General features: G+C 72.1%; 52 protein-coding genes and 1 tRNA gene (2 of these 53 only partly in view). 23 read left to right on the top strand and 30 right to left on the bottom strand.

The features are described from left to right. Positions 1-907, bottom strand: the 5' portion of a protein-coding gene (locus ACZ7FF_RS25620; protein WP_470814608.1) for a sensor histidine kinase. The gene continues 407 nt to the left of window position 1, outside the view; 907 of the gene's 1,314 nt are visible here — the first part of the coding sequence; its start codon is at positions 905-907; its stop codon lies beyond the left edge, outside the window. A gap of 166 nt (positions 908-1,073) precedes the next feature. Between ACZ7FF_RS25620 and ACZ7FF_RS25615 the strand changes: the two genes are divergently transcribed. From ACZ7FF_RS25615 to ACZ7FF_RS25585, 7 genes are all read left to right on the top strand, one after another. Then, positions 1,074-1,253, top strand: a complete 180-nt coding sequence (locus ACZ7FF_RS25615; protein WP_470814734.1) for a hypothetical protein — start codon at positions 1,074-1,076, stop codon at positions 1,251-1,253. A 14-nt stretch (positions 1,254-1,267) separates the two neighbouring features. After that, positions 1,268-1,343, top strand: a tRNA-Gln gene (locus ACZ7FF_RS25610). 120 nt (positions 1,344-1,463) lie between these two features. After that, entirely contained in the window at positions 1,464-2,912 is a 1,449-nt protein-coding gene (gene glmU, locus ACZ7FF_RS25605) for a bifunctional UDP-N-acetylglucosamine diphosphorylase/glucosamine-1-phosphate N-acetyltransferase GlmU (RefSeq protein ID WP_470814607.1), read from the top strand. Positions 2,913-3,066: 154 nt separating this feature from the next. Then, positions 3,067-4,047, top strand: coding sequence for a ribose-phosphate diphosphokinase (locus ACZ7FF_RS25600; protein ID WP_470814606.1), 981 nt, complete (start codon positions 3,067-3,069; stop codon positions 4,045-4,047). Between the two features lie 199 nt (positions 4,048-4,246). Further along, positions 4,247-4,843: a 50S ribosomal protein L25/general stress protein Ctc gene (locus tag ACZ7FF_RS25595; RefSeq protein WP_470814605.1), complete on the top strand. Its 597-nt coding sequence runs from the start codon at positions 4,247-4,249 to the stop codon at positions 4,841-4,843. A 75-nt stretch (positions 4,844-4,918) separates the two neighbouring features. After that, positions 4,919-5,521 (top strand): aminoacyl-tRNA hydrolase, encoded by a 603-nt coding sequence (gene pth, locus ACZ7FF_RS25590; protein WP_470814604.1) that lies wholly within the window; start codon positions 4,919-4,921, stop codon positions 5,519-5,521. An 80-nt stretch (positions 5,522-5,601) separates the two neighbouring features. Beyond that, positions 5,602-6,108, top strand: a complete 507-nt coding sequence (locus ACZ7FF_RS25585; protein WP_470814603.1) for a hypothetical protein — start codon at positions 5,602-5,604, stop codon at positions 6,106-6,108. Positions 6,109-6,231: 123 nt separating this feature from the next. On the opposite strand, the gene ppc is transcribed toward ACZ7FF_RS25585, so the two are convergent. Further along, positions 6,232-8,964 carry a phosphoenolpyruvate carboxylase gene (ppc, locus tag ACZ7FF_RS25580; RefSeq protein ID WP_470814602.1) on the bottom strand — a complete coding sequence of 911 codons (2,733 nt, stop codon included), beginning with the start codon at positions 8,962-8,964 and terminating at the stop codon, positions 6,232-6,234. Between the two features lie 301 nt (positions 8,965-9,265). Between ppc and ACZ7FF_RS25575 the strand changes: the two genes are divergently transcribed. After that, positions 9,266-10,273, top strand: a complete 1,008-nt coding sequence (locus ACZ7FF_RS25575) for an acyl-CoA desaturase (protein ID WP_470814601.1) — start codon at positions 9,266-9,268, stop codon at positions 10,271-10,273. Beyond that, positions 10,270-10,947, top strand: a complete 678-nt coding sequence (locus tag ACZ7FF_RS25570) for a TetR family transcriptional regulator (protein WP_470814600.1) — start codon at positions 10,270-10,272, stop codon at positions 10,945-10,947. Before ACZ7FF_RS25575 ends, ACZ7FF_RS25570 begins: the two co-directional genes overlap by 4 nt. Positions 10,948-11,084: 137 nt before the next feature. Here ACZ7FF_RS25570 and ACZ7FF_RS25565 read toward each other — a convergent pair whose 3' ends face one another. Then, a complete protein-coding gene (locus ACZ7FF_RS25565) occupies positions 11,085-11,477 on the bottom strand; it encodes a VOC family protein (RefSeq protein ID WP_470814599.1) in 393 nt (130 codons plus the stop codon). 2 nt (positions 11,478-11,479) lie between these two features. Beyond that, entirely contained in the window at positions 11,480-12,298 is an 819-nt protein-coding gene (locus ACZ7FF_RS25560; protein ID WP_470814598.1) for a trans-aconitate 2-methyltransferase, read from the bottom strand. A gap of 89 nt (positions 12,299-12,387) precedes the next feature. Between ACZ7FF_RS25560 and tamR the strand changes: the two genes are divergently transcribed. Then, positions 12,388-12,885: a MarR family transcriptional regulator TamR gene (gene tamR, locus ACZ7FF_RS25555; protein WP_470814597.1), complete on the top strand. Its 498-nt coding sequence runs from the start codon at positions 12,388-12,390 to the stop codon at positions 12,883-12,885. Here tamR and ACZ7FF_RS25550 read toward each other — a convergent pair. Next, complete coding sequence (locus ACZ7FF_RS25550) at positions 12,844-13,611, bottom strand: response regulator transcription factor (protein ID WP_470814596.1); 768 nt, start codon at positions 13,609-13,611, stop codon at positions 12,844-12,846. The two genes, tamR and ACZ7FF_RS25550, sit on opposite strands and share 42 nt — an antisense overlap. A gap of 252 nt (positions 13,612-13,863) precedes the next feature. On the opposite strand from ACZ7FF_RS25550, the gene ACZ7FF_RS25545 reads away from it, so the two are divergent. Further along, positions 13,864-14,319 (top strand): GNAT family N-acetyltransferase, encoded by a 456-nt coding sequence (locus tag ACZ7FF_RS25545; RefSeq protein WP_470814595.1) that lies wholly within the window; start codon positions 13,864-13,866, stop codon positions 14,317-14,319. A 129-nt stretch (positions 14,320-14,448) separates the two neighbouring features. On the opposite strand, the gene galK is transcribed toward ACZ7FF_RS25545, so the two are convergent. Genes galK through galT form a run of 3 tightly spaced genes read right to left on the bottom strand, consistent with a single transcriptional unit; the run spans position 14,449 to position 17,647 of the window. After that, positions 14,449-15,603, bottom strand: a complete 1,155-nt coding sequence (gene galK / locus ACZ7FF_RS25540; RefSeq protein ID WP_470814594.1) for a galactokinase — start codon at positions 15,601-15,603, stop codon at positions 14,449-14,451. Then, the gene (gene galE / locus ACZ7FF_RS25535; RefSeq protein ID WP_470814593.1) at positions 15,603-16,565 is read right to left on the bottom strand and encodes a UDP-glucose 4-epimerase GalE; all 963 of its coding nucleotides are present in this window, start codon (positions 16,563-16,565) and stop codon (positions 15,603-15,605) included. The genes galK and galE overlap by 1 nt, the downstream gene beginning before the upstream one ends. Continuing rightward, positions 16,562-17,647, bottom strand: a complete 1,086-nt coding sequence (gene galT, locus ACZ7FF_RS25530) for a galactose-1-phosphate uridylyltransferase (RefSeq protein ID WP_470814725.1) — start codon at positions 17,645-17,647, stop codon at positions 16,562-16,564. The genes galE and galT overlap by 4 nt, the downstream gene beginning before the upstream one ends. Positions 17,648-17,834: 187 nt before the next feature. Here galT and ACZ7FF_RS25525 point away from each other — a divergent pair, with 187 nt between their 5' ends. Both ACZ7FF_RS25525 and ACZ7FF_RS25520 read left to right on the top strand, forming a co-directional pair. Next, the gene (locus ACZ7FF_RS25525) at positions 17,835-19,526 is read left to right on the top strand and encodes a sodium:solute symporter family protein (RefSeq protein ID WP_470814592.1); all 1,692 of its coding nucleotides are present in this window, start codon (positions 17,835-17,837) and stop codon (positions 19,524-19,526) included. A gap of 21 nt (positions 19,527-19,547) precedes the next feature. Further along, on the top strand, positions 19,548-19,883 hold the full coding sequence (locus tag ACZ7FF_RS25520) for a hypothetical protein (protein ID WP_470814591.1): 336 nt from the start codon (positions 19,548-19,550) through the stop codon (positions 19,881-19,883). A 99-nt stretch (positions 19,884-19,982) separates the two neighbouring features. On the opposite strand, the gene ACZ7FF_RS25515 is transcribed toward ACZ7FF_RS25520, so the two are convergent. The 10 genes from ACZ7FF_RS25515 to rsmI form a co-directional block, all read right to left on the bottom strand. Beyond that, on the bottom strand, positions 19,983-20,666 hold the full coding sequence (locus ACZ7FF_RS25515; protein WP_470814590.1) for a helix-turn-helix transcriptional regulator: 684 nt from the start codon (positions 20,664-20,666) through the stop codon (positions 19,983-19,985). Positions 20,667-20,892: 226 nt separating this feature from the next. After that, on the bottom strand, positions 20,893-22,734 hold the full coding sequence (locus ACZ7FF_RS25510) for an outer membrane protein assembly factor BamB family protein (RefSeq protein WP_470814589.1): 1,842 nt from the start codon (positions 22,732-22,734) through the stop codon (positions 20,893-20,895). A gap of 63 nt (positions 22,735-22,797) precedes the next feature. Then, positions 22,798-24,591, bottom strand: a complete 1,794-nt coding sequence (locus ACZ7FF_RS25505; protein ID WP_470814588.1) for an outer membrane protein assembly factor BamB family protein — start codon at positions 24,589-24,591, stop codon at positions 22,798-22,800. 237 nt (positions 24,592-24,828) lie between these two features. Next, positions 24,829-26,637, bottom strand: coding sequence for an ABC-F family ATP-binding cassette domain-containing protein (locus ACZ7FF_RS25500; RefSeq protein ID WP_470814587.1), 1,809 nt, complete (start codon positions 26,635-26,637; stop codon positions 24,829-24,831). A 177-nt stretch (positions 26,638-26,814) separates the two neighbouring features. Continuing rightward, the gene (locus ACZ7FF_RS25495) at positions 26,815-27,744 is read right to left on the bottom strand and encodes a 4-(cytidine 5'-diphospho)-2-C-methyl-D-erythritol kinase (RefSeq protein WP_470814586.1); all 930 of its coding nucleotides are present in this window, start codon (positions 27,742-27,744) and stop codon (positions 26,815-26,817) included. Between the two features lie 50 nt (positions 27,745-27,794). Then, positions 27,795-28,664, bottom strand: a complete 870-nt coding sequence (gene rsmA, locus ACZ7FF_RS25490) for a 16S rRNA (adenine(1518)-N(6)/adenine(1519)-N(6))-dimethyltransferase RsmA (RefSeq protein ID WP_470814585.1) — start codon at positions 28,662-28,664, stop codon at positions 27,795-27,797. Positions 28,665-28,742: 78 nt separating this feature from the next. Then, a complete protein-coding gene (locus ACZ7FF_RS25485) occupies positions 28,743-30,203 on the bottom strand; it encodes a ubiquitin-like domain-containing protein (RefSeq protein ID WP_470814584.1) in 1,461 nt (486 codons plus the stop codon). Between the two features lie 152 nt (positions 30,204-30,355). Further along, positions 30,356-31,258 (bottom strand): TatD family hydrolase, encoded by a 903-nt coding sequence (locus ACZ7FF_RS25480; RefSeq protein WP_470814583.1) that lies wholly within the window; start codon positions 31,256-31,258, stop codon positions 30,356-30,358. A 71-nt stretch (positions 31,259-31,329) separates the two neighbouring features. Beyond that, complete coding sequence (locus ACZ7FF_RS25475; protein WP_470814582.1) at positions 31,330-31,761, bottom strand: hypothetical protein; 432 nt, start codon at positions 31,759-31,761, stop codon at positions 31,330-31,332. A gap of 327 nt (positions 31,762-32,088) precedes the next feature. Next, entirely contained in the window at positions 32,089-32,937 is an 849-nt protein-coding gene (gene rsmI / locus ACZ7FF_RS25470) for a 16S rRNA (cytidine(1402)-2'-O)-methyltransferase (protein WP_470814581.1), read from the bottom strand. Positions 32,938-33,042: 105 nt separating this feature from the next. On the opposite strand from rsmI, the gene ACZ7FF_RS25465 reads away from it, so the two are divergent. Together ACZ7FF_RS25465 and ACZ7FF_RS25460 are read left to right on the top strand one after the other, a co-directional pair. Then, the gene (locus tag ACZ7FF_RS25465; protein WP_470814580.1) at positions 33,043-34,791 is read left to right on the top strand and encodes a dolichyl-phosphate-mannose--protein mannosyltransferase; all 1,749 of its coding nucleotides are present in this window, start codon (positions 33,043-33,045) and stop codon (positions 34,789-34,791) included. A gap of 151 nt (positions 34,792-34,942) precedes the next feature. After that, positions 34,943-36,610 (top strand): penicillin-binding transpeptidase domain-containing protein, encoded by a 1,668-nt coding sequence (locus tag ACZ7FF_RS25460; RefSeq protein WP_470814579.1) that lies wholly within the window; start codon positions 34,943-34,945, stop codon positions 36,608-36,610. Positions 36,611-36,629: 19 nt separating this feature from the next. On the opposite strand, the gene ACZ7FF_RS25455 is transcribed toward ACZ7FF_RS25460, so the two are convergent. Beyond that, entirely contained in the window at positions 36,630-36,968 is a 339-nt protein-coding gene (locus ACZ7FF_RS25455; protein ID WP_470814578.1) for an SsgA family sporulation/cell division regulator, read from the bottom strand. Positions 36,969-37,138: 170 nt separating this feature from the next. Between ACZ7FF_RS25455 and ACZ7FF_RS25450 the strand changes: the two genes are divergently transcribed. From ACZ7FF_RS25450 to ACZ7FF_RS25425, 6 genes are all read left to right on the top strand, one after another. Then, positions 37,139-38,182: an energy-coupling factor ABC transporter permease gene (locus tag ACZ7FF_RS25450; protein WP_470814577.1), complete on the top strand. Its 1,044-nt coding sequence runs from the start codon at positions 37,139-37,141 to the stop codon at positions 38,180-38,182. Position 38,183: 1 nt separating this feature from the next. Next, the gene (gene cbiQ, locus ACZ7FF_RS25445) at positions 38,184-38,945 is read left to right on the top strand and encodes a cobalt ECF transporter T component CbiQ (RefSeq protein ID WP_470814576.1); all 762 of its coding nucleotides are present in this window, start codon (positions 38,184-38,186) and stop codon (positions 38,943-38,945) included. After that, positions 38,933-39,694 carry an energy-coupling factor ABC transporter ATP-binding protein gene (locus tag ACZ7FF_RS25440; protein ID WP_470814575.1) on the top strand — a complete coding sequence of 254 codons (762 nt, stop codon included), beginning with the start codon at positions 38,933-38,935 and terminating at the stop codon, positions 39,692-39,694. Before cbiQ ends, ACZ7FF_RS25440 begins: the two co-directional genes overlap by 13 nt. A 10-nt stretch (positions 39,695-39,704) precedes the next feature. Then, positions 39,705-40,181, top strand: a complete 477-nt coding sequence (locus ACZ7FF_RS25435) for a MarR family winged helix-turn-helix transcriptional regulator (RefSeq protein WP_470814574.1) — start codon at positions 39,705-39,707, stop codon at positions 40,179-40,181. Between the two features lie 106 nt (positions 40,182-40,287). Continuing rightward, positions 40,288-40,734, top strand: a complete 447-nt coding sequence (locus tag ACZ7FF_RS25430; protein WP_470814573.1) for an organic hydroperoxide resistance protein — start codon at positions 40,288-40,290, stop codon at positions 40,732-40,734. Positions 40,735-40,807: 73 nt separating this feature from the next. After that, complete coding sequence (locus ACZ7FF_RS25425; RefSeq protein ID WP_470814572.1) at positions 40,808-41,995, top strand: serine hydrolase domain-containing protein; 1,188 nt, start codon at positions 40,808-40,810, stop codon at positions 41,993-41,995. A 28-nt stretch (positions 41,996-42,023) separates the two neighbouring features. Here the strand turns inward: ACZ7FF_RS25425 and ACZ7FF_RS25420 are convergent, their stop codons facing one another. The 6 genes from ACZ7FF_RS25420 to ACZ7FF_RS25395 all read right to left on the bottom strand — a co-directional run bounded on the left by ACZ7FF_RS25420 (position 42,024) and on the right by ACZ7FF_RS25395 (position 47,822). Beyond that, a complete protein-coding gene (locus ACZ7FF_RS25420) occupies positions 42,024-42,299 on the bottom strand; it encodes a DUF1876 domain-containing protein (protein WP_470814571.1) in 276 nt (91 codons plus the stop codon). A gap of 91 nt (positions 42,300-42,390) precedes the next feature. Then, complete coding sequence (locus ACZ7FF_RS25415) at positions 42,391-43,308, bottom strand: NAD(P)-dependent oxidoreductase (protein ID WP_470814570.1); 918 nt, start codon at positions 43,306-43,308, stop codon at positions 42,391-42,393. Positions 43,309-43,337: 29 nt separating this feature from the next. Then, positions 43,338-44,186, bottom strand: coding sequence for an EamA family transporter (locus ACZ7FF_RS25410; protein ID WP_470814569.1), 849 nt, complete (start codon positions 44,184-44,186; stop codon positions 43,338-43,340). Next, positions 44,183-44,695, bottom strand: coding sequence for a YbaK/EbsC family protein (locus tag ACZ7FF_RS25405; protein WP_470814568.1), 513 nt, complete (start codon positions 44,693-44,695; stop codon positions 44,183-44,185). The genes ACZ7FF_RS25410 and ACZ7FF_RS25405 overlap by 4 nt, the downstream gene beginning before the upstream one ends. A 150-nt stretch (positions 44,696-44,845) precedes the next feature. Beyond that, the gene (locus ACZ7FF_RS25400; RefSeq protein ID WP_470814567.1) at positions 44,846-47,065 is read right to left on the bottom strand and encodes an MMPL family transporter; all 2,220 of its coding nucleotides are present in this window, start codon (positions 47,063-47,065) and stop codon (positions 44,846-44,848) included. 112 nt (positions 47,066-47,177) lie between these two features. Then, entirely contained in the window at positions 47,178-47,822 is a 645-nt protein-coding gene (locus ACZ7FF_RS25395) for a TetR/AcrR family transcriptional regulator (RefSeq protein WP_470814566.1), read from the bottom strand. A gap of 156 nt (positions 47,823-47,978) precedes the next feature. Here ACZ7FF_RS25395 and ACZ7FF_RS25390 point away from each other — a divergent pair, with 156 nt between their 5' ends. Continuing rightward, on the top strand, positions 47,979-51,311 hold the full coding sequence (locus ACZ7FF_RS25390; RefSeq protein WP_470814565.1) for a S41 family peptidase: 3,333 nt from the start codon (positions 47,979-47,981) through the stop codon (positions 51,309-51,311). 163 nt (positions 51,312-51,474) lie between these two features. Here ACZ7FF_RS25390 and ACZ7FF_RS25385 read toward each other — a convergent pair whose 3' ends face one another. The 4 genes from ACZ7FF_RS25385 to ACZ7FF_RS25370 form a co-directional block, all read right to left on the bottom strand. Further along, positions 51,475-51,723 carry a hypothetical protein gene (locus ACZ7FF_RS25385; protein WP_470814564.1) on the bottom strand — a complete coding sequence of 83 codons (249 nt, stop codon included), beginning with the start codon at positions 51,721-51,723 and terminating at the stop codon, positions 51,475-51,477. Between the two features lie 91 nt (positions 51,724-51,814). Continuing rightward, complete coding sequence (locus ACZ7FF_RS25380; RefSeq protein ID WP_470814563.1) at positions 51,815-52,699, bottom strand: SDR family oxidoreductase; 885 nt, start codon at positions 52,697-52,699, stop codon at positions 51,815-51,817. Then, on the bottom strand, positions 52,696-53,694 hold the full coding sequence (locus ACZ7FF_RS25375) for an alpha/beta fold hydrolase (protein ID WP_470814562.1): 999 nt from the start codon (positions 53,692-53,694) through the stop codon (positions 52,696-52,698). The genes ACZ7FF_RS25380 and ACZ7FF_RS25375 overlap by 4 nt, the downstream gene beginning before the upstream one ends. Continuing rightward, on the bottom strand, positions 53,691-55,286 hold the full coding sequence (locus ACZ7FF_RS25370; RefSeq protein WP_470814561.1) for a flavin-containing monooxygenase: 1,596 nt from the start codon (positions 55,284-55,286) through the stop codon (positions 53,691-53,693). The genes ACZ7FF_RS25375 and ACZ7FF_RS25370 overlap by 4 nt, the downstream gene beginning before the upstream one ends. Before the next feature lie 190 nt (positions 55,287-55,476). On the opposite strand from ACZ7FF_RS25370, the gene ACZ7FF_RS25365 reads away from it, so the two are divergent. Beyond that, positions 55,477-56,094: a MerR family transcriptional regulator gene (locus tag ACZ7FF_RS25365; protein ID WP_470814723.1), complete on the top strand. Its 618-nt coding sequence runs from the start codon at positions 55,477-55,479 to the stop codon at positions 56,092-56,094. A gap of 23 nt (positions 56,095-56,117) precedes the next feature. Here ACZ7FF_RS25365 and ACZ7FF_RS25360 read toward each other — a convergent pair whose 3' ends face one another. After that, positions 56,118-56,142: the final stretch of an exodeoxyribonuclease III gene (locus tag ACZ7FF_RS25360; protein ID WP_470814560.1), read on the bottom strand. The gene runs 779 nt beyond the window's last position; the window shows 25 of its 804 coding nt (coding positions 780-804); the start codon falls outside the window, past its right edge; it ends in the stop codon at positions 56,118-56,120.

The following is a 56,142-nucleotide window of genomic DNA, read 5'->3' as shown; positions in this document are numbered from 1 at the left end:
CCTCCACCTCGGCGATCCGCGAAGCCGCGGCCGCGGCCGCCTGCCCCACCGCCGCCAGCGGCACCGCGGCGGCACGCCGGCCCGCCTCCTCCCCCGCCCGCAGCACCCCCAGCATCTCCCGCAACTCCGTCAGCGCCTGCCGGCCCATGTCCCCCACCAGAGCCGCGTTCCGCACCGCCTTCTCCGGGTCCTTCCGCGCCACGGCCTGCAGCGCGGCCGCATGCACCACCATCAGACTCACCCGGTGCGCGACCACGTCGTGCATCTCCCGCGCGATCCGCGTCCGCTCCTCGTTGCGCGCCCACTCGGCCCGCTCCTCCGCCCGCTCCGCGAGCAGCTGGAGCTCCCGCTCCAGACTGTCCGCCCGCTCCCGCAGGCTCTCCATCAGCCGCCGCCGCGCCCCCACGTACAACCCCAGCAGCACCGGCGGAGCCGTCAGCCCCAGCGCCGTCGCCACCGCCGCGAACGGCACGAACCAGTCCCCGAGCGTCAGATCGCCCCGCGCCATGTCCTGCCGGACCCGCACGAACGTCACCACCGCCGTGCCCAGCAGGGACATCCCGGCCAGCGAGCCGATCACCCGCCGCGGCAGCTCACACGCGGCCAGCGTGTACAGGCCGACGATCCCCATCAGGAAGCCCATCTGGGCCGGTGTGATCGCGATCGCCACCAGCACCACGGCGATCGGCCACTTCCGCCGCACCAGCAGCACCGAACCGGCGATCAGTCCGAACACGATCCCCGCCGACAGCGGGATCCCCGCGTCCCGGGCGAAGCCGATCCCCTCGGCGCCGCACTCCACGGCGGACACCAGCGCGAGACTCCCGTCGAGCGCCGCACTGCGCCACCGCGCCCACCACCAGGGGCCGGTCAGCGCCCTGGCATGCTCTTCCCCCGTAGTGGTCATGCGTCCAGCCTACGGGCGACGGGTGGGGCTTTTCCGGTGACTTTCGCCTACCTCCACACACCACATCCCGTAACCGAACGACCTCGAAACCCACCGGAATCGCTCGAACTGCTGAACCCTTCACGTTCGACCGCGGAACCACGCATTCCGGCCGGGCGGTATGCGTATGACACATGCACCCGGCACATACGCCGACTTCGAGGGGTTGCGGAAGCGGGCCGTCGCCCTGCGCCGGGCGGGCCACAGCCTCCGGCAGATCGGTGTGGCCCGAAGCGCCCGCCTCTACAACGCCGTCGAAGGCTGGTGGAACGGGATCGTGGCCCAGGCGCAGGCACGTCTCGGGTAAGGTCTGAGACGCTGTCCCCCGTGGTGTAACTGGCAGCACACTGGTTTTTGGTACCAGCAGGACAAGGTTCGAATCCTTGCGGGGGAGCCACAGCTGACAAGACTTCGGTTCGGGCCCTGACTGCATGGTCAGGGCCCGCACTCATACCCCCCAAACCTCCCCCCGGTATCCTGCGGCTGTCCCACCCATTCAGAGCCGAAGGGCAACCCCGTGAGTGCCATCCGCCCGGCAGCAGTCGTCGTTCTCGCAGCGGGTGAGGGCACCCGTATGAAGTCGGCCACGCCGAAGGTGCTGCATCAGATCTGCGGCCGTTCCCTGGTGGGCCATGTGCTGGCCGCCTCCCGCGAGTTGAAGCCCGAGAGCCTGGTCGTCGTCGTCGGCCACGCCCGTGAGCAGGTCACCGCGCACCTGACCGAGATCGACCCGTCCGTGCGCACGGCGGTGCAGGCGGAGCAGAACGGCACCGGGCACGCCGTGCGGATGGGCCTGGAGGAGCTGGGCGGCGCCGTCGAGGGGACCGTCGTGGTCGTGTGCGGGGACACGCCCCTGCTCACCGCCGACACCCTGCAGCAGCTCGCCGAGACGCACCACGCCGACGGCAACGCCGTGACCGTGCTGACCGCGGAGGTCCCGGACGCGACCGGATACGGCCGGATCGTGCGGGACGAGGAGACGGGGGCCGTGACGGCGATCGTCGAGCACAAGGACGCGACCGAGGCCCAGCGGGCGGTCCGGGAGATCAACAGCGGGGTGTTCGCGTTCGACGGGCGGCTGCTGGCGGACGCGCTGACGAAGGTGCGGAAGAACAACAGCCAGGGCGAGGAGTACCTCACCGACGTGCTGGGGATCCTGCGCGAGGCGGGGCACCGGGTGGGGGCCTCGGTGGCCGCCGATCACCGGGAGATCGCGGGGATCAACAACCGGGTGCAGCTGGCGGAGGCGCGCCGGATCCTGAACGACCGGCTGCTGACCCGGGCCATGCTGGACGGGGTCACGATCGTCGACCCGGCGACGACCTGGGTGGACGTGACGGTGACGTTCGGGCGGGACGCCGTCGTGCATCCGGGCACGCAGCTCACCGGTTCGACGCAGATCGGCGAGGGGGCCGAGGTCGGGCCGAACAGCCGGCTGAACGACACGAGGGTGGGCGCCGGAGCGCGGGTGGACAACACGGTGTCGGAGGGTGCGCGCATCGGCGCGGAGGCGTCCGTGGGGCCGTACGCGTATCTGCGGCCGGGGACGCGGCTCGGGGTGAGGGCGAAGATCGGTACGTACGTCGAGACGAAGAACTCCTCGATCGGCGAGGGGACGAAGGTTCCGCACCTGTCGTACGTGGGTGACGCGACGATCGGTGACTTCACGAACATCGGTGCGGCGAGTGTGTTCGTGAACTACGACGGTGAGAGCAAGCACCACACGACCGTCGGGTCGCACTGCAAGACGGGGTCGGACAACATGTTTGTGGCTCCTGTCACGGTCGGGGACGGTGCGTACACCGCCGCCGGGTCCGTGATCACGAAGGACGTGCCGCCCGGTTCGCTGGCCGTGGCCCGTGGTCAGCAGCGGAATATCGAGGGTTGGGTGGCTCGGAAGCGGCCGGGGAGCTCGGCGGCGAAGGCGGCCGAGGCGGCGTCCCGGCGGGGCGAGAGCGAGGACTGACCGGAAACGCGTGCGCCGAACACGGCGTACCGTGATAAGTGCACATCCGCACACGTGCACCCGCATCCCTACCAGCCGATTCGGCCTCTCGTGTCCTGACGGGAGGTCGTACGAGCGGTCGGCTGGCTGAGACAACCTCTGAGGAGACTGTGCTGTGACCGGGATCAAGACGACCGGCGAGAAGAAGATGATGTTCTTCTCCGGCCGCGCCCACCCCGAGCTTGCCGAGGAGGTCGCCCAGCAGCTGGGTGTCGGGGTCGTCCCCACGAAGTCCTTCGACTTCGCGAACGGCGAGATCTACGTCCGTTACCAGGAGTCGGCGCGTGGTGCGGACTGCTTCGTGATCCAGAGCCACACGGCTCCGATCAACCAGTGGATCATGGAGCAGCTGATCATGATCGACGCGCTGAAGCGTGCGTCGGCCCGCTCCATCACGGTGATCGTGCCGTTCTACGGTTACGCGCGGCAGGACAAGAAGCACCGGGGTCGTGAACCGATTTCGGCGCGTCTGATCGCGGATCTGATGAAGACGGCGGGTGCCGACCGGATTCTGACCGTGGATCTGCACACGGACCAGATCCAGGGCTTCTTCGACGGTCCGGTGGACCACCTGTTCGCGCTGCCGCTGCTGGCGGACTACGTGGGCGAGAAGGTGGACCGGAACAAGCTGACGGTGGTGTCCCCGGACGCGGGCCGGGTGCGGGTGGCGGACCGGTGGTGCGACCGGCTGGGTGCGCCGCTGGCGATCGTGCACAAGCGGCGTGACAAGGACGTGGCGAACCAGGTGACCGTCCACGAGGTCGTGGGTGAGGTCAAGGGCCGCGTGTGTGTGCTGGTGGACGACATGATCGACACCGGTGGCACGATCTGCGCGGCGGCGGACGCGCTGTTCGCGCACGGTGCGGAGGACGTCATCGTGACGGCGACGCACGGTGTGCTGTCGGGTCCGGCCGCGGACCGGCTGAAGAACTCGCGGGTGAGTGAGTTCGTGTTCACGAACACGCTGCCGACGCCGGCGGAGCTGGGCCGGGACCTGGACAAGATCACGGTGCTGTCGATCGCTCCGACGATCGCGAGTGCGGTGCGTGAGGTGTTCGAGGACGGTTCGGTGACCAGCCTCTTCGACGAGCAGTGAGGTTTCTGCAGCCCCGCCCCGCGAGGTAGCCGAAGATCCTTTTGAGTACGGCCTCCCCATCCGAGTAGACTGCTCCAGTTGCTCGGCGAGGGAGGCCGTACCCGTGTGTACGGCGATCCGTTATCGACGCGCTCTTCGTAGCAGGCCGTTCGTGGCCGGGTGACCACGTCCGTTCGCTTTCCTACGAGGAGTGATCCGCATGTCCGAGGTCAAGCTCACCGTCGAGACCCGCAGCGAGTTCGGCAAGGGTGCCGCCCGTCGCATCCGCCGTGACAACAAGGTTCCCGGTGTCCTGTACGGCCACGGCTCCGACCCGCTGCACCTGACCCTGCCGGGCCACGAGCTGCTGCTGGCGCTGCGTACGCCGAACGTCCTGATCTCCCTGGACATCGACGGCAAGACCAACGAGCTGGCGATCCCGAAGTCCGTGCAGCGCGACCCGATCAAGGGCTTCCTCGAGCACGTCGACCTGCTGCTGGTCAAGCGTGGCGAGAAGGTCACCGTCGAGGTTCCGGTGCACGCCGAGGGCGAGCTGGCCCCGGGTGGCAACCTGCTCGAGCACGTGCTGAACGCGCTGCCGGTCGAGGCCGAGGCCACGCACATCCCCGAGGCCGTCACGGTCTCCGTGGAGGGCCTGGAGGCCGGCGCCTCCGTCCACGCCAAGGACATCAAGCTTCCCGGTGGCGTGACCCTGGCCGTCGAGGAGGACGCCGTCGTCCTGCAGGTCCTGGCCGCGCAGGTCGAGGAGGCCGAGGGCGAGGAGGCCGCCGAGGGCGAAGAGGTCGCCGAGGCCTGATCCTCGCCGTCGTCATCATCGGTTCAGCCGCTGTCTCCCTCGCGGGAGGCGGCGGCTGGCGCGTATCAAGGAGACATGGACGTGACCACCCCTGCCAGCGGCCCCTGGCTGATCGTCGGGCTCGGTAATCCCGGGCCGGAGTACGCCATGAACCGGCACAACGTCGGCTTCATGGTGGCGGACCTGCTCGCGGAGCGGATCGGGGGGAAGTTCAAGCGGGCGGGCAAGGCGCAGGCGCAGGTGCTGGAGGGGCGGATCGGTCCGGTGGGGCCGGCGAACCGGCGGGTGGTCCTGGCCAAGCCGATGTCGTACATGAACCTGTCGGGCGGTCCGGTGAACGCGCTGCGGGACTTCTACAAGGTTCCGGTGGGGAACATCGTCGCGGTCCATGACGAGCTGGACATCGACTACGGCACGCTGCGGCTGAAGCTGGGCGGCGGTGACAACGGGCACAACGGCCTGAAGTCGATGACGAAGGCGATGGGTGCGGACTACCACCGGGTGCGGTTCGGGATCGGACGGCCGCCGGGGCGGATGCAGGTCGCGGACTTCGTGCTGAAGGACTTCGCGTCGGCGGAGCGCAAGGAGCTGGACTACTTCGTGGACCGTGCGGCGGACGCGGTGGAGTGTCTGGTGACCGAGGGGCTGGAGCGGGCGCAGAGCGCGTACAACGCGTAGGCGCGCCCGGGCGTCGTACAACTCCTGACTTGTCCGGCCTTGAGGTCCGGGCGAGTTGACCGGTCGTGGGGGTATGGCCAATGATCCCGGCCATGCCAGCCACCGCCAGCAGTACTCGCCAGGCGTCCGTGTCCGCGTTGCGGTTCGGGCGGGTCTCGGCGACGGGTGCGATCGCCGTGCTGATCCTTTTCGCCGGGGTGTGGGGTTCCTGGAAGACCGCGCAGCACGTGATGCTGACCAAGGGGCGTGAGCAGGGCACGGTCAGGGTGACGGCGTGCGCCGGGGATGTGTGCAGCGGGCCGTTCACGCCGTCGTCGGCGGGGGCGCGGGCCCGCGCGCGGGTGGAGATCGAGAAGTCGGTCGCGGTGCGGCGGGGGCAGACGTACGACGTCGTGCTGAAGCCGGACACCGGGGAGGCGCTGCGGTCCGGGCCGGCGGGGATCCTGTACGCCTGGGTGCCGCTGGGCGGGGCGCTGCTGCTGGCCTCGGTGGTGGTCGCGGGCGGGATGCGGCTGACGCGGGCGGCGTGGGTGCTGGGGCTGTCGGGCGTGGGGTTGCTGAGCCTGGCGTTCGCGCTCGTCCAGTGAGCCGCCGTCCGGTGAGCGCCGGCGCCGTGAGCGCTGGCGCCGTGAGCCGATGCGGACATGGGGGTGCCCCCGGGATCGTACGGCCCCGGGGGCACCTTTGTGCCGGCTGTCGGCCCGGAAGGGTCAGCCGGTGTTGCGCAGGCCGGCTGCCACGCCGTTGACGGTGAGGAGCAGGGCGCGGGAGAGCAGCGGGTCGGGGTCGTCTCCGGCGGCGGCCGCCTCGCGCTGGCGCTTGAGCAGGGTGACCTGGAGGTAGGAGATCGGGTCCAGGTAGGCGTCGCGGATGGTGAAGGTCTGCCTCAGGTCGGGCTGGGCGTCGAGGAGTTCGCTCTCGCCGGTGATGCGCAGGACCTCGCGGACGGTCAGTTCGTGCTCGGCCCTGATGGTGTCGAACACGTGCTTGAGTTCGTCGGGGACGAGGGTGTCGACGTAGTGCTGGGCGATCCGCAGGTCGGTCTTGGCGAGGGTCATCTCGACGTTGGAGATGAAGTTGCGGAAGAAGTGCCACTGTTCGTGCATCTCGCCGAGCACGGTGTCCAGACCGGTCTCCCGCAGCGCCTTGAGGCCGGAGCCGACGCCGAACCAGCCGGGCACGATCTGCCGGGACTGGGTCCAGCCGAACACCCACGGGATGGCGCGCAGACCGTCGAGCGAGACGCCCGAGCCGGGGCGGCGGGAGGGCCGCGAGCCCAGGTGCAGCTCGGCGAGCTGGTCGACGGGCGTGGAAGCGAGGAAGTACGTCGGCAGGTCGGGGTCCTCGACCAGGCGGCGGTAGGCGGCGTGGGCGGCGTCGGAGACCACGTCCATCGCCGCGTCCCAGCGGGCGAGGGCCTCGTCGGACTGGCGGGGGGCGGTGTGCAGGGCGGAGGCCTGGAGGGTGGCCGCGACGGTCAGTTCCAGGTTCTCCCGGGCGAGCGACGGGATGAGGTACTTGTCGGAGATGACCTCGCCCTGTTCGGTCACCTTGATCTCGCCCTCGAGGGTGCCCCAGGGCTGGGCGAGGATGGCGTCGTGGGAGGGGCCGCCGCCGCGGCCGACGGTGCCGCCGCGGCCGTGGAAGAGGCGCAGGCGGACGCCGTAGCGGTGGGCGACGTCGCGCAGGCGACGCTGGGCGCGGTGGATCTCCCACTGGCTGGTGGTGATGCCGCCGAACTTGGAGGAGTCGGAGTAGCCGAGCATGACCTCCTGGACGTCGCCGCGCAGCGCGACCAGGCGCCGGTAGGACGGGTCGGAGAGCATGTCCTCGAGGATGGTGTCGGCGGCGCGCAGCTCGTCGGTGGTCTCCAGGAGGGGGACGATGCCGATCCTCGCCCAGCCGGCGTGCAGGTCGAGGAGGCCGGCCTCGCGGGCGAGGACGGCGGCGGCGAAGACGTCGTCGGCGCCCTGGCACATGGAGATGATGTAGGACTCGATGACCTCGGGGCCGAAGACCTCCAGGGCGCGCTTGACGGTCTCGAAGACGCCGAGGGTCTTGGCGCCGGCCGCGTCGACGGGGGCCGGGATGGGGGCGAGCGGCCTGCGGGAGCGCAGTTCCTTGGCGAGGAGCTTGGTGCGGTACTCGCGGGGCATGTCGGCGTAGCGCCAGGACTCCTCGCCGAGGCGGTCGAAGAGCTGTCCGAGGGCGTGGTGGTGGGCGTCGGCGTGTTCGCGGACGTCCATGGTGGCGAGCTGGAGGCCGAAGGCGGCCAGGGTGCGGATGGTGCGGGAGAGGCGTCCGTCGGCGAAGAGACCGCCGCGGTGCTCGCGCAGCGAGGTCTGGATGAGCCTGAGGTCGTCCAGGAGTTCGCCCGTGCCGAGGTAGTCGCGGCCGGGCTCGTGCGAGGTGCCCTTGGCGAGGCGCTGCTTGGTGTTCTCCAGCTTCTGCCGGATGCAGGTGGCCTTGAGGCGGTAGGGCTCCTCGGCGTTGAGGCGCTTGTAGCGGGGGCTGATCTCGGGCAGCCGGTCGAGGTCGGCCCCGAGGGACTCCAGTAGTGCCTCGGTGGCGCCGGCGTAGCGGATGGAGTTGGAGAGCAGTCCGCGCAGCTCGTCGATCATCTCCAGGGCGTCGTTGATGCCGTGTTCGTGCTGGAGGATGAGGATGTCCCAGGTGACCTGGGGGGTGACGTTGGGGTTGCCGTCGCGGTCGCCGCCGATCCAGGTGCCGAAGGTGAGGGGGCGGGTGTCGTCGGGCAGCTTGACGCCGACGCGCTCGAGTTCGGCGGTCAGGTCCTCCAGGACGTCGCCGACGGCCTCGGCGTGGAGTTCGTCGAGGTAGTAGATGGCGTTGCGGGCCTCGTCGGCCGGTTCGGGCCGTACGACGCGCAGTTCGTCGGTCTGCCACACGAGGTCGATGTTCTCGGCGAGGCGGACGTCGTGGCGGCGGCGGTCGGAGTCGAGGACGGGGGTGTCCAGGAGCGCGGCGATGCGCCGGAGCTTGTTGAGGACGGACCGGCGTGCGGCCTCGGTGGGGTGCGCGGTGAAGACCGGGCGGACGTTGAGGTTCTGGACGCTGTCCCTGAGGTGCTCGGGGTCGGCGTCCTTGAGGCGGTCGGCCGTGCGGGCGAGGAGGCCGCCCTCGGCTGCGCGCCGGGCGCGCAGCTCGCGGCCCCGGTGCACCTGCTCGGTGACGTTGGCCAGGTGGAAGTAGGTGGAGAAGGCGCGTACCAGCTTGGCGGCGGTCTCCAGTTCGGTGCCGCGCAGCAGTTCGGCGGCGGCGTCGCCGTCCTCGCGGGTGAGGCGGCGGACCTTTTCGACCAGGTCGAGGAGCTCGGGGCCCTCCTGCCGGACGAGGGTCTCGCCCAGGAGGTCACCCAGGCGGCGGATGTCGGCGCGCAGCTCGCTGCTGGTCGTGGTGGTCTGGTCGTCGGCACTGCTCACAGGTGCGGCTCCTTGCAGTGTTGAAGCTCGTCTGGGAGGGAACCCGTCCGTCCGCCACGCGGCGGGGGCCGCATACGGGCCGGAGCGTCCGGGAAGGAAACTTCAGCGGACCGCGCTGTCCGACCGACTCCAAGGATAGGTGTCCATGCGGACGCGCAGGCTCTGGGGCTCTTGCCGCCGCGCGACACGCTGCCATACTTACGACGCCGTAGGTTACGGAACCGTAGGGAACTACCGTCGAGTCCCGTCGGTCCCGGCGGCCCGGCACCTGCCTCGACCCTCGACCCCACAGGGGACGCGCATGACCTCAAGTTCCGATGTGATCGCAGAATCCGTCAAGGCCACCGACACTTCCGCATCCTCCGCGACGCTGGGCGGTGAGCGGAAGGGTTCGGTCGAGCAGATCACGCTGCTGCTCTTCATCGTCGTGCCGTTCCTGGCTCTGGTGGCGGCGGTGCCGCTGGCCTGGGGCTGGGGGGTCAGCTGGCTCGACATGGGCCTGCTGGTGTTCTTCTACTTCCTCGGCTGCCACGGCATCACGATCGGCTTCCACCGGTACTTCACCCATGGTTCGTTCAAGGCGAAGCGGCCCCTGCGGATCGCGCTGGCGGTCATGGGCTCGCTGGCGGTCGAGGGGCCCCTGGTGCGCTGGGTGGCCGATCATCGTAAGCACCACAAGTTCTCCGACGCGGAGGGCGATCCGCACTCGCCGTGGCGGTTCGGCGAGACGGTTCCGGCGCTGATGAAGGGCCTGTGGTGGGCGCACATCGGCTGGATGTTCGACGAGGAGCAGACCCCGCAGGACAAGTACGCGCCGGATCTGATCAAGGACCCGGCGATCCGTGCGGTCTCCCGGCAGTTCGTGCTGTGGACGGCGGTGTCGCTGGCGCTGCCGCCGCTGATCGGTGGTCTGGTGACGATGTCCTGGTGGGGCGCGGTGACCGCGTTCTTCTGGGGTTCACTCGTCCGGGTGGCGCTGCTGCACCATGTGACCTGGTCGATCAACTCGATCTGTCACGCGGTGGGCAAGCGGCCGTTCAAGTCGCGGGACCGTTCGGGCAACGTGTGGTGGCTGGCGGTCCTGTCCTGCGGTGAGTCCTGGCACAACCTGCACCACGCCGACCCGACGTCGGCGCGGCACGGGGTGATGCGCGGCCAGATCGACTCCTCGGCGCGGTTCATCCGCATCTTCGAGCTCCTCGGCTGGGCGTACGACGTGCGCTGGCCGTCACGCTCGCGTATCGATTCGCGCCGGAACACCGGGGAAGGCGGCTCCGGGAGCCGGAAGGAGGCCGCCGAGGCGGCATGATTGACGCCGTGGCGACCGATTCCAGCAGCAATCCCGGAAATGACAAGCAGCGGCGGACTCGCCGGACCCGTATGACCGGTGCGGAGCGCCGCCAGCAGCTGCTGGAGATCGGTCGGACTCTCTTCGCGGCGAAGGGTTTCGAGGGCACGTCGGTGGAGGAGATCGCGGCGAAGGCCGGGGTCTCCAAGCCGGTGGTGTACGAGCACTTCGGCGGCAAGGAAGGCCTGTACGCGGTGGTGGTCGACCGTGAGATGCGGCGGCTGCTGGACATGGTGACCGGCTCGCTGACGGCCGGCCATCCCCGTGAACTGTGCGAGCAGGCCGCGTTCGCGCTGCTGGACTACATCGAGGAGTACACGGACGGTTTCCGCATCCTGGTCCGTGACTCCCCCATCCCGCAGTCCACGGGTTCCTTCGCCTCGCTGATCTCCGACATCGCGACCCAGGTGGAGGACATCCTGGGCCGTGAGTTCAAGTCCCGGGGCTTCGACCCGAAGCTGGCTCCGCTGTACGCCCAGGCGCTGGTCGGCATGGTCGCCCTGACCGGCCAGTGGTGGCTGGACGTCCGCCGTCCGAAGAAGGCCGAGGTGGCGGCCCATCTGGTGAATCTGGCCTGGCACGGCCTGGACGGCCTGGAGCAGAAGCCCCGCCTGATAGGACACCGCAAGGCCTAGCCCCCGGCGGCGGGAGCGGGAGCCGACGCCGAGCCGGTGAAGGTGGCCCGGGAGCCCTTGGGGGGCCTGGGTGCCGGTGGACCGGGGCGGCTGGAGCAGGCTGGGCCGGGCGCTCTGCCCGCTGATCGCGCCGGCCGTCACGCTGGTGTTCGTCCGGTGGACGCTGATCGGCTGTCGGGGCTGAGGAACTCCAGGCGGTTGCCGACCGGGTCCCGAGAGGAGAAGCGCAGCCGGCCGGGGAGGTTGTCGTCCCAGGTCACGGGCGCGCCGAGGGCGGTGAGCCGGGCCGCGTACGCCTCGATGTCCTGCACGACGAGCCCCGGGTGGGCCTTCTTCGCGGGGTGGAAGTCCTGCTCGACGCCCAGGTGGAGCCGGACGGAGCCCGCCTCGAACCAGCAGCCGCCGCGGGCCGCGAGCACGGGTGGCTTCGGGATCTCCGTCATGCCGAGGACGCCGGCGTAGTACGACCGCAGCGCGTCCTCGGCTCCGGGCGGGGCCGCGAGCTGCACGTGGTCGACGGCGACCAGCACGCTCAGGCCTCCTTGACGGCCACGGCGAACAGCCGGCGGAAGGGCATCACGGTGCCGTAGCCGGCCGTCGGGTAGGCCTCCCGCAGCAGGTCCCGGTACTCGGTGAGGAAGGCGTCGCGCGCCTCGGGGTCGTCGGCGAGCGCGGTCAGGGCGGGCCGCAGACCGGTCCCCTTCACCCAGTCCAGGACCGGGTCCTCGCCGTCGAGGACGTGGAAGTACGTGGTCTGCCAGACGTCGGCGGCGCAGCCGAGGCGGGCGAGGCGGTCCAGGTAGGCGCCCGGGGTGTGCACGGAGTCGGTGCGGCGCAGGAGGTCGGCGAGGCGGGACTTCCAGCGGGGGGTGGCTGCCAGTTCGCGCATGAGGGCGTGCAGCGGGGCGTCGATGTTGTCCGGGATCTGGAAGGCGAGGGTGCCGCCCGGTGCGAGGGCGGCGATCCAGTCGGCGAAGCGGTCGATGTGGCCGGGCACCCACTGGAGGGTGGCGTTGCTGACGATCAGGTCGTGCGGCTCCCCGGGGGTCCAGGTGCGGGCGTCGGCGTGGGCGAAGTCCAGTCGGCCGCCGCCCTTCGTCGGGCCCTCGTGGTCGACGTGGGCCTTGTCGAGCATCTCGGGCGAGTTGTCGTAGCCGGTGATGTGCGCGGTGGGCCAGCGTGCGGCGAGCAGGACGGTGACGTTGCCCGGTCCGCAGCCGAGGTCGGCGATGCGGGGGCGGGCGTCGCCCGCGGGCAGGTCGGGAATCCGTGCGAGCAGGTCGGTGAAGGGGCGGGCGCGGTGGCCTGCGTGGCGGAGGTACTGGGCGGGGTCCCATGCGGTGTTCGTCATGTCCTCCACTTTCCCCAACCAAGTCTCTTGATGTCAAGAGACTCGACATCAAGAGACTTCACGTCGACACAACCACTACACTGATCTCCATGGAGGACGAGGTCGATCGGCTGGTCGCAGCGTGGCGCCGGGAGCGTCCGGACCTCGATGTGGAGCCGCTGGAAGTGCTCAGCCGGGTGAGCCGGCTCGCCCGGCACCTGGACCGCGCGCGCCGGCTCGCGTTCGCCGAGCACCAGCTGGAGCCGTGGGAGTTCGACGTGCTGACCGCGCTCCGGCGCGCGGGCACGCCGTACCAGCTCTCCCCCGGGCAGCTGCTGACGCAGACCCTCGTCACCTCGGGCACGATGACCAACCGGATCGACCGGCTCGCCAAGAAGGGCCTGGTGGAGCGGCTGCCCGACCCGAGCGACCGGCGGGGTGTGCTGGTCCGGCTGACCGAGACCGGCCGGGACCGCGCCGACCAGGCGCTCGCGGGCCTGCTGGAGCAGGAGCGGGCGATCCTCGGCGAGCTGTCCCGCGCGCAGCGCGCGGAACTCGCCGGGCTGCTACGCCAGTTGACCGCCCCGTTCGACAACATCCCCGGTTAGGTCGACCGGGCCCACCCCGGCCCGCCGGGCGAGCGCGACGGCGGCCAGGGTGGAGTGGACGCCGAGCTTGCCCAGGACGTTCTGCATATGGGTGCGGACGGTGTGCGGGGAGAGGTACAGCCGTTCGGCGACGGCCTTGCGGCCGAGGCCCGCGACCATGCACCTGAGCACCTCGCGCTCCCTCGGCGTGAGGGACTCGACCAGCCGCTCGCTCTCGGTGCGGTGCTTGCGGGCGGCCGTCAGCTCCTTGAGGACGCCGGTGAGCAGGGCGGGCGGCAGATGCGTCTCGTCGCGCAGCACGCCTCGTACGACGGTCAGCAGGCGGGACAGGGAGCAGTCCTTGGCGACCCAGCCGGAGGCGCCGGCGCCCAGCGCCAGGGCGGCGCGGCGCGGGTCGTCCTTCTCGGCGAGGACGACGGTCCGTACGGCGGGCTGCGCGGACCGGACGCCCGCGACCAGCGAGATCCCGTCGACCAGGCCGTCCTCGTCGCCGTCCTGCACGGGCACGGCCGGGCGCACGCCGGGCAGGCCGCCGCCCAGGTCGGCGTCGACGAGGAGGACGTCGTAGCGGCGGCCCTCGGCGGCCGCCCGCTCCAGGCAGCGCAGCGCGGCGGGGCCGCTGCCGGCCGCGAAGACGTCGACGTCGGGCTCGGCGGCCAGTGCGGCGGCGAGCGACTCGGCGAAGATGCGGTGGTCGTCCACGACCAGGACTCGGATACGAACCACGAAACCCCCTTCCCCAGGCTCCGCGTGGAGCAGGGGATCTGCGCGGGTGATCTGCGCGGGGACGACACCCGCGGAAAGGTCACCCCTCCGCACGGCCGCCGCCGTCGCGGAAACTGCTACCCCCACCGCGAGCGCCGAACCCGCCTGTCTCGCCCCCTGATCGGCACCGGCCCCCACCGGTGCTGTTCCTCAGAGTACGGATGGGAGCCGACAGCGGAAGCCGATTTGCAGAACTGGCCGTCTGGCGCGTTTATGGTGTGCCGCATGTTTCGTATTGAGGCGGAAGTCGACAAAGGGCGACGTGATCTGCTCCACTCGCGGCTTCGGGCCACCAACACAGCGGCCTCCCCTGTGCTCGCGGCCCTGCGCGGCACGCCCGGCGAACGCGAGGTCCCGCTGCACGTCTGGGCCATGGACGCCTCGGGCGGCCTGGCGGGCGGCCTGGTCGGCCACACCTGGACCACCTGGCTGCACGTCACCTACCTGTGGGTCGACGCCCGTCACCGCGGCACGGGCCTCGGCTCCCGGCTCCTCGGCGAGGCCGAGCGCATCGCCGCCACCGACCGCGCCTGCACCGCCGCCCGGCTGGAGACCTGGGACTTCCAGGCCCCGGACTTCTACCGCAAGCAGGGCTACGAGGTGGTGTCGGTGATCCCCGACTATCCGCCGGGCATCACCGAGTACACACTCACCAAGCGCCTGCCCTGACGGGGGTCACCCCGCCACGAGAAGCGGCGGGCCGACGGCACGGCCGGTTCGGACGCCGGAGGCAGCGGCAGGCCCAAAGACCGCCGGCCCCACACAGGCGTGCGGGGCCGGGGAGACTGCCGGAGGGGCTCAGACCACCCGGCGGGCGCCCGGGGAGGGCACCGCCTCGAAGACCCGCGGGGGCGTGTGGCCGGCCGCGGCGAAGGCCTCCTGGACCGCCTTGGTGAGGGTGTCGACGTCCGTCGCCTCCGCCAGGACGACGGCCGAGCCGCCGAAGCCGCCGCCGGTCATCCGGGCGCCGAGGGCGCCGGCCGCCAGGGCGGTGTCGACGACCAGGTCCAGTTCGGCGCAGGAGATGCGGAAGTCGTCGCGCAGGGAGGCGTGCCCCTCGGTCAGCACCGGGCCGATGGCGCGGATCTCACCGTCGCGCAGCAGCTCCACCACCCGCTCCACCCGCTGGTCCTCGGTGACGACGTGCCGCACCAGGCGGCGGAGCTCCTCCTCGTCGCCGAGCCGGGCGAGGGCCGCGTCGAGTTCGCCGTACGGGACGTCGCGCAGGGCGTCGACGCCCAGCAGGGCCGCGCCCTTCTCGCAGCCGGCCCGCCGCTTGCCGTACTCGCCGCCGCTGTGGGCGTGCTTGACCTGCGTGTCCACCACCAGCAGGCGCAGGCCCTCCGCCGCGAGGTCGAAGGGGATCTGCCGCTGGGAGAGGTCGCGGGTGTCGAGGAAGAGGGCGTGGCCCTGCTCGCAGCACGCGGACGCCGTCTGGTCCATGATGCCGGTCGGCGCGCCGACGTAGACGTTCTCGGCGCGCTGGCACAGCCGGGCCAGCTTCCAGCGCTGCAGGCCGAGGCCGTACAGGTCGTTCAGCGCGAGCGAGATCACGACCTCCAGGGCCGCGGAGGAGGACAGGCCCGCACCGGTCGGGACGGTCGAGGACAGATGGACGTCCGCGCCGGTGATCTCGTGGCCCGCCTCGCGCAGCGCCCAGACCACGCCCGCCGGGTACGCCGTCCACTCCCGGTCGCTCTGGGGGGCGAGCGCGTCCAGGGACAGCTCCACGACCCCGCCCCCGGCGTCCGCCGAGTGCAGGCGCAGGAGCCCGTCGTCCCGCCGGGAGACGGCCGCGACCGTCTGGTGCGGCAGCGCGAACGGCATGACGAAGCCGTCGTTGTAGTCGGTGTGCTCGCCGATCAGGTTGACCCTGCCCGGCGCCGCCCACACTCCCTGCGGCCGCGCTCCGTACAGCTCGGTGAAGCGCTCCGCGACCTGCTGTGCCCCCACTACCGCTCCTTCGTGACGTGCCGTGCGAACTCCCACGCGTCCGCGACGATCCCCGCGAGGTCCGCGCGGGTCGGGTTCCAGCCCAGCTTCTCGCGGGCGGTGTCCGCCGAGGCGACCAGGACCGCGGGGTCGCCGCCCCGGCGTGGGGCGACCACCTCGGGGATCGGGTGGCCGGTGACCTCGCGGACGGTCTCGATGACCTGGCGCACCGAGAAGCCGTTGCCGTTGCCGAGGTTGCAGATCAGGTGCTCGGCGGGGCGGGCGGCCCCGACGGCCAGCAGATGGGCCTCGGCGAGGTCGGCCACGTGGATGTAGTCGCGCACGCAGGTGCCGTCGGGGGTCGGGTAGTCGTCGCCGTAGACGGAGATCGCGTCGCGGCGGCCCTGGGCGACCTGGAGGACCAGCGGGATCAGGTGCGACTCGGGGTCGTGGCGCTCGCCGTACGTGCCGTAGGCGCCCGCCACGTTGAAGTAGCGCAGGGAGACCGCCGCGAGGCCGTGGGCGTTCGCCTCGCTGGTGATCATGTGGTCGACGGCCAGCTTGGAGGCGCCGTAGGGGTTGGTCGGCCTCGTCGGGGCGGTCTCGGCGATCGGGACCTGCTCCGGCTCGCCGTAGGTCGCCGCCGTGGAGGAGAAGACGAGCCTGCGCACGCCCGCGTCGCGCATGGCGCCGAGCAGGGCCATGCTGCCGGCGACGTTGTTGTCCCAGTACTTCTCGGGCTTCACCACCGACTCGCCGACCTGCGAGGACGCGGCGAAGTGCAGGACGCCGTCGTAGGAGGGGTCGAGCCACTTGGCCGCGTCGCGGATGTCGCCCTCGACGAAGGCCGCGCCGGCCGGGACCCCCGCGCGGAAGCCGGTGGAGAGGTTGTCGAGGACGGTGACCTCGTGGCCGGCTTCCAGCAGGTGCTGGGAGACGACACTGCCGACGTAACCCGCGCCACCCGTCACCAGGTACTTCATGAACTCGCTACCTCTCGCAGTCGCTCGGCCGCGCGCTCCGGCGGCACGTCGTTGATGAACACGTTCATGCCGGACTCGGAACCGGCGAGAAACTTCAGCTTGCCGGAAGTGCGGCGGATGGTGAAAAGCTCGAGGTGGAGCGCGAAGTCGTCCCGCGTCACGCCGTCGAGCTCCGCCGGTGCGCCGAACGGGGCCTGGTGCCAGCCCGCGACGTAGGGCGTCGGGGGGTCACCCATGGCGCCCTCCCCTCCGCCCTGCCCCCCGAAGATCCTGTCGAAGCGCCTCAAGAGTTCCAGATAGACCTGGGGGAATTCTGTGCGTGCCGCCTCGTCGAGCGCGAGCAGATCCGGCACGCGGCGCCGGGGGTACAGGTGGACCTCGTACGGCCAGTGCGCCGCGTACGGCACGAAGGCCACCCAGTGCTCACCTTCGAGGACGACCCGCTCGCCGGCCAGTTCCCGCTCCAGGACGGCGTCGAACAGGTTCTCCCCGCCGGTGGCCTCCTTGTGGGCGGCGAGCGAGCGGAGCATCAGCGAGGTGCGTGGCGTGGTGAAGGGGTAGGCGTAGATCTGGCCGTGCGGATGGCCGAGGGTGACGCCGATCTCCTCGCCCCGGTTCTCGAAACAGAACACCTGCTCGACGGCGGGCAGGTGCGACAGCTCCGAGGTGCGGTCCGTCCACGCGTCGAGCACCAGGCGCGCCTGCTCCTCGGTGAGGTCCGCGAAGGAGGCGTCGTGGTCGGAGGTGAAGCAGACGACCTCGCAGCGCCCGGAGTCGCCGGCGAGCGAGGGGAACCGGTTCTCGAAGACGACGACGTCGTACGAGGAGTCCGGGATCTCGCTGAGCCGGTCGCCGCGCGTCGGGCACAGCGGGCACTCGTCGGCCGGCGGGTGGTAGGTGCGGCCCTGCCGGTGCGAGGCGACGGCCACGCTGTCGCCGAGCAGCGGGTCGCGGCGGATCTCGGACGTGGTGACCGTACGGTCCAGCGGGCGGCGGTCGAGCGCGTCGCGCACGGTGTCGTCCCGAAGGTCGTAGTAGATCAGCTCACGACCGTCGGCCAGCCGGGTCGAGGTCTTCTTCACGCCGGACTCCTTGGTCAGCCCCTGGGGGTTGTGCCGCTCACTCAACACAATCAAACATAACAAACCACAACCCGACAACACCAGGATCATCACAATCAAACAAAGAACACCAACACAAGTGTTCAATATCTGAACGCCGGGGCGTAGGTTCCGCTGAGATAAGTTCGCGCAACGAAGCGAGTTCCTCATGCAAACCCCCACATACGCGCACACGTATCTGGCAGCGGGGCTACGGCTCCCCACCAACTGGCTGGACTACACGATCCTGGCGATCTACTTCGTCGTCGTGCTGGGCATCGGTCTGGCGGCCCGCCGCTCGGTGAAGACCAGCCTGGACTTCTTCCTGTCAGGACGCTCGCTGCCCGCCTGGATCACCGGCCTCGCCTTCATCTCGGCGAACCTGGCGGCCACCGAGATCCTCGGCATGGCCGCCAACAGCGCCCAGTACGGCGCCTACACCGTCCACTGGTACTGGATCGGCGCCATCCCCGCCATGGTGTTCCTCGGCCTGGTGATGATGCCCTTCTACTACGGCAGCAAGGTCCGCTCGGTCCCCGAGTTCCTGCTGCTGCGCTTCGACCGGGCCGCCCACCTGCTCAGTTCGATCCTGTTCGCGTTCGCGGCCATCCTGATCGCCGGCGTCAACCTCTACGCCCTCGCGATCGTCGTCGAGGCCCTGCTCGGCTGGCCGCAGTGGGTCGCCATCGTGGTCGCCGGCGCCTTCGTGCTGGCGTACATCACCCTGGGCGGTCTGTCCTCGGCGATCTACAACGAGGTGCTCCAGTTCTTCGTGATCCTGGCCGCGCTCATCCCGATCACCGTCCTCGGCCTGAAGAAGGTCGGCGGCTGGAACGGCCTGACCGACAAGCTCACGGCCTCCCACGGCCACAACTTCACCACCGCCTGGGGCGGCACCGGCATCGGCAGCACCAACCCGCTCGGCGCCAACTGGCTGACCATCGTCCTCGGCCTCGGCTTCGTGCTGTCCTTCGGCTACTGGACCACCAACTTCGCCGAGGTGCAGCGCGCCCTGTCCGCGAAGAACCTCTCCGCCGGGCAGCGGACCCCGCTGATCGCCGCCTACCCGAAGATCTTCATCGTCTTCCTGGTGATGATCCCGGGACTGGTCGCCGCCGCGCTCGTCCCGCACTTCGGCGCCGCCGGCTCCGGCTACCAGTACAACGACGCCATCCCCTACCTGATGCAGGAGCTGCTGCCCAACGGCGTCCTCGGCATCGCGGTCACCGGTCTGCTCGCCGCCTTCATGGCCGGCATGGCGGCCAACGTGTCGTCCTTCAACACCGTGTTCACCAACGACATCTGGGCGAAGTACGTGGTGCGCGGGCGGGAGGACGCCTACTACGTCCGCTTCGGCCGGTGGATCACCGTGATCGGCGTCTTCGCGTCCGTGGGCACGGCGTTCCTGGCGTCCTCGTTCTCGAACATCATGTCCTACCTGCAGACGCTGTTCTCCTTCTTCAACGTGCCGATGTTCGTCGTCTTCATCGTCGGCATGTTCTGGAAGCGGGCGTCCGCCAAGTCCGGCTTCTGGGGCCTGCTCGCGGGCACCGTCACCGCGATGGTCAACTACTTCGTGTTCTACAAGAAGGGGATCATCTCCATCCCCTCCGACCAGGGCGCCAACTTCGTCTCCGCGATCGCCGGCTTCGTCGCCGGCGCGGTCGTGATGTTCCTGGTGTCCCTGTTCACGAAGCCGAAGCCGGCCGGGGAACTGCAGGGCCTGGTCTACGGCACCCGCTCCCCCGGCATGACCGAGGCGCCCGCCCCCGGCGACGACGCCTGGTACCGCCGGCCCGCGCTGCTGGGCTGGGGCGCGGTCGCCCTGGCCGCCGTCTGCTACATCCCGTTCTCGTTCTGACGCGGGAGGATCGAGGAAACCATGTCCGAGAACTCCGAACACCCCCGCCGCGGCGACCACTTCACCGAGGACTCCGTCGCACGGGAGGTCACCGAGCTGGAGTCCCGGTCCGCGACCGCGGCCCGCATCTTCGACCTGCGCCGCATCATCGGCGGCCTCTTCGTGCTCTACGGCGTCATCGTCACGATCACGGGCATCACCGACTCCCAGGCCGCGATCGACAAGGCCCAGGGCGTCAACATCAACCTCTGGACCGGGATCGGCATGCTCCTGCTGGGCATCTTCTTCCTGGCCTGGCTGAAGCTGCGGCCCACGGCGCCCCGGCCGCTGCCCGAGGAGGGTTCACCCGAGGAGTGAGCGCCGGCGGGGGACGGGCGCGCCGCACGGGCGCGGACCGTCCCCCGGCCGCCGGTCCACCGTGGCAGGTCGCCCGGCTCACCGCGCGCTTTCGGGCGCCTACTCCCGACCGGTGCCCAACGGGCCCGCCCGGTCCAGCAGGCCCGTCCGCGCGGCCAGCGCCGCCGCCTCCAGGCGGGAGCCCACGCCCAGCTTCATCAGCACCCGCTGCACATGCGTGCGCGCGGTGCTCGGCGCGATCCCCATCCCCGCCGCGATCAGCCGGGTGTCCTCGCCTTCGGCCACCCTGACCAGCACCTCCACCTCACGCGGCGTCAGCACCTGGAGCAGCCGCTGCGCCTCGTCGTCCGGCTGCGCGGCAGGATTGAGCAGCTCGCCGAAGGCCCCCTGCAGCAGCTGCGGAGCCACCGCCGCCTCCCCGGCCCGCGCCTTCATGATCGCCCGCTCGACACCCTCGATCCGCTCGTCGTGGCGCACATACCCCGACGCGCCGGAGGCGAAGGCCGCCGCGATCCCGCGTGGGGACGGCACCGGGCCCAGCACGAGCACCGCCACCTGCGGCCGCTCCCGCTTGATCTTCACCACCGGGTCGAAGGCCCCCGGCTCGGCCGGCGCCGACGTGCCCAGCAGGCACACCTCCGGCGCCCGCGCGATCACCAGATCCGCAGCGCCCGCGGCCGGCGCCGCCGCCGCGAGCACCCGGTGCCCGCGCAGCTTCAACGCGGACGCCAGCGCCTCCGCGAGCAGGCGATGGTCGTCGACGACCATGAGCCGCACTCCCATAGAGCAACCCCCCAGTCCCCCCCATGGATGCCCCACTATGGACGCCCACCGGTTCCGAAGGACAGAGGGCCCCCCGGCACCTCGCCCTTCATGCCCCCGGAAGCTACACGCTTGTTCGACGTCGCGCTGCCCCTATTCATGAGAAGTGCCCCGGATCGATGAAATCCGGGGCACTTCTCGGTAAGTCACCCATTCGGGCGAGACGGGCGACGGCCCCCGCGGCCGGTCAGCCGCCCGTGCCGAACGCCAGCACCAGGTCCTTGCTCAGCGACGTCGAGCCCTTCTTCTGGGCGAAGACCTCCGACATGTAGAGGCGGCCGTCGCCGAAGAGGATCTCCGCGAAGTCCGGCAGCATGGTGGTCTCCGCCTGCCGCACGCTCTGCGTGGAGGGGTTCTCCAGCAGCTTGGCCTGCTTGAAGGAGCCGCCGTCGATGCTGACGATCTGGCCGCCCTTGTTGTACGGCGGCGTCTTGTAGGCGAGCAGGTTGGCACCGTCCATGCGCAGCGGGGAGAGCGTGTAGCCGTCCCCGGCCTCGGCGCGCTGGCCGGTCTGCTTGCCGGTGGTGAGGTCGAAGGCGACGATCTCGTTGGTCCTGCCGAAGTCGCCGTTGCCGTCGTGCTCCGCGGTCGGCAGGTACAGCCTGTTGTTCCCGGCGACGACCTCGTGGCAGTCCTCGATGCGGGTGATGCCCTCGCACTTGCCGCCGTAGGTGTCGCTCGGCGCGGAGATGTGGGCGAGGAGCTTGCCGGTCCCGCCGTCGATGGAGAAGTAGTCCAGGCCGTTGCTGTCGTCACCGACGTCGGCGGCCACCACCAGCGGGTCGGTGGAGACGACGGAGGCGTACTCGATGCCCGGGTCCATCTTGTACTCGGAGATGACCTTCCCGGTCTTCGGGTCGAGAGTCTGGATCAGCAGCCGCCCGTTGTCGGAGCCCCCGCAGTTGCGCACCGCGACCAGCTTCGAGCCGCCGCCGTAGCCCGCGTCGTAGCAGTCGTCGCCCGGCTTCGGCAGCCACAGCGCCTTGCCGGAGTCGATGTCGAACGCGGCACCGCCCTGGGTGTCACCGACCGCGACGGTTCGCTGAGCGACCGTCACGTTCTGGTAGTTGACCGGGTAGTCGCCGGACTTGACCGTCTTCGTCCACAGCTTCTTGCCCGTGTCGAGGTCGATCGCGGCGATCTGGCTGCAGCCCGCGATGGAGTTCTTCGTGTCCGCCTTGGGCTGGTACGTGATCGCGGTCCTGTCGTCCGCGGTGACGTGCCGGCTGGCCGCGCACACCGGGCCGGGCAGCTTGATCGTCCACAGCTTGGTGCCCTTGGCCGGGTCGTAGCCGACGACCTCGGAGACCCCGCTCTTGGCGTACACCTTGCCGGTCAGCCAGGAACCCGAGGTGCTGACCGTGTCGTCGGCGGTGGGCATCGGAACGTGGAAGAGGAGCCTGCCCGAGGGGTCGGCCGGCGCCTTCTCCTTGCCTCCGCCGCCGGACGTGCCGCCGGAGCCCTTGCCGTTCTGGCCGCCCGTGCCGCCGTTGGAGGAGGCGGTGTCGTGCTTGCCGCCGTCACCGCCGGAGGACTTGGCGTACCAGATGCCACCGCCGACGATCAGCGCGATGACCACGACCGCCGCGACGACGATGAACAGCGCGGTGTTGTTCCGCCCGCCGCCCTGCCCCGGCTGCGGCTGCATCGGCACCGTGGGCGGCTGGCCCGGGTAGCCGTAGCCCGGCTGCATGGGCTGGGTGGGCTGCGCGTACGGGTTCGGCGCGCCGTAGGCGGGGGGCTGCTGCCCGTACGCCGGGGGCTGCTGGGCGCCCGGGTAGCCGTACCCGGGCGCCGGCGGCTGCGGGGCCGGGGCCGGGGCCGCCTGCGGGTAGCCGTAGCCGGGCTGGGGCGGCTGCGGTTGCGGCTGCGCGGGCGGGGCAGGCGGTGCGGGCGGGGTCGCCTGCGGCACGGGCGGGGTCGCCGGGGGCGCGGGCGGCTGGTCCTGCGGTGCGCCCTGCGGGCTCGGCGGGCCGAAGCCGCCCTGCTGCGGGGGCTGGTTCGGCGGGGGTGGGGGCGGCTGGGTCATGGCTCGGGTACCTCGGTGAAGCTCGAAGGCCGGACGGCGGACGGAACGGGGTGAGGGCCGGGCTCAGTTGCCGAAGGCCATGATCAGCTTCTCCTTGGACTGGTCGTTGCCGGACAGCCGGCCGGAGGAGATGAAGAACCGCCCGTCGGACCAGTCGACGACACCGTCGTAGAAGGTGTCCTCGATCTCGGCGGTGCCCTTCGGGTTCTGCAGCAGTTTCGTGGTCGTGTGGGAGGACCCGGCGGTCGGGATCGACACGACCTGGCCGCCCGCGTCGTACGAGGGCTGCACGTACGCGACGAGCTTGCCGTTCTCGATCTTCACCGGGGACATCGGCTCGGCGGCCGGGGACTTGACCCGCCACTTCGCCTTGCCGTCGGCGAGGCTGATCGCCACGATCTCGTTGGCGCTGCCGGTGGTGTCCGTGGGCAGGTAGAGGTAACTGGCGTCGGCCGCCACGCCCTGGCAGCCCTGGAGGTCGCGTTCGAGGATCGCCCAGCCGCAGCGGGGGGCGAACTTCTCGTTGACCTTGACCTCGGAGCGGAACTTGCCGTCGTCGCCGAACGTGGAGATGTTCCAGGCCTTCTTGTCCTGGTTGGTCAGGTAGACCACGAGCGGGTGGAGCGAGTACACCCGGCTGACCTGCCAGCCCTTCTTGACCGGCTGGGTCCACTTCACCTTGCCGGTGGCCGGGTCGAGCTCCTGGATCTCGTCGTGCTCGGTGCTGCCGCCGGCCCCGCAGGAGGCCACCTGGACCAGCCGGCCGTCGCCGCCCGCGTACGCGGCCGGGAAGCAGGCCGCGCCGTACCTCTTCTTGTCGTACAGCTTCTTGCCGCTGTCGATGTCGTACGCCGTGCCCGACTCCGAGCGGCCCACCATCAGGGTCTTGCCGCTCACGGTCAGTTCGACGTTGAGCGCGCTGTCGAACAGCCCGCCGTCGGCGACCTGTCCGCTCCAGCCCTTCTTGCCGGTCCTGAGGTCGAGCTGCTGGATCTGGTTGCACTTGGCGTTGTCGCTGACACCGCTCATGTACGCCACGACGACCTTGCCGTCGTCCGACGGCTGCGGGGTGACCGAGCAGATCTTCTGCGGGAAGGTGATCGGCCCCCAGGGGGAACTGCCGTCGCCGGCGCCGTAGGCGAAGACCTGCTTGTACGCCGCCTTCACCACCGTGTTCCCGGCGACCCACATGCCGGGCGCGTCGGCGCCCGAACCCGGGGCGTCCGGCGCCGACTTGTACCAGAGCACCTTCGCCTCGCCGGCCGCCCGGCCCTTGTTGAGGTCCTCCGGGTCGTCACCGCCGCCGGTGGAGGCGGACGGCGAGCCGGACGCGGACTGCTTGTCGTCGCCGCTCTGCGCGGCGACCGGCTTCTTCTTCCCGCCGTCGCCGCCGCCGCTGGTGACCGCGTAGACGGTGCCGCCGATGACGAGCAGCGCGGCCACCGCGGCACCGATGATCAGCGCCGTCTTCTTCCTGCCGCCGCCCTGCCCCGGGAAGGGCCCGCCGGGCGCGGCGCCGGGCGCACCCGGGTACGGCGGCTGCTGCGGATAGCCGTAACCGGGCGCCGGCTGTCCGTACGGGCCGGGCTGCGACGCCTGCTGGGGGTAGCCGTACGGGCCGGGGGTGCCGGGCGCGGCGTAGGGGCCGGGGGCGCCGTACGGACCGGGCTGCCGCGGGGGGCCGTATCCGGGCTGCGGCGGCTGCCCGGGCGGAACCGGAGGCGCCGGCGGGGTCGCGGGAGCGGTGGGCGGCTGGGCGGGTGGCGGGGGCGGCGCGCCGAACCCCCCACCCCCCGGCGGTTGTTCCTGCGGTGCTCCGAAACCACCGTGCGGCGGCTGGCCGGGCGGCTGAGTCATCAGCGCTCTTCCCCCTCGTTCACTGATTTTTAGCCACGCCCTGAGGTTCGTTCACGGACCCAAGGTCGTATTCATTCTGTTCTCAGACGGCCCTTTCTATCACCCGGCGCAGACAGCACAGGGGGCCGCGCCCTCCCCTGTTCCCAAGGGAGGACCGGCCCGTGATGCCGTTGTTATGCGCCTTCACGCCCCCTTCACGCGCCGCACGCGCCCCCTGCGCGGGACGGGGGGGAAGGGTCAGGCGTCCTCGGCCAGTTCCAGCCAGCGCATCTCCAGTTCCTCGCGCTCCCCGGCGAGTTCCCGCAGCTGGGCGTCCAGTTCGGCGACCTTCCCGAAGTCGGTGGCGTGCTCGGCGATCTGGGCGTGCAGCCGGGTCTCCTTCTCGGAGACCTTGTCCAACTGCCGCTCGATCTTCTGGAGTTCCTTCTTGGCGGCGCGCTGGTCGGCGGCGCTGCGCTCGGTCGTGGCCGGCTTGGGCGCCGCGGCGGCGGCCTGCGTGGCGACCGCCTCCTCCATGCGCCGGCGCCGCTCCAGATACTCGTCGATGCCGCGCGGCAGCATCCGCAGGGCGCCGTCGCCGAGGAGGGCGAAGACCTTGTCAGTGGTGCGCTCGACGAAGAACCGGTCGTGGGAGATGACGATCATCGAGCCGGGCCAGCCGTCGAGGACGTCCTCGAGCTGGGTGAGGGTCTCGATGTCGAGGTCGTTGGTGGGCTCGTCCAGGAAGAGGACGTTGGGCTCGTCCATGAGCAGGCGCAGCAGCTGGAGGCGGCGGCGCTCACCACCGGAGAGGTCCCCGACCGGTGTCCACTGCTTCTCCTTGCCGAAGCCGAACGTCTCGCACAGCTGCCCGGCGGTCATCTCGCGGCCCTTGCCGAGGTCGACGCGCTCGCGTACGCGCTGCACGGCCTCCAGGACCCGCCAGGTGGGGTCGAGTTCGGCGACCTCCTGGGAGAGGTAGGCGAGCTTGACCGTCCTGCCGACGGCGACACGGCCGCCCGCCGGCTGGGCCTCGCCCTCGGTGCGCGCGGCCTCGGTCATCGCCCGCAGCAGGGAGGTCTTGCCGGCGCCGTTGACGCCGACGAGGCCGATCCGGTCGCCGGGGCCGAGCTGCCAGGTGACGTGCTTGAGCAGCACCTTGGGGCCCGCCTGCACGGTGACGTCCTCGAGGTCGAAGACGGTCCTGCCGAGCCGGGAGGAGGCGAACTTCATGAGTTCGCCGCTGTCCCGGGGCGGCGGCACGTCGGCGATCAGCTCGTTGGCGGCCTCGACGCGGAAACGCGGCTTGGAGGTGCGCGCGGGCGCCCCGCGGCGCAGCCAGGCCAGCTCCTTGCGGATCAGGTTCTGCCGCTTGACCTCCTCGGTGGCGGCGATGCGCTCGCGCTCGGCGCGCGCGAAGACGTAGTCGGAGTAGCCGCCCTCGTACTCGTACACGTCGCCGCGCTGCACGTCCCACATGCGGGTGCAGACCTGGTCGAGGAACCACCGGTCGTGCGTCACGCAGACCAGCGCCGAGCGCCGGTTCCGCAGGTGCGTGGCGAGCCAGGAGATGCCCTCGACGTCGAGGTGGTTGGTGGGCTCGTCGAGGATCAGCAGGTCCTGTTCCTCGATGAGCAGCTTGGCCAGCGCGATGCGGCGCCGCTCGCCACCGGACAGCGGGCCGATGACGGTGTCCAGGCCCTTGGGGAAGCCCGGCAGGTCGAGGCCGCCGAAGAGTCCGGTCAGCACGTCCCTGACCTTGGCGTTGCCGGCCCACTCGTGGTCGGCCATGTCGCCGATGACCTCATGGCGGACGGTGGCGGCGGGGTCGAGGGAGTCGTGCTGGGTGAGCACGCCGAGCCGCAGTCCGCCGGAGTGCGTGACCCGGCCGGTGTCGGCCTCCTCCAGCTTGGCGAGCATCCGGATCAAGGTGGTCTTGCCGTCGCCGTTGCGGCCCACGACCCCGATCCGGTCCCCTTCCTGCACGCCGAGCGAGACGCCGTCCAGCAGGGCACGGGTGCCGTACACCTTGCTGACGTTCTCGACATTGACCAGGTTGACGGCCATTTCACTCCTGCCACGGGGACGGTCAGCCTCCCAGCCTAATGCGCGCCGCGGCCGCCCCCTCACGCGCTTGACCCGACGCCGGCACCGGGCACCCGCGTCCTGGCCACGCCCCGCCGCCCCGTGCCGGGCGTGCGCCCCCGGCGGGCCCCGCGGGGTTCCCTTGCGGGCGGGTGACCGTCACGCGTCGGCGTGGACGGCCGTCTCGTGGGGCGCGGTGAGTACGGTGGCGCCCGGGGCGGGTGCCGTCGCCGTGCGTACGGTGCGGCAGGTGCCGGAGGCGCGCAGGGCCTCGGCCACCGCCCGCGCCGACTCCGGGTCGCGGACGAGGAACGCCGTGGTCGGACCGGAACCGGAGACCAGTGCGGTCAGCGCGCCGGCCGCCCGGCCCGCGGCGAGCGTGTCGGCCAGCTCCGGGAAGAGGGAGAGCGCGGCGGGCTGGAGATCGTTGGACACGGCGGCGGCGAGCGCGTCCGGGTCGCCCCCGGCGAGCGCGTCCAGCAGGGCCGGGGAGGCCACGGGAGCGGGGATGTCACGGCCCTCGGCGAGCCGGTCGAACTCGCGGAAGACGGCCGGGGTGGACAGTCCGCGCTCGGCCATCGCGAACACCCAGTGGAAGGTGCCGCCGACCTCCAGTGCGGTCAGCCGCTCCCCGCGCCCGGTGCCGAGGGCCGCGCCGCCGACCAGGCTGAAGGGGACGTCGCTGCCCAGTTCGGCGCAGATGGCGAGGAGCTCCGCGCGGGAGGCGCCGGCGCCCCACAGGGTGTTGCAGGCGAGCAGCGCGCCCGCGCCGTCCGCGCTGCCGCCCGCCATGCCGCCGGCGACCGGGATGTCCTTGGCGATGTGGATGTGAACGGCCGGCTCGACGCCCCGGCGCCCGGCGAGCGCGAGGGCGGCGCGCGCGGCGAGGTTGGTGCGGTCCAGGGGGACCTCGCCGGCGTCCGGGCCCTCGCAGGTGACGCGCAGCTCGTCGGCCGGGGTGACGGTGACCTCGTCGTACAGGCCGACGGCGAGGAAGACGTTGGCGAGGTCGTGGAACCCGTCGGGGCGGGCGGCGCCCACCGCGAGCTGGACGTTGACCTTGGCGGGGACGCGGACCGTGACGCTCACTGCTGACCGGGCTCCTTGGGCTGTGCGGGCGGTGTCGGTGCTGCTCGGGGTCAGGCGGCGTGCGGGCCGTGCTCGGCGATGCGGGCGAACTCCTCGACGGTCAGCGACTCGCCGCGCGCCTGCGGCGAGACCCCCGCGGCGACCAGGGCGCTCTCGGCGGCGGCAGCGGTGCCCGCCCAGCCGGCGAGCGCGGCCCGCAGGGTCTTGCGGCGCTGCGCGAAGGCGGCGTCGACCACCGCGAAGACCGCCTTCCTGGAGGCCGTCGTCCTGATCGGCTCGGCGCGCTTCACGAGGGAGACCAGTCCGCTGTCGACGTTCGGCGCGGGCCAGAAGACGTTGCGGCCGATGGCGCCGGCCCGCTTCACCTCGGCGTACCAGTTGGCCTTCACCGACGGCACGCCGTACACCTTCGAGCCGGGTGCCGCGGCGAGCCGGTCGGCGACCTCCGACTGCACCATGACCAGCGTCCGCTCGATGCTCGGGAAGGTCTCCAGCATGTGCAGCAGCACCGGCACGGCGACGTTGTAGGGCAGGTTCGCCACCAGGGCGGTCGGCGCGGGGCCGGGCAGCTCGGCGACGTGCATCGCGTCGGAGTGGACCAGCGCGAACCGGTCGGCGCGCTCGGGCATGCGCGCGGCGACGGTCGCGGGCAGCGCGGCGGCCAGCACGTCGTCGATCTCGACGGCGGTGACCCGGTCGGCGGCCTCCAGCAGCGCCAGGGTGAGCGAGCCGAGTCCGGGGCCGACCTCGACGACCACGTCGTCGGGCCGGACCTCGGCGGTGCGGACGATGCGGCGGACGGTGTTGGCGTCGATCACGAAGTTCTGGCCGCGCTGCTTGGTCGGGCGGACACCGAGCGCGGCCGCGAGCTCGCGGATGTCGGCGGGGCCGAGGAGGGCGTCGGGGGTGGGGCTGCTCACGGGACAAGGGTACGGGGCCGGACCGGCGGCCCGGCCCCGGGCGGGATCCGTCCGCCCCACGGCGGCCGCACGGCCGGGTCAGCCGTGCAGTCTCTCCCCGCAGTGCGGCCAGGGGGTGGATCCCCGGCGCGTGTACAGCTTCTTGGCGCGGAAGGTCTGCTCCTGCGCCGACGCGTTCTCCGGGCGCCCGCTGCCGCCGAGGCTGTGCCAGGTGTGGGCGTCGAACTGGTAGAGCCCGCCGTAGGTGCCGGAGGCGTCCACGGCGTGGGCGCGGCCGCCCGACTCGCAGGCGGCGAGTGCCTGCCAGTTCAGGTGGTCGGCGCCGTGCACGGAGGGCGGCAGCGGCTTGGTGCCCACCCTCACCAGCTGCGTGCGCGGCTCGCGCACCACCTCGGACGCCTCACGGCGCGGCTTCTCCCGGACCCCGTTGACGGTGCGCAGCAGGTAGGTGATCCGCCGCAGTCCGGGCCGGCCGGGCCGCGCGACGACCTCGACACCCTTGAACAGGGTGGGGTCCTCGGCCCGCTCGACCAGGAAGGGGATCTGCTCGTCGTGGACCTCCCGGCTGCCGGTCACCCGCAGCACGGTCACCGTCTGCCCGTCGCGGGGGAAGCCGGCGAGCGGGACGGAGGTGGTGTCCTGGCCGTGCAGGGTGATGCCGGCCTCCTGGACCGCCTCGCCGACGGTGGCGGCGTTGGTGCGGATCGTGCGGGTCCGGCCGTCCGCCATGATCGTGACGGCGCGTTCGGTGCGCACGTCGAGCGCGAGCCCGGTGCGGCCGATGGCCTGGGAGCGTGAGGCGGACAGGTAGGCGCCCTCGGCGCGCACGCCCAGCTCGTCCAGCGCCCCTTCGACCGTGCGGGCCGTCGTCCACACCTCGCGCCGCCGGCCGTCCAGCGTGAGCCGCACGGGGCGCCCGTAGCGCACCGCGACCGCGTCGCCGCCGGCGAGCGCGGTGCCGGGGGCGGGCGCGACCATGTCGTGGGCGCCCACGTGGACGCCCTCCTCGGCGAGCAGTTCGCTCACGTCGTCGGCGAAGGTGTGCAGGGTGCGCTGGCGGCCGTCGACGTTCAGCTCGACCGCCTTGTCCTGGGCGACGAACGCGGTGGTGCCGCCCGCCAGGAAGGCCACGACCAGCGCCTGGGGCAGCAGGCGGCGCACGGCGGACTCCGGGCGATCGGCGGAGCGCGCCCGGCGCCGGCGGCCGGTCCGCCCGCCCGGCGCGGCCTGCTCGCGTACCGGTTCGCGGGGCGCACCGCCGCCCTGGCGGGGGAGCACCGGCTCGGTCGGGGCGTGTGCCGTGGCGTCGTAGGGGGCGTGCGCCCGGGCCTCGTAGGCGGGCCGGTAGGTGTCGCCGTACCCGGTGCCGGCCGGTACGCCGTACGCCACCGTCTCCGCGTCGTGCAGGCCGTGCGCCACCGTCTCCGCGTCGTGCAGGCCGTACACCAGCGTCTCCGCGTCCTGCGCGCCGGGCCACGCGGCGGGCGGCGGAGTATACGGGCCGTACGCCGCGTAGGTCTCGAACTGCGGGTTGCTCACGCCGACACGCTCCAGTGGGCCAGAGGGGTCCCGTTCAGGGCCCCCAGAACCTAGCGGAGGGTCGGTCACTCTCCAAAGCGGCACGACTACCCTCGGTCGCGACCGGGCCCGAGGCGTGCCCGTACGAGCGTGATCGGGCGGTTACGATCGTTCTACGCTCGGTAGTCGAAGGCGCGGGCCGTGTTCGCGCCCAGCGCCGTCGCCAGCGCGTCCTCGTCGATGCCGCGCACGGCGGCCATCGCGCGCACCGTGACCGGAACGAGATACGGGGCGTTGGGCCGTCCGCGGTACGGCGCCGGCGTCAGGAAGGGCGCGTCGGTCTCCACGAGGACCAGTTCCAGCGGGGCGACGGCGAGCGCGTCGCGCAGGTTCTGGGCGTTCTTGAAGGTGACGTTGCCGGCGAAGGACATGTAGTAGCCGTCGCGGGCGCAGATCTCGGCCATCTCGGCGTCGCCGGAGTAGCAGTGGAAGACGGTCCGCTCGGGCGCGCCCTCCTCCTTCAGTACGCGCAGCACGTCGGCGTGGGCGTCGCGGTCGTGGATGACGAGCGCCTTGCCGTGCCGCTTGGCGATCTCGATGTGGGCGCGGAAGGAGCGCTCCTGGGCGGCCTTGCCCCCGGGGCCGGTGCGGAAGTGGTCGAGGCCGGTCTCGCCGACGCCCCTGACGTGGGGCAGGGCGGCGAGCCGGTCGATCTCGGCGAGGGCCTCGTCGAGGGCAGCGTCGCCGCCCGGCTGCCGGGCGCCCTGCCGGGACCAGCCGTCGGGGTCGCCGTGGACGATGCGCGGCGCCTCGTTGGGGTGGAGGGCGACGGCGGCGTGCACGTTCTCGTGCGCCGCCGCGGTCTGCGCGGCCCATCGCGAGCCGGCCACGTCGCAGCCGACCTGGACGACCGTCGTGACACCCACCGACGCGGCCTTGGCGAGGCCCTCCTCGACCGTGCCGGACTGCATGTCGAGATGGGTGTGGGAGTCGGCGACGGGCACCCGCAGGGGTGCCGGCAGCGGCGGTGCCGCGTTCTTGTCGCCCCTGGATCTCTGGCCGGCGTTCGAAGGCATGCCCCGATCCTACGGAAGGGGGTGCCCTCGAACGTCCGCGCGGAACTCGGCCGGTCCCGCGCCGGAAGGGCTCAGCCCGTCCTGCGATGGAAGGGGTGGAGGAGATCGGACAGGTGCCAGTGGTGGTGCTCACCGGCCGCGGGAGGCTCGGTGGCGGGTCCGGCGGCGGTCGGCACCTGCGGCACCTCGACCGGTCCGGCCTTGGGCGCGCTGTGGTGGTGCGACTCGGCCGCGCCGCGGACCGACGAGACCTGCCCCGCGCGCATGATCCGCACGACGTGGCCGTCGCAGTTCAGGCAGCCGGGCCGGCGCAGCGGCGACGGCACGACCCGGCCGTCGGCCACGTACAGCACGAACTCGTGCCCCTCGGCGTCCGTGTGGTGCTCTATCTCGTACGACTGCTCCCAGCCGTGCCCGCATCGCATGCAGGCGAACGAATACGACTCGTGAACGACGGCTGAGGCCGTACCCCGAAGGCCGGTCTGCCCTGCGGTCTCACTCATGCCAGCTCCTCTTGTCCGCTGGACAAGCACCCCGACAGCGGGAGTTCCCCCCGGAACCCCTGGGGCGAGGGACGGGTGCGTCCCTTTGACCAGTGGACGCTCCCACCGGCCCGAATGCATCCGGCCTGTCGACTGTTGGAGGCGATTTGGGCCTTCCTTGCCAAAGCACCCCCGTTCGGCCCTGCCGGGCTTTGCCAACGGCGACAGCCCTTTGCCGACCCATGGGGCGTTCGCTCACCCGAGAACACCCCTGCTCAGAGGGTGTTTGCATCGGCCGCGGGGCGGATCGGAACCCGCCCTTCCAGGCGTGGCACGGGCGGGACGCGCTCAGTCCCCGGAGCGCTTCGCGGCGACCACGGCGTCGAAGACGACCCGCTTGGGCAGCCCCGCCTCCACCGCCACGGCCGCGATGGCCTCCTTGCGGCGCTCGCCCGCCTCCTCGCGCACCCGCACCCGGCGGACCAGTTCCCCGGCGTCGAGTTCCTCGGGCCCGGTCTCGGGGGCGCCCTCGACCACGACGGTGATCTCCCCGCGGACGCCCTCGGCGGCCCACCGGGCCAGCTCGGCCAGCGGGCCGCGCCGCACCTCCTCGTACGTCTTGGTCAGCTCCCGGCAGACCGCGGCCCGCCGGTCCGCGCCGAAGGCCTCGGCCATGGCGGCGAGGGTGTCGTCGAGCCGGTGCGGCGCCTCGAAGTAGACCAGCGTGCGCCGCTCCCCGGCGACCTCCCGCAGCCGGGACAGCCGTTCCCCCGCCTTGCGGGGCAGGAAGCCCTCGAAGCAGAACCGGTCCACCGGCAGCCCGGACAGGGCCAGCGCGGTGAGCACGGCGGACGGCCCGGGCACCGCGGTGACCCGGAGGTCCTTCTCGACGGCGGCCGCGACCAGCCGGTACCCGGGGTCGGAGACCGAGGGCATGCCCGCGTCGGTCACGAGCAGCACGCGCGCGCCGCCGAGCAGCTCCTCGACCAGCTCGGGCGTGCGGGCGGACTCGTTGCCCTCGAAGTACGACAGCACGCGGCCCCTGGGCGTGACGCCCAGCGCCTGGGTGAGCCGGCGCAGCCGCCGGGTGTCCTCGGCCGCGATCACGTCGGCGCCCGCCAGCTCCTCGGCGAGCCGGGGCGGCGCGTCCGCGATGTCGCCGATGGGGGTTCCTGCCAGGACAAGGGTTCCAGTCACACGCCCATCCTCGCAGGGCCCCGGGAGCCGGGGGAAAACGACGGCATCCCCGTCCTTACCGCACATGCACGGGACTCGCACAGAACGGTTCCCTACGATGGCGCGGTGACCAGTACCGCGTCCTCCATGGACCACCGGCAGGGCCAGGCGCCGCACGACCGGCGGCCGTCGTGGCAGCAGCGGCTGCGCCGATTCGGGTACGCCCCGGCGAAGGACGCGCCCGCGGGCGACGTACGCGACCGGCTGGTGCCCCCCTATGCCCAGCCGAGTCCCCGGCTGTGGCAGGCGTTCGGCGCTTCCCCCCTCCTGGCCGAGCGGATCACCCGCTGGGCGGGCTGGGGCGGGCCGCTTCTGGTGACGCTGATGGCGGGCCTGATGCGGTTCTGGAACCTGGGCAGCCCGCGCGCGGTGATATTCGACGAGACCTACTACGCCAAGGACGCGTGGGCGCTCGTCCACCGCGGGTTCGAGGTCAACTGGGACAAGAACGCCAACGACCTGGTCCTGCAGACGCACGGCCACCTCGCGATCCCCCCGGATGCGGCGTACGTCGTGCACCCGCCGGTCGGGAAGTACGTCATCGGGCTCGGCGAGCTGGTCTTCGGCTTCGATCCGTTCGGCTGGCGGTTCATGACCGCGCTGCTCGGGACGCTGTCCGTGCTGCTGCTGTGCCGGATCGGGCGCCGGATGTTCCGCTCCACGTTCCTCGGCTGCCTGGCGGGCGCACTGATGGCGGTGGACGGCCTGCACTTCGTGATGAGCCGGACCTCGCTGCTCGACGGCGTGCTGATGTTCTTCGTGGTGGCCGCGTTCGGCTGTCTGGTCATCGACCGGGACCGGTCGCGGGAGAGACTGGCCGCCGCGCTGCCCGAGGGTCCCGACGGGCGGGTCCGCCCGGACGAGCACGTCGCGGACACCTTCCGGTTCGGCCTGCGCCCCTGGCGCTGGGCGGCCGGGCTGATGCTGGGCCTCGCCACCGGCACGAAGTGGAACGGCCTGTACATCCTGGTCGCGTTCTGCGTGATGGCGGTGCTGTGGGACGTCGGCGCGCGCAAGGTGGCCGGCGCCCGTCACCCGTACGCCGCGGCGCTCAAGTACGACACCGGCATCACGTTCCTCGCGACGGTTCCGGTGGCGATCGGCGTCTACCTGCTGTCCTGGATCGGCTGGATCCTGTCCCCGGCCGACGGCAGCGGCGGCTACTTCCGCAACTGGGCGGCCACCGACGGCAGGGGCGGCAGCTGGACCTTCCTGCCGGACTGGCTGCGCAGCCTGTGGCACTACGAGCACGAGGTGTACAAGTTCCACGTCGGCCTCACGTCCCCGCACACCTACCAGTCCAACCCGTGGAGCTGGATCGTGCTGGGCCGCCCGGTGTCGTACTTCTACGAGTCCCCGAACCCGGGCGCCGACGGCTGCCCGGCGGACGCGGGCCAGAAGTGCGCCCGTGAGGTGCTGGCGATCGGCACCCCGCTGCTGTGGTGGGCGGCCTGCTTCGCGATCCTGTACGTGCTGTGGCGCTGGGCGTTCCGCCGCGACTGGCGGGCCGGTGCCATCGCCTGCGGGATCGCCGCGGGCTATCTGCCCTGGTTCCTGTACCAGGAGCGGACGATCTTCCTCTTCTACGCCGTCGTCTTCCTGCCGTTCCTGTGTCTCGCGGTGGCCATGATGATCGGCGCGATCGTCGGCCCACCGGGCTCCAGCGACACCCGCCGCGTGGTGGGCGCCTCCGCGGCCGGGGTACTGGTCCTGCTGATCGCCTGGAACTTCATCTACTTCTGGCCGCTGTACACGGGCACCGCGATCCCGATCGACTCGTGGAGATCGCGGATGTGGCTGGACACCTGGGTCTGAGGCGGGGTGGCGCGGGCGGGCCGAATGTCGCAAGAGTGCTACGGATCGCCGCCCGGCGTCACCCTCCGAGGTGAGGACTTTAAGGTGATTGCCGTCGTTGGGGAGTGTGAGGGCTGCGGGGACCCTGGGAAGGCGCGGAGGAACTGAGGCTGTGGGCAAGAGAAGGCGCGTCGCCGAGCGGCGCAACACGCGTCCCGCCGTGGTCGGCGGGATGATCGCCCTGGTCGTCGGCGGCGCCGGACTCGGGATCTACGCGCTCACCGACGGCGGCGCGTCCGCCGACGAGGGTGCCTCCGCCGCGACCCACCACAAGCGCGTCCCGACCGGCCCGCCCAGCGCGGCCGAGGTGCACACGGTGGCCACCCGCTTCCTGACCGCCTGGCAGCAGGGCAGGGCCGCCGAGGCGGCGGCCGCGACCGACGACCCGTCGGCCGCCGGCCCCCTGCTCACCGGCTACACCAAGGACGCCCACCTGAAGGACGTCAAGCTCACCCCGGGCACGGCGGCGGGCGCCAAGGTGCCGTTCTCCGTCAGGGCGACGGTGTCGTACAAGGGGCTGAGCAAGCCGCTCACGTACGGCAGCGCGCTCACCGTGGTGCGGCGGCCCGGTGACGGCAAGCCGGTGGTCGGCTGGCACGCCTCGGTGGTCGAACCGGACCTCCAGGACGGCGACACGCTCGTCACCGGCGAGTCCGGCACCCCGCCCATCAAGGCGCTGGACCGCGACGGCGGCGAGCTGACGGCGGCGAAGTACCCGTCGCTCGGTGTGGTGCTGGACGGGCTGCGGGAGAAGTACGGCAAGACGGCGGGCGGCAAGGCGGGCGTGGAGCTGCGCGTGGTGCGCGGCAAGGCCTCGCAGAAGGCGAAGCTCTCCGACAAGACGCTCGTGGCGCTCAGCGAGGGCACTGCGGGCACCGTGCGGACGACGCTGAACCCCACGCTCCAGGCGGCGGCCGAGCAGCAGGTGGCCAAGCAGGCGCGTTCCTCGGTGGTCGTGGTGCGGCCCTCCACGGGCGAGATCCTCGCGGCCGCCAACAACGGGCCGGGCTTCAACACCGCCTTCCAGGGCTCCCTCGCCCCGGGCTCCACGATGAAGATCGTGACGTCCACGATGCTGTTCGAGAAGCACCTGATCACCCCGGACGCCTCGCACCCCTGCCCCAAGACGTACAAGCTCGCCGGCTGGACGTTCCACAACGACGCCGACTCGGAGATCAAGAAGGGCACCTTCAAGCAGAGCTTCGGGGCCTCCTGCAACAACGCCTTCATCGACTTCGCGCCGAAGCTGTCGGACAGCGACCTGACGAAGGAGGCCCAGGAGGTCTACGGCCTCGGCATGGACAACTGGGCCATCGGCGTCCCGTCGTTCGACGGCTCCGTCCCGGTGCAGAGCGGCGCGCAGATGGGCGCCTCGCTGATCGGACAGGGCGGGGTGCGCATGAACCCGCTGAACATGGCCTCGGTGGCGGCGACGGTGGAGTCGGGTTCCTTCCACCAGCCGTACCTGGTGTCCCCGTCGGTGGACCACCGCACCCTGGCGAAGGCCGCGCGCACCATGTCCTCGAAGACGCAGTCCCAGCTCAAGGACGTCATGCAGTACACCGCGGCGTACGGCACGGCGGCCAAGGCGATGGCGGGCCTGGGTCCCGACTACGGCGCGAAGACCGGTTCGGCGGAGGTCGACGGGCAGAAGAAGCCCAACGGCTGGTTCACCGCCTACCGGGGCGACCTGGTCGCCGCGGGCGTGGTGCAGGCGGGCGGCCACGGCGGCGACACGGCCGGGCCGATGGTGGCGGCCCTGCTGAAGATGGGCGGCTGAGCCGTCCGGCGTCGGCCGGTCAGTTCCTGACGGGTTCCACGGTGTAGGTCCGGCGCAGGAATCTCACCAGCGCCTTGGACTCGAACTGCACGACCTCGACACCGTTGTCGGAGTGGAACTCGACGACGGCCTGCACGCGCCCGCACGGCCACACCCGTACGGCGCCGCTCTCGGCCGGGGCCCGCAGCCCTTGTTCGAGCAGAGCGCGCGAGAAGGTCCACTCGTGGGTGCCCGGCAGATCGACCCGGACCGAACGTGGATCACTGTCGGGGTCGTACCGCAGCAGCACCGGTACGGCTCCCGGGTCCTCCTCGTCCGTGACGATGTGGGCGCGCGCGTACTGTTCGACTACAGACATCGGACCGCCCTCTCACCCTGAGTCACCCAAGCGAAAGATGTACATCCGCTTCTTCTCCAATGTCGCACATTTTCCTGTTTGCGCTTCCGGAGGCCGCGTCATCCCACCCCGCGGGCCCACGACCTCCTGGCACTTGCAAAGAGTTCGCAACAAGCCCCTAAAATCGAACGGTGCATGTACCTGACGGATTCATCGACGCCCCCACCTCCGCGGTCACCGGAGCGGTCGCCGCCGGCGCCCTCGCCGTGAGCCTGCGCGGCGCCCGCCGCGAACTCGACGAGAGAACGGCCCCGCTGGCCGGTCTGGTGGCGGCGTTCATCTTTGCCGTACAGATGCTCAACTTCCCCGTCGGGGCCGGAACAAGCGGCCATCTGCTGGGCGGCGCGCTCGCCGCGATCCTCGTCGGCCCGTACACCGGCGTGCTGTGCGTGTCGGTGGTGCTGCTCATGCAGGGTGTGCTGTTCGCCGACGGCGGGCTGACCGCGCTCGGCGTGAACATCACCGACATGGCCCTCGTGACGACCGTCCTCGCCTATGCCGCCTTCCGGGGCCTGCTCAGGGTCCTGCCCCGCTCCCGGCGCTCGGTGACCGCCGCCTCCTTCGTCGCCGCCCTGCTCTCCGTGCCCGCCGCCTCCGTCGCCTTCACGCTGATCTACGCGGCCGGCGGCACCACCGACATCGCCGTCGGCAAGGTGGCCACCGCGATGATCGGCGTGCACGTGCTGATCGGCGTCGGCGAGGCGGTCATCACCGCGCTCACGGTCGGCGCCGTCATCGCCGTACGCCCGGACCTGGTGCACGGCGCGACCGGTCTGCGCCGGCGACTGAAGCTGCGGGTGAACGGCGCCCTGGTGGACGCGCCGGCCCCGGCGGCGCCCGCAGCGGCGCGCACCTCGCGGCGCGCGCTGTGGGCGACGGGTCTGGTCGCCTCCCTCGTCCTCGCCGGCTTCGTCAGCTTCTACGCCTCCGCCGATCCGGACGGCCTGGAGAAGGTCGCGCACGACCAGGGCATCGACAGGAAGGCCCGGCCGCACGCGTCCGCCGGCTCGCCGCTCGCCGACTACGGCGTCCGGGACGTCTCCGACGCCCGGCTGTCCGGCGGTCTCGCCGGCGTGATCGGCGTCGGGGTGACCGTCGTGGCGGGCAGCGCGGTGTTCTGGGCGGTGCGCAGGCGCCGCGCCGAGGACGCCTCCCCCGTGGGCACGGGCGTCTGACGTGGGCGCCGGACACGCCCACCGGCTCTACCGGCAAGGGCACTCGCCGGTGCACGGGCTGCCGCCGCACACCAAGCTCGCCGCCGTCTTCCTGTTCGTCGTGGTCGTGGTGTCGACCCCGCGCGAGGCGATGTGGGCGTTCGCGCTGTACGCCGTGCTGCTCGCGGCCGTCGCCCGCCACGCGCGCGTGCCCGCCGGTTTCCTGCTCGGACGGCTGCTGATCGAGGTGCCGTTCGTGGCGTTCGCGGTGCTCATGCCGTTCGTCGCGGAGGGCGAGCGGGTGCACGTCCTCGGGCTCCCGCTGAGCGTGAGCGGGCTGTGGGGCGCCTGGAACGTGCTCGCCAAGGGCACGCTCGGCGTCGCCGCCTCCGTGCTGCTCGCGGCCACCACCGAACTGCGTGAACTGCTGCTCGGACTGCAGCGGCTGAGGCTGCCGCCGCTGCTCGTGCAGATCGCCTCCTTCATGATCCGCTACGGCGACGTCATCACCGACGAGATGCGCCGGATGCGGATCGCCCGTGCGTCGCGCGGCTTCGAGGCGAGGGGCGTGCGGCACTGGGGCGTGCTCGCCAAGTCCGCCGGCGCGCTGTTCATCCGCTCCTACGAGCGCGGGGAGCGCGTCCACCTGGCCATGGTGAGCCGGGGCTACGCCGGCTCCATGCCGGTCGTCGACGAGGTGACCGCGTCCCCGGCCCAGTGGTCGCGCGCCCTCGCCCTGCCCTCCTCCGCCCTCGTCGTCTGCCTGCTGGGATGGATCCTGTGACACCTTCGCTGGAAGTGGCCGGACTGGCCTTCGCCTACCCGGACGGCCACCAGGCCCTGTTCGGCGTCGACTTCACCCTCGCGCGCGGGGAACGCGTCGCGCTGCTCGGCCCGAACGGCGCCGGCAAGACCACCCTGGTGCTGCATCTGAACGGCATCCTGAGCGCCGGCACCGGCACGGTCACCGTGGCCGGACTGCCCGTCGGCGGGCGGCACATGGCCGCGATCCGGCAGAAGGTCGGCATCGTCTTCCAGGACCCGGACGACCAGTTGTTCATGCCGACGGTGCGGGAGGACGTGGCGTTCGGTCCCGCGGCGGCCGGGATCAGGGGAACGGCCCTGGAGGAGCGCGTGCACACCGCGCTGGCGCGCGTCGGCATGGCGGAGTTCGCGGACCGCCCGCCGCACCATCTGTCCTTCGGGCAGCGCCGGCGCGTGGCGGTGGCCACCGTGCTCGCGATGGAGCCGGAGATCCTGGTCCTGGACGAGCCGTCATCCAACCTCGACCCGGCCGCCCGGCGCGAACTCGCCGACGTCCTGCGCTCCTTGGACGTGACGGTCCTGATGGTCACGCACGACCTGCCGTACGCCCTGGAGCTGTGCCCGCGCTCCCTCGTCCTCAGCGACGGCGTGATCGCGGCCGACGGCCCGACCGGCGAGCTGCTCGGCGACGAGGAGCTGATGCGGGCGCACCGGCTGGAGCTGCCTTTCGGCTTCGACCCGCGCTCGGTGGCGCGGGCCCGTCCGTGACAATGGGCGTGTGACGCGTCAAGAGGACCGGGACGGCGAAGGGGCCGGCGGGACGCCGCTGCTGGACGACCAGCTGTGTTTCGCGCTGTACGCGGCGCAGCGCGCGGTGACCGCCGTCTACCGCCCTCTGCTGGACGACCTCGGGCTCACCTACCCGCAGTACCTGGTGCTGCTGGTGCTCTGGGAGCGCGGCGAGACCACGGTGAAGGAGCTGGCGGGCGCCCTGCGGCTGGACTACGGCACCGTCTCGCCGCTGCTGAAGCGGCTGGAGGGGGCGGGCCTGGTCCGCAGGGAGCGCGCGGTGGGCGACGAGCGCTCGGTGCTCGTCGCGTGCACCGGGCGCGGGGAGGAACTCAGGGAGCGCGCGGCGCGGGTGCCCGGCGCGCTGCTCGCCTCCACGGGGCTGGACGCCGGGGAGACGGCGCGGCTGCGCGAGGAGCTGTGGAAGCTCACCGGGCGCGCCGACGCGGCCGCCGACCGGCGCTGATCCCCTGTTACCCGCGGTTGCCACCCCTGCCGGGAGCCGCCGGCATACCGGCCAGTACCTTGTGCGCGATGTACTTGTGCGCCACTTGTTTTGTGAGAGGCCGGTCATGACCGAGGACACCGCCGTCGACACCCGCCCGACGAAGATCATGTACGTCGCCGAGGCCACCGCCCACGGCGGCCGCGACGGCCATGTCACCAGCCAGGACGGCCAGCTCGCGCTCAAGGTGGCGATGCCCCCGGAACTGGGCGGCGACGGCAACGGCACCAACCCGGAACAGCTCTTCGCGGCCGGCTACAGCTCCTGCTTCCACAACGCCCTGATCCTCGTCGGCAACCGCGCGGGCTACGACCTGACCGGCTCCACGGTGGCGGCGAAGGTCGGCATCGGCCCGAACAGGCACCGCGGCTACGGCCTCGCGGTCGCCCTCAGCGTCTCCCTGCCGGTGCTGGACCCGGAGACGGCGGCCCGGCTCGTGGACGAGGCGCACGAGGTGTGCCCGTACTCGAACGCCACCCGGGGCAACATCGATGTAACGATTCTGCTCGGCTGATCCCACCGAGGAATCGCAGGCGCGCGAGCGACGTTGCGCCCACAGTCGCAGGCGAGCGGAAGGGAATGCGGACGTGGACGTGCACGGCACTGTGGCCGAGGGCTTCGAGCCGGTCAGGGAGGCGTTCGCGGGGAACTTCGCGCTGCTCGGGGAGCGCGGCGCGGCGGTCGCCGTGTACCGCGACGGACACAGGGTGGTCGACCTGTGGGCCGGCGCCAAGAACGCCGACGGCACCGACGGCACCGCCCCCTGGGAGTCCGGCACCGCGCAGATCGTGCGGTCCGCGACCAAGGGCGTCGCCGCCGCCGCGCTCCTGCTGCTGCACCAGCGCGGCGAACTGGACCTGGACGCCCCCGTCGGCGCGTACTGGCCCGAGTACAAGGCGGCGGGCAAGGAGCACACCCTCGTGCGCCACCTGCTCGCGCACCGTGCGGGCGTGCCGGTGCTGGACCGTCCGCTCACCCCCGAGGAGGCCGCCGACCCGGACCTCGGCGGGGCCGCGGTCGCCGCACAGGCACCCGCGTGGGAGCCGGGCACCGACCACGGCTACCACGCACAGACCTACAGCTGGCTCACCGGTGAGCTGATCCGGCGCGTCACCGGCCGCCCGGCCGGCGAGTGGATCGCGGACGAGATCGCCGGACCCGTCGGCGCGGACCTCTGGCTCGGCCTGCCGGAGCCGGAGCAGGCGCGCGTGGGCCGCGTCGGCCCGGTCGAGGGACCCGAGGCCGCGGGCGCGCTCAGGACCCGCCCCAAGCGGGCGGTGGCCGACGCCTACGCCGATCCGGACTCGCTGACCCGGCGCGCGTTCGCCGCGATCACCCCGCTGCCGGACGAGAACGCCCCCGCCTACCGCGCCGCCGCCCTGCCCGCCTCCAACGGCATCGCCACCGCCGACGGCCTGGCGCGCTTCTACGCCTCGCTCATCGGCGAGGTGGACGGCGGCACCCGCCTGTTCACCCCCGCGACGGCGGAACTGGCCCGCGCCGAGCAGTCCGCCGGGCCCGACCGGGTCCTCGTGGTGGGCACCCGGTTCGGCCTCGGCTACATGCTCCACGGCAGCGCGTCCCCGCTGCTCTCCCCCGGCTCCTTCGGCCACCCCGGCCGCGGCGGCGCCCTCGCGTTCGCCGACCCCGCCTCGGGCGTCGCCTTCGGCTATGTCACCAACGGCTTCCGCAAGAGCGTGACGGCGGATCCAAGGGCACAGGCGCTGGTGCGCGCGCTGCGCACGGCGCTCGCAGCAGGCGCGGCAGCCGCGTAGCGGTCCCGGCCCGCGCCCGTCCGCCCGGTCACACGTTGATCGGGTGCGAGATCCGTCCGGAATCCGCGTCGATCTCCTCGTGGGCCTTGGTCAGCAGCTGCATGGCCAGTTCGTTGAGCGCGCGGGCGCCGGCGATCTCCTCGCCGACCCTCGGCTGGTTGGCGTCGACGCGATGGCGGGTGGCATGCCCGTGCGCCCGTACCTCGGTGCCGTCGGGCAGACGGACCAGGGCCGCCGCGCGCGTGTGCAGATCGTCCTCCTCGAACTCCAGCTCGATGTGCCATCCGACAGTGGTGTGCATCATGTCGACCACCTCCGAGAGCGCTGAACCCCGCGGAATCCCGCTGTTTCCAGGGTGCTACCGCCCGCCGGGAACGTCATCTCGGCGCCGCGGCTCAGGCCTTGTCGTCGAAGCTGGCGAAGTAGGCGGCGGCCATGTCCTCGTCGGCGTGCCCCTGGGCGGCGGCGCGCGCGAACCGTTCGGCGGTGGCCTCGGCCACGTCCAGCCGGACGCCGGCCCGCGCCCCGGCCTCGACGATCAGCCGGGCGTCCTTCTCGGCGGTGGCCACCGCGAACGACGCCGGCGACAGCTTGCCGTCGAGCACGAGAGCGGCCTTGGCGTGCAGGTACCCCATGTCGAGCGGGCCGCCCTCGATGAGCTCGAAGAAGCCCTGCGGGTCGACGCCGAGGCCCTTGGCGAGGGCCAGCACCTCGCCGGTCGCCGCGGTGGCCGCGAGCACCCAGCTGTTGGCGACCAGCTTCAGCCGGCTGGCGCTGCCCGCGCCCCCGTCCTCCCCGGTCCACAGGGTCTTGGCGCCCACCGCGTCGAAGACCGGGGTGACCGTCTCCCGGCCCTCCACCGGCCCGGCGGCCAGCACGGTCAGCTGACCGGCCTCGGCGGGCTGGCGGGTGCCGAGCACGGGGGCGTCGTAGAGGACGAGCCCGTGCTCACGGGCGAAGTCGGCCAGCTCGCCGAGGAGTTCGGTCCCGGCGGTGGTGGACTGCACCCACACCGTGCCGGGGCGCAGCGCCGGGGCGGCCTCGCGCATGACGTCCAGCGCGGTGTTGCCGTCGTACAGCATGGTCAGGACGACGTCGGCGCCCTCGACGGCCTCGGCGGGGGTTTTGGTGACCCGGGCGCCGTCGGCCGCGAGGGGCTCGGCCTTCTCCCGGGTGCGGTTCCAGGCGCGCACCTCGAATCCGGCGCGGCACAGGTTGCGCGCCATGGCGGCGCCCATGATGCCGGTGCCCAGGACGCTGACGGTCGGCTTGTCGGTCATTGACGGCTCCTGTCGTGGCGGTCTCTCGTTCACCTTCTCGCACGGCGGCCGGTGGTCGCGCGCTATCCGGCGTGCAGCATCAGCCCGATGCCGACGACCAGCAGCCCGGCCGCCGCGATCCGGGGTGCCCCGAAACGCTCCTTGAAGAACACGGCCCCGATGGCCGCGCCGACGAGGATGGACGACTCGCGCAGGGCGGCGACGGGGGCGAGTTCGGCGCGCGTCTGGGCCCAGAGCACCAGACCGTACGCGGCGACGGACAGGACGGAGCCGAACAGGCCGAGGAGCGCGACGGGGCGCAGCACGGCCACCGTCTCGCGCCGCCAGCGGCAGCAGACGGCGTACGCGGGGATCGCCACGCCCTGCACCACCATCAGCCAGGCGGTGTAGCCGAGCGCCGAGCCGGAGGCGCGCACGCCGAGTCCGTCGACCACCGTGTACGAGGCGATGGACAGCCCGGTCGCGAGCGCGGCCCCGATCGCCGCCCAGTGCGGCCGCCTCCCGCGCAGCCCCCACAGGGCCACGCCGGTGAGCCCGGCGCACGACAGGGCGATGCCCGCGGCGGCCCAGCCGTCGGGCACCTCGTGCGCGAAGACGGCGGCGAACACGGTGACCACGAGCGGCGCGCTGCCCCGGGCGATCGGATAGGCCTGGCCGAAGTCCCCCAGCCGGAACGACGTCATCAGCAGCACGACGTACACGAGGTGGATGAAGGCCGAGGTGATCAGGTACGGCCACGCGCGGCCTGCCGGGAGCGCCGCGAAGGGTGCCAGCAGCAGCCCGATGAGCACGCCGCCCGCGAGGATCAGCGTGAAGCCGACCAGCTTGTCGGTGATGCGGTGCGCGATGGCGTTCCAGCTGGCGTGGGTGACGGCCGCGAGCAGGACGGCGGTGGTGACCAGGGGGGTCACGCGGTCTGCTCGCGCACGTCCACGAGGGTGGCGCCCGCGTGGCCGACGAGCTCCTTCGGCTCGATCGGGAAGACGGCGTGCGGTGTCCCGGCCGCCGCCCACACCACGTCGTGCGCGAGCAGCGAGCGGTCGGCGAGGACCCGCGTGCGGGTGCGGTGCCCGAAGGGCGGTACGCCGCCGATGGCGTACCCCGTGGTCTCCCGCACCACGCCTGCGTCGGCCCGGGTGACCTTCCCCGCGCCCAGTTCCTCCCGCACCCGCTCCATGTCCACGCGAAAGGCCCCGTCCATCAGCACCAGCACCGGTACCCCGTCGGCGGCGAAGACCAGGGACTTGCAGATCTGGCTCAGTTCGCACCCGACCGCGGCGGCGGCCTCGGCGGCCGTGCGGGTGCCCTCCGGGAACCGCCGGGTCCGGGCGACCACGTCGTCGAGACCGAGCGCCCGCAGCGCCTCGGCGAAGCGGGGGTGGGCTCCGGATCCTTCGGCGTCAGTGGCGGCTGTCGTCATGCGGGGCACGCTACGGCATCGCCCGAGCCGGGCTCACGGTGTTTTGGCGCGGGTGGCCGGCGAGGGCCACCGGGGGAAAGGGGCCGGTGAGGGTGCAGCCCCGTCCCCACGGGCACCCTCACCGGCGGCTCGGCCGTCAGGACCGGTACGTCAGACGCGTACCAGCTCCCTGTCGCCGTCGGGGTCGGCGTCCTCGCGGTCCTCGGCGGTGCGCAGGCCCTCACCCTCCACGTCGACGTTGGGCAGCGCGCGGTCGAGCCACTTCGGCAGCCACCAGGCGCGCTTGCCGAGCAGGGCGAGCACGGCCGGGACGATGGCCATGCGGACGATGAACGCGTCGAAGAAGACGGCGACGGCGAGACCGAAGCCGATCATCTTGACCATGGACTCGCTGGAGCCGATGAAGCCGGAGAAGACGGCGATCATGATGACGGCCGCAGCCGTGACGACCCGCGCCCCGTGCCGGAACCCCGTCACCACCGCCTGGCCGGGCTTCTCCCCGTGGACGTACGCCTCCCGCATCCGGGTCACGAGGAACACCTCGTAGTCCATGGCGAGACCGAAGACGACGCCCACCATGAAGATCGGCATCATCGACATGACCGGGCCGGTCTGCTCGACGTTCATCAGGCCGGACAGCCAGCCCCACTGGAAGACCGCCACGACCGCGCCGAGGGCCGCCAGCACGCTGAGCAGGAAGCCGAGAGCCGCCTTCAGCGGGACGAGGACCGAGCGGAAGACCACGATCAGGAGCAGGAAGGCCAGGCCCACCACCAGCGCCAGGTAGGGCAGCAGGGCGTCGTTCAGCCTCTGCGAGACGTCGATGTTCATCGCCGTGGAACCGGTGACCAGGACCTCGGAGCCGGTCTTGCGGGTGATGTCGGTGCCCTTGTCGCGGATGGCGTGGACCAGGTCCTCGGTGGTCGCCGAGGACGGCTTGGACTTGGGGACCACGGTGATGATCGCGGTGTCGCCGGCCTTGTTGGGCACGGGCGGGGTCACCGTGACGACGTCCTTCAGGCCCTTGATCTCGTCGCCGACCTTGGTGAAGGCCTTCTTCGGGTGGGCGCTGTCCTTGGCGTCGACCACGACCGTCAGCGGGCCGTTGAAGCCGGGCCCGAAGCCCTCGGAGAGGAGGTCGTAGGCGCGCCGCTGCGTGGTGGAGACGGGCTGGGAGCCGTCGTCGGGCAGGCCCAGCTCCAGGGAGGCGGCCGGGACCGCCGCCGCGCCGAGCCCGATGACGCCGAGCAGCAGGACCGCCACCGGGCGGCGTACGACGAAACTCGCCCAGCGGGTGCCCATGTTGGGCCGGCCCGGCTTCCTCGGGGTGCGGCCGCCGCCGAGCAGCCGGCTCTTCTGGCCGGCCGGCTTGATCCTGCGGCCCGCGTAGCCGAGCAGCGCCGGGATCATGGTCAGCGCGATCAGCACGGCGATGGCGACCGTGCCCGCCGCGGCGACGCCCATCTTCGTCAGCATCGGGATGTTGACGACGGACAGGCCGACCAGGGCGATCAGGACGGTCAGGCCGGCGAAGACCACCGCCGAGCCCGCCGTGCCGACGGCGCGGCCCGCCGCCTCCTCCCGCTCACGGCCCTCGGCCAGTTCGGCGCGGTAGCGGGAGACGATGAACAGGGCGTAGTCGATGCCGACGGCGAGGCCGATCATCGACGCCAGGGTGGAGGTGGTGGAGCCCAGGTCGAGGGCGTTCGCGAGCGCCGTGATCGTCGAGACGCCGATGCCCACGCCGATGATCGCGGTCAGCAGCGGCAGGCCGGCGGCGACGAGGGAGCCGAAGGTGATGACCAGGACGACGGCGGCGATCGCGATGCCGATGACCTCGCTGGACCCGGTCTCGGGCGTCGCGTTCAGCGCGTCGCCGCCGACCTCGACGGTCAGCCCGGTCTCCCGCGCCTCCTGGGCGGCCTTCTTCAGGGCGTCCCGCGAGGAGTCCTTCAGCTCCATGCCGGAGACCCGGTACTTCACCGAGGCGTAGGCGATCGTGCCGTTCCGGCTGATCGCGTGCCCGGTGTAGGGGTCGGCGACGGAGGTGACCTCGGAGCCGGTCCGCAGCTCCTTCACCGTCTTCTCGACGGCGCTCTTGTTGAGCTTGTCGGTCATCTTCTCGCCGGCCGGCGCCTTGAAGACGACCCGGGCGGTGGCGCCGTCGGCGCTCATGCCGGGGAAGCGCTGTTCCAGCAGGTCGAAGGCCTTCTGCGCCTCGGTGCCGGGGATGGAGAAGGACGTGTTGCCGGCGGCCGGCGCGGAGGCGGCGCCCACCCCGGCGAGGGTGAGCAGCGCGACCCATAGGAGGGCGACGAAGTGCCGGCGCCGGAAGGCGAGCCGGCCGAGTTTGTAGAGGAACGTGGCCACGGAGGCGTACTCCCGGTCAGGTCGTGGGGTTCATCAGGGCAGGGGGGATCAGCCCGACGACGTGAGCGGTGACGTCAGTTGGTGGGCTTGCCGGGGAGGGACCCGGAAACGATCAGATGGTGGGGACGCCGAGGGCGGGGAGGACCACGGCGTCGATGTACGAGGTGAGGAAGGCCTGGGTGGGTGGCTGGTCTTCCAGCAGGGCCCGGGTGGCGAAGCCGCCGACCATCATGTGCACCATGAAGTCGAGCGCCGGGCAGTCCGCGCGGACCTCGCCCCGGTCGACCGCCCGCTGCAGCACCTGACGGAAGCCGCCCATCTCGGGGTCGACGATCTGCTCCCTGAAGGCCTGGCGCAGGTCGTCGTTGTGGTGCATGGCCATGGCGACGCCCCGCATCAACGCGGAGTTCTGTTCCATGGTGCAGTCGTCCTCCAGCGCCACGAGGGCGTGCAGGTCGCCGCGGAGGGAACCGGTGTCGACCTCCTCGAGGTGGCCGGGCTTGCCGTGCCGCAGTGCCTTGACGACCAGCTTCGCCTTGCCGCCCCACTGGCGGTAGAGCGTGGCCTTGCTGGACCGGGTACGGGCGGCGACGGCGTCCATGGTGAGGGCGTCGTAACCGACTTCGCGGAGCAGGTCGAGCACGGCCTCGTACAACTCGGCCTCGCGCTCGGGCGTGATACGACTGCGGCGCACCGGTGCGAGCACCGGCTCCACTGGAGCGGCCTGCGCCGCGCCCCTGGATGCGGCCTCGGTCATGCCACTCACCTTCCCGCTGCCGAACTCTCCTTCTTCCTACGTCCATGAAGATACCCCGGGCAGGTGCGAAACGAAACCGTTTCGTACGTGTGCTGGGTCACGAACGTGAAGGGCGCATAAGTTGCCTGCCCCCAGTGAGCGGAAAAGCATGGGGAGGTGAGCTATCTGCGCCTTCCCCACCTCAACGGCGAACTGCTGTGCTTCGTGGCCGAGGACGACCTCTGGCTGGCCCCCCTCGACGCCCCGGGCCGCGCCTGGCGGCTCACGGCGGACCGCACCAAGGCCGGACACCCGCGCTTCTCCCCGGACGGCAGCCGGATCGCGTACGCGACCTGGCGCAGCCTCGCCCCCGAGATCCACCTCGTCGGCGTCGACGGCGGGCCCTCGCGGCAGCTGACGTACTGGGGCAGCAGCGACACCCAGGTCTGCGGCTGGACCCCGGACGGGGAGATCCTTGCCGTGGCCTCCCACAGCCAGCCCTTCTCCTACTTCACCTGGGCCTACAAGGTGCCCACCGACGGCGATCCGGGCGGCCGGCTGCCCTGGGGCCCGGTCTCCGACATCCAGGTCGCCGACGTCGACGGCGAGCACCGGACGCTGCTGCTGACCGGCACCCCGCCGCACGAACCGGCGTCCTGGAAGCGCTACCGCGGCGGCGCCATGGGCCGGCTCTGGCTGCACGGGCGGCAGCTCCTGCCCGGCATCGGCGGCCACCTGGCCTCCCCCATGTTCGTCGCCGGCCGGATCGCCTTCCTCTCCGACCACGAGGGCGTCGGCAACCTCTACTCCTGCGCCCACGACGGCACCGACCTGCGCCGCCACACCGACCACGACGCCTTCTACGCCCGGCACGCCTCCAGCGACGGCTCCCGGGTGGTCTACCAGTGCGCGGGCGACCTGTGGCTGGTGGACGACTTCTCCCCGCGGGGCGTGCCGCGCAAGCTGGACATCCGCCTCGCCGGACCGGCCACCGGACGGCGCCCGTACCAGGTGCCGGCCGCGCAGAACGTCGACGGCATCTCCGTGGACGAGACCGGCCGGGCCAGCGCCGTCGTCGTCCGCGGCAGCCTGCACTGGCTCACCCACCGCGACGGCCCGGCCCGCACGATCACCGACGACCCCGGGGTCCGGGTCCGGCTGCCGGAGATGCTGGGCTCCACCGGGCAGGTGGCGTACGTGACCGACGCCGAGGGCGACGACGCCGTGGAGATCGCCCGGCTCCCCCGCGCGACCGGCGACCGCCCGCCCCGCCGGCTGGCCTCCGGCCGGCTGGGCCGCGTCCTGGAGATGGCCTCCGACCCGCTCGGCGAACGCCTGGCCGTCGCCTCGCACGACGGACGCCTCCTCCTGATCGACGTCACACCGGAGCCGGGCACCGAGGCGACGGACCTCTTCGGCGAGGAGGACACCGGCGAGGACGCGAAAGCGCCGGGAGCCGGCGACGGGGAGGCCGGCGGAGATTCCGCGGAGCTGGTCACGGAGTTGATCCGGTCCGTCAACGGCCCCGTCCGCGACCTCGCGTTCTCCCCCGACGGCTCCTGGCTCACCTGGTCCCACCCCGGCATCGGCCGCACACTGCGCCAGATCAAGCTCGCCCGCATCAAGGACCGGCACATAGTCGACGTCACCAACGGCCGCTTCGAGGACGAGAACCCCGTCTTCACCCGCGACGGCCGCTACCTCGCCTTCCTGTCCTGGCGCGGCTTCGACCCGGTGTACGACGTCCACACCGGCGACCTCTCCTTCCCGCTCGGCTGCCGCCCCTACCTGGTGCCGCTCTCCTCGGCGACCCCCTCCCCCTTCGCCCTCAACCCCGAGGGCCGGCCGGCCGCCGGCGGGCTCGACCCGCTGGAGGAGGAGGAGACCGGCGAGACCGGCACGGTGACCGTCGAGGTGGAGGGCCTGGCGAACCGGGTCACCCCGTTCCCGGTCGTCGCCTCCAAGTACTCCGGACTGTCCCCGGTCGCGGGCGGCGGCCTCGTCTGGCTGCGCTGGCCGATCTCCGGCGCGCTCGGCGAGACCTTCGTCAACCCGGCCGACGTCAGCGGGCGGCCGACCCTGGAGCACTTCAACATCGCCAAGGCGAAGAAGGCCGAACTCATCGACCACCTCGACTGGTTCGCGGTGAGCGGGGACGGCACCCGGCTCGTCGTCGTGGACGAGGGCGACCTGCGGGCCGTCCCCTCCACCGAGATCGGCGACAGCGACTCGACCGTCTGGATCGACCTGCGCCGCATCCTGCACGTGGTCGACCCGCCCGCGGAATGGCGCCAGTCGTACGAGGAGGCGGGCCGTCTGATCCGCGCCTACTACTGGGACCCCGGCATGTGCGGCATCGACTGGGACGCGGTGCTCGACCAGTACCGCCCGCTCGTCGAACGGGTCGCCTCCCCCGACGAGTTCGCGGACCTCCTGCGCGAGGTCCTCGGCGAACTCGGCACCTCCCACGCCTACGTCACCGCCGCCCGCCGCAACGAGGGCCCGCCCCACTACCAGCGCTGGCAGGGCCTGCTCGGCGCCAACCTCGTCCACCGCGACGGCGGCTGGACGGTCAAGCGCATCCTGCCCGGCGACTCCTCCGACTCCAAGGCACGCTCCCCGCTGGCCGGCACCGGCATCCGCGAGGGCGCGGTCCTCACTCATGTCGACGGCCGCCCGGTCGACCCGGTGACCGGCCCGTTCCCGCTGCTGGCAGGGTCCGGCGGTACGACCGTGGAGCTGACCTTCGCCCCCGCGGAGGGCGCGGCGGGGCGGCCCCGGCGGGTGGCCGTCGTCCCGCTCGTCGACGAACGCCCGCTGCGCTACCAGGACTGGGTGGCCAAGCGCCGGGCGGTCGTACGCGAGTTGAGCGGCGGCAAGTGCGGCTACCTGCACATCCCCGACATGGGCGGCTCCGGCTGGGCCCAGTTCAACCGCGACCTGCGCATGGAGGTGTCCCGGCCCGCGCTGATCGTGGACGTGCGCGGCAACGCGGGCGGCCACATCAGCGAACTCGTCATCGAGAAGCTGACCCGCACGATCCTCGGCTGGGACCTGACCCGGGACGCGCAACCGGTCTCGTACACCTCCAACGCCCCCCGGGGCCCGGTGGTGGCCCTGGCGGACGAGGCGACCTCCTCCGACGGCGACATGATCACGGCCGCCTTCAAACTGCTGAAGCTCGGCCCGGTGGTCGGCCAGCGCACCTGGGGCGGAGTCGTCGGCATGACCGGCCGCCACCGCCTCGGCGACGGCACCGTCATCACCGTCCCGATGAACGCCGCCTGGTTCGACGCCTACGGCTGGTCCGTGGAGAACCACGGCGTCGCCCCCGACCTGGAGATCATGCGCACCCCGCTGGACTGGGCCGAGGGCCGCCACGCCCAGATGGACGACGCCGTCCAGCTGGCCCTCGACCTGCTGGAGACCAACCCCGCGGCGATCCCCCCGGACTACAGCGACGTCCCGGACCGCTCCCGCCCCGAACTCCCGCCCCGCCGGACGTCGTAGAGGTCGCCCGTCGAGGGGCGCGGGGCTCGGGGAACTGCGCGACAGGCCCACCACGACCCGTACCCGACGGCACGATCCCCGGACGGCCCGGAGAACAAGCGCAGGGCGCCCTCCCGAACGGAGGGCGCCCCACGCCGAGACCGGCCAAGGCCGAGCGCAGCAGCTACGCGTCGTAGTCCTGGTCGAACCGGTCCTGCATCTCGTGCTCCGTGTCCTCGATGTCGCGCGTGTTCTGGCGACCACGCTCGGACTGGGGCTGCTGGCCGCGCTGCGGCTGCTGACCACGCTGCGGCTGCTGGCCACGCTGGGGCTGGCCGTGCTGGCCGGCGCGCTCACGCGCCTGGTCGGCCTTGCCCTTGCCCTTCTGCTGCAGCGTGTTGGCCTGGTCCTGGTACTGGTCCTTCATACCCATGTGGGTTCACTCCCGTGGGGTGAGGTGAGGGGTAGGCCCCTCGGTGGGGCCTCGACCAGATTCACACGGGCGAACACGCTGCGCATGTCGATCAGTTACGGTGCGTAGTGCGCGCCGCCTCGTCGGCCGCCCCACCTGCGCCGACCAGCCCGGAACTCATCCCCTGCAGCCGCGGCGCGAACCGCTTCATCTCGCGCTGTCCGACCGTCCCGATGAGCGCCGGCAGATACCCGCGCACCCCCTGCATGCCGCGCAGCCACCACTGCCCGTAGACATGCGACGAGCGCCGCTCGATCCCGGCGACGAGCCGGTCCACCGCCGGGCCCAGCGGGTACGTCTTGTTCGACGGCCACGGCAGCCGCTGCCGCAGCTCGCGCATCACCTCGTCCTGGTCGGCGCCGCGCACCATGTCGGTGTCGGTCCAGGACAGATACCCGACACCGACGCGCACACCCTGGTAGCCGACCTCGGCGCGCAGGCTGTGCGCGTACGCCTCCACGCCCGACTTGGAGGCGCAGTACGCCGTCATCATCGGCGCCGGGGTGATCGCGGCGAGCGAGGCGATCTGGAGCAGATAGCCGCGGCTCTCCACCAGCACCGGCAGGAACGCGCGCGCGGTCACCGCCGAGCCGATCAGGTTCACCTCGATCACCCGGCGCCAGGCCTGCGGATCGGAGTCGACGAACGGACCGCCGGTGGCCACACCGGCGTTGGCGACCACGATGTCGACCTTCCCGAACCGCGCCTTCACCTCCTGCGCCACCCGGCTCATCGCCTCGTGGTCGGTGACGTCGGCGTACCAGTACGCGCTGTCGCTGTGCAGCCGCCCGGAGACCTCCTTGAGCGCCTCCTCCTCCAGCCCGACCAGCGCCACCTTCGCGCCGCGCGCGGAGAGTTTGCGCGCCAGCAACTCGCCGACGCCGCGCGCCGCTCCGGTGACGACCGCGACCTGCCCTTCGAGGCTGACCCTGCTCATGCGCCCTCCTTGATCTGCTTGATCTGCCCGGAGTTGGAACGGTGCTCCCGCTCGGGGGCGGCCTTCGTGACGTACGTGGTGACGAGTTCCCGGATCCGGCCGGTCACCTGCCCGGGGGCCTCGACCGGTGTCATGTGGCCGACGCCGGGCAGCTCGGTGAGGCCGACGCAGTGCGGCAACGCGGCGACGAGCGCGCGTGCGTGCACCGGTGGCGTGAGCCGGTCGCACGCGCCGTGCACCACCGCGGTGGGCGTGTCCAACTCCCCCACCCCGTGGTCGAGATCGAGCGCCGCGAGCACGGCGGCCCAGGCGTGGCGCACGGCGCGCGGGCAGGCGTGCACGATCCGTGCGCACGCCTCCACCATGTGCGGAGCCGAACCCGCGCCCATGGTCGCGTACTTGAGGATGCCCTTCGCGACCGGCGTGACCGGCCCGAGCGGGGCGCGCGAGCCGAGAATGCGCCCGGTGATCCAGGTGCGCACGCGCCCGGCGCCCAACGGCACCACACGCGACTCGGCGACCAGCCGTGAACTGCCGGTGCTGCACAGCAGGACGGCGGCGGCGTGCTCACGGAACCGGGGACGCGAGGCGGCGGCCATCACCGTCATGCCGCCCATGGAGTGCCCGACGATCAGGGCCTTCTCCCCGCGCGCGAGCGTCCCGGCGAGCACCGCCTCCAGGTCGTCCGCCAGCGCGTCGGTGGTGCACGCCGGGCTCGCGGGACTGCGCCCGTGCCCCCGCTGGTCGTACGCGATCACCCGGTGGTCGGCCGCCAGGTCCCGGATCTGCGCCGCCCAGAAGGCGGTGGAACAGGTCCAGCCGTGGGAGAGGACGACGGGGGGCGCGTTCTCGGGCCCGTGCACCTCGACGTACAACCGGGCGCCGTCGGCGGAGACGACGGTGGGTTCGCGGGCGGGGACGGGCGGGGCGCAGGGACCGGAGTCGACGGGGACGGAGCGGCCGGAACCGGGGTTCGCGGAGACGGAGCGGCTCATGCGGCGGCCTCGCTCCGCGGCCCGGCGACGGGCTCCTTCGCCACCGCACCCTCGGCCGCCGCGCCCTTCGCCACCGCACCCTCGGCCGCCGCGCCCTTCGTCACCGGTTCCTTCGGCGGGGCGGGCCTGCGGACGACCTCGTACTCCGCCATGTCCACGCGTCGGGTCGCGCGCCGGAACTCGGTCGTCGTACCGGGCCAGATGGTGGTGTTGCGGCCGCTCGCGTCCAGGTACCAGCTGGTGCAGCCGCCGGTGTTCCACACGGTCCGCTTCATGCGCTCCTGGACCCGGTGGTTCCAGGCCTCGACGGCGGCGGGCCGGGCGTCGAGCGCGGTACGGCCGCCGAGCACGTCGAGCTGACGCAGGTAGTCGGCCATGTAGTTCAGCTGGGACTCGATCATGAGGATCATGGAGGAGTTCCCCAGGCCGGTGTTGGGCCCGATGATCGTCATCCAGTTCGGGAAGCCGGCGGCCGCGGCGCCGCGCAGCGCCTGCATGCCGCCCTTCCAGGTCTCGGCCAGCGTGACGCCCTCCGCGCCGACCACCCGCTCGGCGATGGGCATGTCCGTGACGTGGAAGCCTGTACCGAAGACGATCGCGTCCACCTCGGTCTCGGTGCCGTCGGCCGCGACGAGCGTGGAGCCGCGGATCTCGCCGAGCCCACTGGCGACGACGTCCACGTTGGGCCGGGCGAGCGCCGGGTAGTACGTACTGGACAGCAGGATCCGCTTGCAGCCGATGCGGTAGTCGGGGGTCAGCTTGGCGCGCAGGGCCGGGTCCTTCACGGCGCGGGCCATGTTGCGCCTGGCGAGCTGCTCGACCAGGCCGAGTTCGTCGGGGTGCTTGGTGAACGCCTGCACCTGCAGTTCCCGGATGCCCCACAGCAGCCCGCGCCGCAGCTGCGTGGTGAACGGCACCGACCGGTGCAGCAGGCGCTCGGCACCGCTGATGGCGCGGTCCATGCGGGGCATGACCCACGGCGGGGTGCGCTGGAAGAGGGTCAGCCGACCGACCTCCGGCTGGATGGCGGGCACGATCTGGATGGCGGAGGCGCCGGTGCCGACCACGGCCACCCGCTTGCCGCGCAGGTCGTAGTCGTGGTCCCAGCGGGCGGAGTGGAACACCCGGCCCGGGAAGGACTCCAGGCCCGGGATCTCCGGGATCTTCGGGTCGGACAGCGGTCCGGTGGCGGAGACGACGACGTCGGCGGTCAGCGGCCCGCGGGCGGTCTCGATCTCCCACCGCAGGTTCTCCGCGTCCCACGTCATCCGCTTCACCTCGGAGCCGAAGCGGATGTGGGGGCGCAGCCCGAAGAGGTCGGTGACGTGCTCCAGGTAGGCGCGGATGTGTTCCTGGCCGGAGAAGGTACGCGGCCACTCCGGGTTGGGCGCGAAGGAGAAGGAGTACAGGTGGGAGGGCACGTCACAGGCGCACCCCGGGTAGCTGTTGTCCCGCCAGGTGCCACCGACGCCGTCCGCCCGCTCCAGGACGACGAAGTCGGTGATCCCCTCGCGGCGCAGCCGCACGGCGGCCCCCAGCCCTCCGAAGCCGGACCCGATCACCGCCACCCGTACATGCTCGTGCTCGGCCATCCCGGAGCCTCCACGCATCACCTAGGAACTCTGCCAGTGAACACTGGCGCAATGGGACTGTAGAGCAGCTCCGTACCGAGCGGTAGGGGGTGCGGGAAGGAAAGTTACCGGCGGTACGCCATAGGCTGCGGGCGTGGCAGAGGACGCAGAACACCCGGAGGCAGGGCCCGAGACCCGGCGCGAGTACCGCATGGAGGAGCTGGCCCGGCAGGCCGGCATCACCGTGCGCACCCTGCGCTTCTACCGCGAGCGGGGGCTGCTCCCGCCACCCCGCCGCGAGGGCCGTATCGCCTGGTACGACGAGCACCACCTGGCCCGGCTGCGCACCATCGCGGCCCTGCTGGAGCGCGGCCACACGCTGAACGGCATCGCGGAACTCGCGGAGGCCCTCGACCAGGGCCGCAACGTCGCCGACCTGATCGGCGTCGGCACCCCGACCGAGGAGGAGCCGGTCCGCCTCACCCCCGAGGAACTCGCCGCCCGCTTCGAGGGCGAGGTCACCCCGGAGAACCTCGCCGCCGCCATGGACCTCGGCTACCTGGGCACCGACGGCGACGAGATCGTCCACATCAGCCGCCGCCTGCTGGACGTCTCCTCCGCGCTCGTCCGCGAGGGCATCCCGCTCGCCGAGGTCCTCACCGCCGGCGCCCGCGTCCGCGAGCACGCCGAGGCCCTGGCCGAACTCTTCACCGTCCTGATCCTGCGCCACGCCCCCGAAGAAGACCTCCACCGCCTGCGCCCCCTCGCCCGCAGCGTGGTCGAAGCAGAACTCTCCCTGGCCCTGGACCGGCGGATGAGCAAGAGATGAGCAAGACCGACTGAGCGGCGCCGCTAGCGGTCGTAGACGACGGTCACC

This window comes from Streptomyces sp. NPDC037126 (assembly GCF_055605965.1).
This window is presented reverse-complemented; position numbering and strand designations above follow the sequence as displayed.

Bases quoted from the DNA above. Each gene is read 5' to 3' on its own strand.
- ACZ7FF_RS25405 (WP_470814568.1), bottom strand. From the start codon at position 44,695: ATGACGACAGCCGCCACTGACGCCGAAGGATCCGGAGCCCACCCCCGC.
- ACZ7FF_RS25570 (WP_470814600.1), top strand. From the start codon at position 10,270: ATGATTGACGCCGTGGCGACCGATTCCAGCAGCAATCCCGGAAATGAC.
- ACZ7FF_RS25560 (WP_470814598.1), bottom strand. From the start codon at position 12,298: ATGACGAACACCGCATGGGACCCCGCCCAGTACCTCCGCCACGCAGGC.
- ACZ7FF_RS25430 (WP_470814573.1), top strand. From the start codon at position 40,288: ATGACCGAGGACACCGCCGTCGACACCCGCCCGACGAAGATCATGTAC.
- ACZ7FF_RS25500 (WP_470814587.1), bottom strand. From the start codon at position 26,637: ATGGCCGTCAACCTGGTCAATGTCGAGAACGTCAGCAAGGTGTACGGC.
- ACZ7FF_RS25365 (WP_470814723.1), top strand. From the start codon at position 55,477: ATGGAGGAGCTGGCCCGGCAGGCCGGCATCACCGTGCGCACCCTGCGC.
- ACZ7FF_RS25520 (WP_470814591.1), top strand. From the start codon at position 19,548: ATGTCCGAGAACTCCGAACACCCCCGCCGCGGCGACCACTTCACCGAG.
- ACZ7FF_RS25515 (WP_470814590.1), bottom strand. From the start codon at position 20,666: ATGGGAGTGCGGCTCATGGTCGTCGACGACCATCGCCTGCTCGCGGAG.
- ACZ7FF_RS25505 (WP_470814588.1), bottom strand. From the start codon at position 24,591: ATGACTCAGCCGCCCGGCCAGCCGCCGCACGGTGGTTTCGGAGCACCG.
- tamR (WP_470814597.1), top strand. From the start codon at position 12,388: ATGGAGGACGAGGTCGATCGGCTGGTCGCAGCGTGGCGCCGGGAGCGT.
- ACZ7FF_RS25395 (WP_470814566.1), bottom strand. From the start codon at position 47,822: ATGACCGAGGCCGCATCCAGGGGCGCGGCGCAGGCCGCTCCAGTGGAG.
- ACZ7FF_RS25545 (WP_470814595.1), top strand. From the start codon at position 13,864: ATGGTGTGCCGCATGTTTCGTATTGAGGCGGAAGTCGACAAAGGGCGA.
- ACZ7FF_RS25375 (WP_470814562.1), bottom strand. From the start codon at position 53,694: ATGAGCCGCTCCGTCTCCGCGAACCCCGGTTCCGGCCGCTCCGTCCCC.
- galE (WP_470814593.1), bottom strand. From the start codon at position 16,565: ATGAAGTACCTGGTGACGGGTGGCGCGGGTTACGTCGGCAGTGTCGTC.
- ACZ7FF_RS25370 (WP_470814561.1), bottom strand. From the start codon at position 55,286: ATGGCCGAGCACGAGCATGTACGGGTGGCGGTGATCGGGTCCGGCTTC.
- ACZ7FF_RS25420 (WP_470814571.1), bottom strand. From the start codon at position 42,299: ATGATGCACACCACTGTCGGATGGCACATCGAGCTGGAGTTCGAGGAG.
- pth (WP_470814604.1), top strand. From the start codon at position 4,919: ATGGACGTGACCACCCCTGCCAGCGGCCCCTGGCTGATCGTCGGGCTC.
- ACZ7FF_RS25525 (WP_470814592.1), top strand. From the start codon at position 17,835: ATGCAAACCCCCACATACGCGCACACGTATCTGGCAGCGGGGCTACGG.
- ACZ7FF_RS25475 (WP_470814582.1), bottom strand. From the start codon at position 31,761: ATGAGTGAGACCGCAGGGCAGACCGGCCTTCGGGGTACGGCCTCAGCC.
- ACZ7FF_RS25380 (WP_470814563.1), bottom strand. From the start codon at position 52,699: ATGAGCAGGGTCAGCCTCGAAGGGCAGGTCGCGGTCGTCACCGGAGCG.
- ACZ7FF_RS25385 (WP_470814564.1), bottom strand. From the start codon at position 51,723: ATGGGTATGAAGGACCAGTACCAGGACCAGGCCAACACGCTGCAGCAG.
- ACZ7FF_RS25440 (WP_470814575.1), top strand. From the start codon at position 38,933: ATGGATCCTGTGACACCTTCGCTGGAAGTGGCCGGACTGGCCTTCGCC.
- ACZ7FF_RS25455 (WP_470814578.1), bottom strand. From the start codon at position 36,968: ATGTCTGTAGTCGAACAGTACGCGCGCGCCCACATCGTCACGGACGAG.
- ACZ7FF_RS25510 (WP_470814589.1), bottom strand. From the start codon at position 22,734: ATGACCCAGCCGCCCCCACCCCCGCCGAACCAGCCCCCGCAGCAGGGC.
- ACZ7FF_RS25615 (WP_470814734.1), top strand. From the start codon at position 1,074: ATGACACATGCACCCGGCACATACGCCGACTTCGAGGGGTTGCGGAAG.
- ACZ7FF_RS25480 (WP_470814583.1), bottom strand. From the start codon at position 31,258: ATGCCTTCGAACGCCGGCCAGAGATCCAGGGGCGACAAGAACGCGGCA.
- ACZ7FF_RS25595 (WP_470814605.1), top strand. From the start codon at position 4,247: ATGTCCGAGGTCAAGCTCACCGTCGAGACCCGCAGCGAGTTCGGCAAG.
- ACZ7FF_RS25575 (WP_470814601.1), top strand. From the start codon at position 9,266: ATGACCTCAAGTTCCGATGTGATCGCAGAATCCGTCAAGGCCACCGAC.
- ACZ7FF_RS25585 (WP_470814603.1), top strand. From the start codon at position 5,602: ATGATCCCGGCCATGCCAGCCACCGCCAGCAGTACTCGCCAGGCGTCC.